Annotated in this window: 46 protein-coding genes (2 of these 46 only partly in view); 25 read left to right on the forward strand and 21 right to left on the reverse strand. The window is 63.5% G+C overall.

Annotation, left to right across the window (positions count from 1 at the left end):
* From AC1DWA_RS12075 to AC1DWA_RS12085, 3 genes are all read right to left on the reverse strand, one after another.
* Positions 1-409: the 5' portion of an ABC transporter permease gene (locus tag AC1DWA_RS12075; protein ID WP_477845798.1), read on the reverse strand. Its footprint begins 365 nt before the window's first position; only the first 409 of its 774 coding nucleotides appear in the window; its start codon is at positions 407-409; its stop codon lies beyond the left edge, outside the window.
* Positions 406-1,407 carry an ABC transporter ATP-binding protein gene (locus tag AC1DWA_RS12080; protein WP_041815089.1) on the reverse strand — a complete coding sequence of 334 codons (1,002 nt, stop codon included), beginning with the start codon at positions 1,405-1,407 and terminating at the stop codon, positions 406-408. Before AC1DWA_RS12080 ends, AC1DWA_RS12075 begins: the two co-directional genes overlap by 4 nt.
* A gap of 68 nt (positions 1,408-1,475) precedes the next feature.
* Positions 1,476-2,225: a hypothetical protein gene (locus AC1DWA_RS12085; RefSeq protein ID WP_003945111.1), complete on the reverse strand. Its 750-nt coding sequence runs from the start codon at positions 2,223-2,225 to the stop codon at positions 1,476-1,478.
* A 154-nt stretch (positions 2,226-2,379) separates the two neighbouring features.
* Between AC1DWA_RS12085 and AC1DWA_RS12090 the strand changes: the two genes are divergently transcribed.
* Complete coding sequence (locus AC1DWA_RS12090; protein ID WP_019749325.1) at positions 2,380-2,790, forward strand: VOC family protein; 411 nt, start codon at positions 2,380-2,382, stop codon at positions 2,788-2,790.
* Positions 2,791-2,800: 10 nt separating this feature from the next.
* Here the strand turns inward: AC1DWA_RS12090 and AC1DWA_RS12095 are convergent, their stop codons facing one another.
* The gene (locus tag AC1DWA_RS12095) at positions 2,801-3,835 is read right to left on the reverse strand and encodes a glutathione S-transferase family protein (RefSeq protein WP_020970189.1); all 1,035 of its coding nucleotides are present in this window, start codon (positions 3,833-3,835) and stop codon (positions 2,801-2,803) included.
* Positions 3,836-3,870: 35 nt separating this feature from the next.
* On the reverse strand, positions 3,871-4,560 hold the full coding sequence (locus AC1DWA_RS12100; protein ID WP_477845799.1) for a GNAT family N-acetyltransferase: 690 nt from the start codon (positions 4,558-4,560) through the stop codon (positions 3,871-3,873).
* Between the two features lie 144 nt (positions 4,561-4,704).
* Here AC1DWA_RS12100 and AC1DWA_RS12105 point away from each other — a divergent pair, with 144 nt between their 5' ends.
* Together AC1DWA_RS12105 and AC1DWA_RS12110 are read left to right on the forward strand one after the other, a co-directional pair.
* On the forward strand, positions 4,705-5,328 hold the full coding sequence (locus AC1DWA_RS12105; protein WP_019749322.1) for a PadR family transcriptional regulator: 624 nt from the start codon (positions 4,705-4,707) through the stop codon (positions 5,326-5,328).
* 2 nt (positions 5,329-5,330) lie between these two features.
* A complete protein-coding gene (locus tag AC1DWA_RS12110) occupies positions 5,331-6,815 on the forward strand; it encodes a DHA2 family efflux MFS transporter permease subunit (RefSeq protein WP_019749321.1) in 1,485 nt (494 codons plus the stop codon).
* Here the strand turns inward: AC1DWA_RS12110 and AC1DWA_RS12115 are convergent.
* Entirely contained in the window at positions 6,775-8,175 is a 1,401-nt protein-coding gene (locus tag AC1DWA_RS12115) for an FAD-binding oxidoreductase (RefSeq protein WP_477845800.1), read from the reverse strand. The two genes, AC1DWA_RS12110 and AC1DWA_RS12115, sit on opposite strands and share 41 nt — an antisense overlap.
* On the opposite strand from AC1DWA_RS12115, the gene AC1DWA_RS12120 reads away from it, so the two are divergent.
* The 4 genes from AC1DWA_RS12120 to AC1DWA_RS12135 all read left to right on the forward strand — a co-directional run bounded on the left by AC1DWA_RS12120 (position 8,174) and on the right by AC1DWA_RS12135 (position 12,031).
* Positions 8,174-8,974 carry an enoyl-CoA hydratase/isomerase family protein gene (locus AC1DWA_RS12120; RefSeq protein WP_477916654.1) on the forward strand — a complete coding sequence of 267 codons (801 nt, stop codon included), beginning with the start codon at positions 8,174-8,176 and terminating at the stop codon, positions 8,972-8,974. The genes AC1DWA_RS12115 and AC1DWA_RS12120 overlap by 2 nt on opposite strands.
* A gap of 93 nt (positions 8,975-9,067) precedes the next feature.
* Positions 9,068-10,261, forward strand: coding sequence for a class I adenylate-forming enzyme family protein (locus AC1DWA_RS12125; RefSeq protein ID WP_042952424.1), 1,194 nt, complete (start codon positions 9,068-9,070; stop codon positions 10,259-10,261).
* Positions 10,262-10,296: 35 nt separating this feature from the next.
* On the forward strand, positions 10,297-11,058 hold the full coding sequence (locus AC1DWA_RS12130; RefSeq protein ID WP_019749317.1) for a crotonase/enoyl-CoA hydratase family protein: 762 nt from the start codon (positions 10,297-10,299) through the stop codon (positions 11,056-11,058).
* Positions 11,059-11,065: 7 nt separating this feature from the next.
* Complete coding sequence (locus AC1DWA_RS12135) at positions 11,066-12,031, forward strand: adenosine deaminase (RefSeq protein ID WP_477845801.1); 966 nt, start codon at positions 11,066-11,068, stop codon at positions 12,029-12,031.
* 3 nt (positions 12,032-12,034) lie between these two features.
* Here AC1DWA_RS12135 and AC1DWA_RS12140 read toward each other — a convergent pair whose 3' ends face one another.
* Positions 12,035-13,348 (reverse strand): D-arabinono-1,4-lactone oxidase, encoded by a 1,314-nt coding sequence (locus AC1DWA_RS12140; RefSeq protein ID WP_029255793.1) that lies wholly within the window; start codon positions 13,346-13,348, stop codon positions 12,035-12,037.
* Positions 13,349-13,426: 78 nt separating this feature from the next.
* On the opposite strand from AC1DWA_RS12140, the gene AC1DWA_RS12145 reads away from it, so the two are divergent.
* Both AC1DWA_RS12145 and AC1DWA_RS12150 read left to right on the forward strand, forming a co-directional pair.
* A complete protein-coding gene (locus AC1DWA_RS12145; RefSeq protein ID WP_020908434.1) occupies positions 13,427-14,074 on the forward strand; it encodes a TetR/AcrR family transcriptional regulator in 648 nt (215 codons plus the stop codon).
* Between the two features lie 70 nt (positions 14,075-14,144).
* Complete coding sequence (locus tag AC1DWA_RS12150; RefSeq protein WP_020970184.1) at positions 14,145-15,320, forward strand: amino acid deaminase/aldolase; 1,176 nt, start codon at positions 14,145-14,147, stop codon at positions 15,318-15,320.
* A 45-nt stretch (positions 15,321-15,365) separates the two neighbouring features.
* Here the strand turns inward: AC1DWA_RS12150 and AC1DWA_RS12155 are convergent, their stop codons facing one another.
* Positions 15,366-18,809, reverse strand: a complete 3,444-nt coding sequence (locus AC1DWA_RS12155; protein ID WP_477845802.1) for a TM0106 family RecB-like putative nuclease — start codon at positions 18,807-18,809, stop codon at positions 15,366-15,368.
* 83 nt (positions 18,810-18,892) lie between these two features.
* On the opposite strand from AC1DWA_RS12155, the gene AC1DWA_RS12160 reads away from it, so the two are divergent.
* Positions 18,893-19,534: an alpha/beta hydrolase gene (locus AC1DWA_RS12160; RefSeq protein WP_477916656.1), complete on the forward strand. Its 642-nt coding sequence runs from the start codon at positions 18,893-18,895 to the stop codon at positions 19,532-19,534.
* 5 nt (positions 19,535-19,539) lie between these two features.
* Here the strand turns inward: AC1DWA_RS12160 and AC1DWA_RS12165 are convergent, their stop codons facing one another.
* On the reverse strand, positions 19,540-20,157 hold the full coding sequence (locus AC1DWA_RS12165; RefSeq protein WP_021344969.1) for a cysteine hydrolase family protein: 618 nt from the start codon (positions 20,155-20,157) through the stop codon (positions 19,540-19,542).
* A 92-nt stretch (positions 20,158-20,249) separates the two neighbouring features.
* Here AC1DWA_RS12165 and AC1DWA_RS12170 point away from each other — a divergent pair, with 92 nt between their 5' ends.
* The 3 genes from AC1DWA_RS12170 to AC1DWA_RS12180 all read left to right on the forward strand — a co-directional run bounded on the left by AC1DWA_RS12170 (position 20,250) and on the right by AC1DWA_RS12180 (position 23,392).
* On the forward strand, positions 20,250-20,951 hold the full coding sequence (locus AC1DWA_RS12170; protein ID WP_477845803.1) for a FadR/GntR family transcriptional regulator: 702 nt from the start codon (positions 20,250-20,252) through the stop codon (positions 20,949-20,951).
* The gene (locus AC1DWA_RS12175) at positions 20,948-22,318 is read left to right on the forward strand and encodes an FAD-binding oxidoreductase (protein ID WP_477845804.1); all 1,371 of its coding nucleotides are present in this window, start codon (positions 20,948-20,950) and stop codon (positions 22,316-22,318) included. The genes AC1DWA_RS12170 and AC1DWA_RS12175 overlap by 4 nt, the downstream gene beginning before the upstream one ends.
* Positions 22,319-22,405: 87 nt before the next feature.
* Complete coding sequence (locus tag AC1DWA_RS12180) at positions 22,406-23,392, forward strand: NAD-dependent epimerase/dehydratase family protein (RefSeq protein ID WP_264613086.1); 987 nt, start codon at positions 22,406-22,408, stop codon at positions 23,390-23,392.
* A 56-nt stretch (positions 23,393-23,448) separates the two neighbouring features.
* Here AC1DWA_RS12180 and AC1DWA_RS12185 read toward each other — a convergent pair whose 3' ends face one another.
* From AC1DWA_RS12185 to AC1DWA_RS12200, 4 genes are all read right to left on the reverse strand, one after another.
* On the reverse strand, positions 23,449-25,236 hold the full coding sequence (locus AC1DWA_RS12185; protein ID WP_477916658.1) for an AMP-dependent synthetase/ligase: 1,788 nt from the start codon (positions 25,234-25,236) through the stop codon (positions 23,449-23,451).
* A gap of 139 nt (positions 25,237-25,375) precedes the next feature.
* Complete coding sequence (locus AC1DWA_RS12190) at positions 25,376-26,074, reverse strand: heme peroxidase (protein WP_477845805.1); 699 nt, start codon at positions 26,072-26,074, stop codon at positions 25,376-25,378.
* A 126-nt stretch (positions 26,075-26,200) separates the two neighbouring features.
* Complete coding sequence (locus AC1DWA_RS12195; RefSeq protein ID WP_024487772.1) at positions 26,201-26,827, reverse strand: phosphoribosyltransferase; 627 nt, start codon at positions 26,825-26,827, stop codon at positions 26,201-26,203.
* A 56-nt stretch (positions 26,828-26,883) separates the two neighbouring features.
* Positions 26,884-27,711 (reverse strand): carbon-nitrogen hydrolase family protein, encoded by an 828-nt coding sequence (locus tag AC1DWA_RS12200; RefSeq protein ID WP_020908425.1) that lies wholly within the window; start codon positions 27,709-27,711, stop codon positions 26,884-26,886.
* A gap of 102 nt (positions 27,712-27,813) precedes the next feature.
* On the opposite strand from AC1DWA_RS12200, the gene AC1DWA_RS12205 reads away from it, so the two are divergent.
* Positions 27,814-29,589, forward strand: coding sequence for a DEAD/DEAH box helicase (locus AC1DWA_RS12205; protein ID WP_279219365.1), 1,776 nt, complete (start codon positions 27,814-27,816; stop codon positions 29,587-29,589).
* 101 nt (positions 29,590-29,690) lie between these two features.
* Here AC1DWA_RS12205 and AC1DWA_RS12210 read toward each other — a convergent pair whose 3' ends face one another.
* From AC1DWA_RS12210 to AC1DWA_RS12225, 4 genes are all read right to left on the reverse strand, one after another.
* Positions 29,691-31,589: an ABC transporter ATP-binding protein gene (locus tag AC1DWA_RS12210; RefSeq protein ID WP_070797487.1), complete on the reverse strand. Its 1,899-nt coding sequence runs from the start codon at positions 31,587-31,589 to the stop codon at positions 29,691-29,693.
* Positions 31,590-31,681: 92 nt separating this feature from the next.
* Positions 31,682-32,272 carry an AMIN-like domain-containing (lipo)protein gene (locus AC1DWA_RS12215; protein ID WP_477845806.1) on the reverse strand — a complete coding sequence of 197 codons (591 nt, stop codon included), beginning with the start codon at positions 32,270-32,272 and terminating at the stop codon, positions 31,682-31,684.
* A gap of 56 nt (positions 32,273-32,328) precedes the next feature.
* Positions 32,329-32,739, reverse strand: coding sequence for a YchJ family protein (locus tag AC1DWA_RS12220; RefSeq protein ID WP_021344960.1), 411 nt, complete (start codon positions 32,737-32,739; stop codon positions 32,329-32,331).
* Between the two features lie 22 nt (positions 32,740-32,761).
* Positions 32,762-34,324, reverse strand: coding sequence for a long-chain-fatty-acid--CoA ligase (locus AC1DWA_RS12225; RefSeq protein WP_477916660.1), 1,563 nt, complete (start codon positions 34,322-34,324; stop codon positions 32,762-32,764).
* Positions 34,325-34,584: 260 nt separating this feature from the next.
* Between AC1DWA_RS12225 and AC1DWA_RS12230 the strand changes: the two genes are divergently transcribed.
* From AC1DWA_RS12230 to AC1DWA_RS12250, 5 genes are all read left to right on the forward strand, one after another.
* Positions 34,585-35,358 (forward strand): ABC transporter ATP-binding protein, encoded by a 774-nt coding sequence (locus AC1DWA_RS12230; protein WP_003945134.1) that lies wholly within the window; start codon positions 34,585-34,587, stop codon positions 35,356-35,358.
* A 4-nt stretch (positions 35,359-35,362) separates the two neighbouring features.
* Positions 35,363-37,897 (forward strand): ABC transporter permease, encoded by a 2,535-nt coding sequence (locus AC1DWA_RS12235; protein WP_477916662.1) that lies wholly within the window; start codon positions 35,363-35,365, stop codon positions 37,895-37,897.
* A gap of 67 nt (positions 37,898-37,964) precedes the next feature.
* Positions 37,965-38,411 (forward strand): hypothetical protein, encoded by a 447-nt coding sequence (locus tag AC1DWA_RS12240; RefSeq protein WP_020970172.1) that lies wholly within the window; start codon positions 37,965-37,967, stop codon positions 38,409-38,411.
* A 107-nt stretch (positions 38,412-38,518) separates the two neighbouring features.
* Positions 38,519-39,694: an acyl-CoA dehydrogenase family protein gene (locus AC1DWA_RS12245; protein ID WP_007736177.1), complete on the forward strand. Its 1,176-nt coding sequence runs from the start codon at positions 38,519-38,521 to the stop codon at positions 39,692-39,694.
* An 8-nt stretch (positions 39,695-39,702) separates the two neighbouring features.
* On the forward strand, positions 39,703-40,833 hold the full coding sequence (locus AC1DWA_RS12250; RefSeq protein ID WP_029255782.1) for an acyl-CoA dehydrogenase family protein: 1,131 nt from the start codon (positions 39,703-39,705) through the stop codon (positions 40,831-40,833).
* Positions 40,834-40,891: 58 nt separating this feature from the next.
* On the opposite strand, the gene AC1DWA_RS12255 is transcribed toward AC1DWA_RS12250, so the two are convergent.
* The gene (locus AC1DWA_RS12255; RefSeq protein ID WP_084325855.1) at positions 40,892-42,238 is read right to left on the reverse strand and encodes a DUF5691 domain-containing protein; all 1,347 of its coding nucleotides are present in this window, start codon (positions 42,236-42,238) and stop codon (positions 40,892-40,894) included.
* 104 nt (positions 42,239-42,342) lie between these two features.
* On the opposite strand from AC1DWA_RS12255, the gene AC1DWA_RS12260 reads away from it, so the two are divergent.
* Both AC1DWA_RS12260 and AC1DWA_RS12265 read left to right on the forward strand, forming a co-directional pair.
* Positions 42,343-43,572, forward strand: a complete 1,230-nt coding sequence (locus AC1DWA_RS12260; RefSeq protein WP_477916664.1) for a hypothetical protein — start codon at positions 42,343-42,345, stop codon at positions 43,570-43,572.
* 136 nt (positions 43,573-43,708) lie between these two features.
* The gene (locus tag AC1DWA_RS12265; RefSeq protein ID WP_477845809.1) at positions 43,709-44,479 is read left to right on the forward strand and encodes a hypothetical protein; all 771 of its coding nucleotides are present in this window, start codon (positions 43,709-43,711) and stop codon (positions 44,477-44,479) included.
* A gap of 2 nt (positions 44,480-44,481) precedes the next feature.
* Here the strand turns inward: AC1DWA_RS12265 and AC1DWA_RS12270 are convergent, their stop codons facing one another.
* A complete protein-coding gene (locus AC1DWA_RS12270) occupies positions 44,482-45,429 on the reverse strand; it encodes an aldo/keto reductase (RefSeq protein WP_477916670.1) in 948 nt (315 codons plus the stop codon).
* Between the two features lie 183 nt (positions 45,430-45,612).
* On the opposite strand from AC1DWA_RS12270, the gene AC1DWA_RS12275 reads away from it, so the two are divergent.
* From AC1DWA_RS12275 to AC1DWA_RS12285, 3 genes are read left to right on the forward strand one after another with little or no spacing between them, the layout of a single operon-like run.
* Positions 45,613-46,038, forward strand: a complete 426-nt coding sequence (locus AC1DWA_RS12275; protein ID WP_477845811.1) for a hypothetical protein — start codon at positions 45,613-45,615, stop codon at positions 46,036-46,038.
* On the forward strand, positions 46,038-50,156 hold the full coding sequence (locus AC1DWA_RS12280; RefSeq protein WP_477845812.1) for a cation-translocating P-type ATPase: 4,119 nt from the start codon (positions 46,038-46,040) through the stop codon (positions 50,154-50,156). The genes AC1DWA_RS12275 and AC1DWA_RS12280 overlap by 1 nt, the downstream gene beginning before the upstream one ends.
* 11 nt (positions 50,157-50,167) lie before the next feature.
* Positions 50,168-50,449, forward strand: coding sequence for a hypothetical protein (locus AC1DWA_RS12285; protein WP_021344953.1), 282 nt, complete (start codon positions 50,168-50,170; stop codon positions 50,447-50,449).
* Between the two features lie 69 nt (positions 50,450-50,518).
* On the opposite strand, the gene AC1DWA_RS12290 is transcribed toward AC1DWA_RS12285, so the two are convergent.
* Together AC1DWA_RS12290 and AC1DWA_RS12295 are read right to left on the reverse strand one after the other, a co-directional pair.
* Entirely contained in the window at positions 50,519-56,002 is a 5,484-nt protein-coding gene (locus tag AC1DWA_RS12290) for an ATP-binding protein (protein ID WP_477916672.1), read from the reverse strand.
* A 508-nt stretch (positions 56,003-56,510) separates the two neighbouring features.
* Positions 56,511-57,281, reverse strand: a complete 771-nt coding sequence (locus tag AC1DWA_RS12295) for an HD domain-containing protein (RefSeq protein ID WP_021344949.1) — start codon at positions 57,279-57,281, stop codon at positions 56,511-56,513.
* A 216-nt stretch (positions 57,282-57,497) separates the two neighbouring features.
* Between AC1DWA_RS12295 and AC1DWA_RS12300 the strand changes: the two genes are divergently transcribed.
* A protein-coding gene (locus AC1DWA_RS12300; protein WP_047888024.1) for a GNAT family N-acetyltransferase crosses the window boundary here: on the forward strand, positions 57,498-57,671 show its start. It continues 558 nt past the right edge of the window; the window shows 174 of its 732 coding nt (coding positions 1-174); its start codon is at positions 57,498-57,500; the stop codon falls past the right edge of the window.

The following is a 57,671-nucleotide window of genomic DNA, read 5'->3' on the forward strand; positions in this document are numbered from 1 at the left end:
AGTCCCGGCCGAAGAGCAACATCGCGCCGATGCTGACTACTTCGACCGCCAGTGCGTAGCCGACGGCGAATACCGCGACGACGGCAAGCTTTGCGCCGAGAACTCCGTCGCGGCCGCGAGCTGTGAGGAACGTTGTGGTGAGAGTCTTGTAGCCGAATTCGGATCCGGCGGTGAGCGCTCCGAAGACGGCCGCGAACACCAGGACAAGCGTGTTGGAGACACCGAGGCTGACGCCGGTGGACACGACATCGACGTCGAAAGTGGTGTCGGCCGAATCGGCCACAACTTCGACGAACGTCCGAGTCGAGGCAGCAATCAGCACGGCCACGACCACCGGTGCGATGGCCAGTGCCCACCAGTAGCGCAAGGTGAGAACTTTGAGTGTCTCCGCGCGCACGAGCGTGGTCATCTGTGTCCTCCGGAAGGTCCGTATGCGGCAGGGCCGTAATAGCCCGGTCCGGAACCGGGACCGGGTGGGCGGTGGTATCCGACCTGGGGAACCGCGTACTGCGGTGTTGTCATCGCGAGGAACAGTTGCTCGAGATCTGCGCCTTCGGTCGCGACACCGAAGATCGTGACACCGGCCGCCGACGCCACCGGTGGGAGCACCGACGTGTCGGTGCCGCCCACGGCGAGCCGTCCGTCCTGCGTGATCTGGGCGTCGATGATTCCCCGAGCGGCCAGTGCCGTGGCGAGGAGCGCTGGGTTGGAACACGAGACGAGCAGTCGACTGCGCTGGGAGCGACGAAGTTCGTCCATGGTCCCTTGGTAGACGAGTGAGCCGGCGCTGACGATGACCACGCTGTCGACGGTCGCTTCCACTTCACGAAGCGCGTGACTCGAGATCAGAACCGTTCGGCCGGAACCGGCGAAGGTCTGCAGGAACTGACGTAGCCACGCCATGCCCTCGGGGTCGAGTCCGTTCGCGGGTTCGTCGAGCACGAGGATCTCGGGATCACCGAGCATCGCGGTGGCAAGGATCAGGCGTTGGCGCATCCCGAGCGAGAAGGTGCCGGTCTTGTGGGCTCCGACCGAACTCAGACCGACCATGTCCAGCACCTGCGCCGCGCGCTGGGTCGGCGTGCCGATAGCGGCCGCGTAGATCTCGAGGTGTCCGAGCGCCGTTCGTTTCGGATGGAGACTGCCGACGTCGAGTACTGCGCCGACGGTCCGGGCCGGGTTGGACAGCAAACGCATCGGAGTGCCGTTGATCGTGGCCGATCCCGACGTCGGTGACACCAGTCCGAGGAGCATCCGCAACGTGGTCGTCTTGCCCGAACCGTTCGGGCCGAGAAACCCGGTGATCGAGCCCGCCTGAACGTCGAAGCTCAGGTCGTTGACCGCACGCGCCGCCTTGAACGTCTTCGTCAACCCACGAATCTCGATGGGGGCAGAGAAGGATCCCATTGCGGTGTTCGTCAATGCTGCTCCCGGGTCGGCGGCGAATACGTGATGCGAGCCTACGGCCCGGACGGCTATCTGCGGATGGCCCGGCGTGTCTCCGTCTGGGGAAGCACTGCGGCATCGTCGGCAGGCATCACGATCAGGTGATCGGTCCACCTGGCCGGTGCCGGTCCGAAGGCTTCGCGCGCATTCTTGACGACGCCCTTGCCGATGGCACGGTTACCCGCACCGCCGATGACCGCACCGATTCCGGCGGGAACGAGCTTGCCGAGGATCAGTGCGCTGCGCTTGGCGGCGTACTTGGTCACGAATTTCCGCACGAGGGTGCTGTTCATTCCCCTCATCGTGGGTCCGGGGATCTTGCTCGTGATTGCCGTTCCCCAGTTCTTGGCCGTGATCCCGGTGGCCTTCTGGACGATCTCCATGCCGGATTCGCCGAGTGCGACTGCCAGTACCAGGGCACGTCGTTGCTGATGATCCTGCACGGAGATTCCGTGGACAGACGCTATTGCCAATGTGAGCAGCGCCGACGCTTCGAGGAAGAAAGCCGATTCCGCACCGACTGCAGCGATGGACGCGACTGTTCCGACGCCCGGCACCGCGGCCGTGGCACCGACGGCGCTGCCGCTTCCGGTCACGGCGAGAATGAACATCTTCTCCATCCGCTCGACGATCTGAGCAGGTGACTCGTCGGGGTGCGCTTTACGGACGTGGTTGACGTATTTGGCCACTGCGGGCGCTTGCAGGCGGCTTCCGTTGTCGAGAACGGAAACGAGGACCTTCTCGATACGCCCGCTGTCGTTGTTCGTCGACTTGCTCATTGCTGCCCCTCCACAGTTGTCCTCCTCTGAAGCGAGGTGGACCGTATCTCGAGAATAGGTGAAGTTTTCGGTAGCGGCGGTGATCGCAGGGGCCATAGGCTCGTACGAGACTCGGTTTTCTTCGTGAGTTTTCCCAGGCAGGAGTTCGAGTGTTATGACCGCCACTTCGGAATCTCGTTCGACGACCATCTGGCCGACACTGCGCTACCTCGACGCCCGGGCTGCAATCCACTTTCTGGTGAGCACCTTCGGTTTCGTGGAGAAGGTCGTCTACGGCGAGGGAGACGTGGTGGACCACGCCCAACTCGACTGGCCGGGAGGTGGCGGCATCATGCTGGGTTCGCCGCGCACCGATTCGGCGATCGCCGGCCTGCCGCCTGGAATCGGTTCGGTGTACATCGTCGTGGACGACGCGGACGCAGCTGATGCACTCCACGAACGCGCTGTCGCGGCGGGCGCCACGATCACGCAGGGATTGCGTGACGAGGACTACGGTTCGCGGGGGTTCACCTGCCGTGATCCCGAAGGTGTGTACTGGAGTTTCGGCACGTACGCAGGGGAGTAGCCGCCGCGACCTATCTGGTGGCCCAGTGCTCTGCTGGAACCACTTCCGACGGGATGGGCGGGTGAGGCGGTGTGCCGTCCCCGAACGGTCGGCCACCCAACTGTTCGCGGCCGTGCGGTTCGAGCCAGTGCGTCAATTCCGGTCCCTTGGGCACGATTCCGGAGGGATTGATCTCGGAATGCACGATGTAGTAGTGCGCTTTGATCTGTGTGAAGTCGATGGTGTCACCGAATCCGGGAGTCTGGAACAGATCGCGTGCGTAGTCCCACAGCACCGGCATCTCGCTGAGTTTGCTTCTGTTGCACTTGAAGTGGCCGTGATAGACGGGATCGAATCGCACAAGCGTGGTGAACAGGCGCACATCGGCCTCGGTGATGGTGTCTCCCACCAGGAAGCGTTGCCGGGCAAGACGTTCGGTGAGCCAGTCGAGGCGGGCGAACAGCGTGTCGTATGCCTCGTCGTACGCCTGCTGTGAACCGGCGAAACCGCAGCGGTAGACGCCGTTGTTGACGTCGCGGAACACGTACTCGGCCACTTCGTCGATTTCGTTTCGCAGAGGCTCCGGGTACAGATCCGGTGCGCCTTCGCGGTGGTACTTCTTCCATTGCGTCGAGAAGTCGAGGGTGATCTGTGGGTAGTCGTTCGTGACCACCTTGCCCGTCGCGATCTCCACCATGGCGGGCACCGTGATTCCCCTGGGGTATTCGGGATCTCGGGCGAAGTACGCGTCCTGTAGTCGCGGGATCTTCAGTACGGGATCGACGCCGCCCGGGTCGAGATCGAAAGTCCAGCTTCGCTTGTCGTGAACCGGACCGCAGATGCCCATCGACAGTACGTCTTCGAGGCCGAGCAGACGGCGGACGATGATGGCGCGGTTTGCCCACGGGCAGGCACGTGCCACGATCAACCGGTATCGCCCCGGTTCGACGGGGTAACCGTCGCGACCGTCCTCGGTGATCCGGGTCGGGATGTAGTTGGTGTCGCGTTTGAATTCACGACCCTCTTCGACGAATGTCGGTTCGCTCGCGCCGTCTTCCGTACTCATCTGCGGTCCCTCTCGTTCGAGTGTCATTTCGAGTGTCAACTGGGCAGGTGCACGTGTACCCGAGCGTATGCCCCCAGAACGTCGAATTTGGCTTTACGTGGAAGCGTCGCGGCGATCGCGCTGCCGCGACTCGTGCGTAGCTGCGGGATCAACCCGGAATCGAGAGCGTCCTCCGCGGCGAGAAGCGTTACTGCACAGCCGATTCCGTGACGGCGATGCGCAGGAGCAGTCAGGGTCGTGAGATCTGCCACGAATCCCTGAAATTCGGAGTATGCCGCGCATCCGAGCACCTCGGCGGAATCGGTGACGGCGGTGAACCACCGCGTCCGGTTCTCGAGGTCGGCCGTGGTGCTGTCGTCGGGTGGGCACAGCGCAGCGACGGCGAGGGCGTCGTCGACCTCGTGGGAAATCAGCAGTTGCTCGTCGGGTGGCGCGTCCGTGTAGTCGCCGAGGAAAGCGAGATCGACGGGACCGGTGATTCGCCCGCCGTGATCGCCGGCGATCTCGAGGAGACGTGTCGGTTGCAGTAGTGCGTCGACGGAGATGCCCTCTGTGCGCTCGATGAACCACTGTGGCCCGACGATCGCACCGGAGCCTGCCAGATCGAGAACGTGGATGTCGTCGCCGACGACCCGGGCCGTGTGCGCCGGACGCAGTGCCGAGTCGCCGAGTCCCAGCTCACGCGCCCAGGCAAGTCGGATGATGTCGAGGTGATGATCGTCCACTCGCTACAGGCTAGTCCGATTCGAACGGGTTGATCGAGACGGACAGAGGTCGTATATTCCATGTGGACTATTTCGGGTGGAATAGTCAAGAAATGGTCAATTGCGGCTCGTCAGTCAACTACGGCTTGTCAGGGAGGGGGACTCATGGGTGACGTGTCACTGACGCCTTTGGGAATCACCGTGCTGGGCCTGCTGTCCGAGCGTTCGATGCACCCGTACGAGATGTACCAACTCGCCTCGGTGCGGCGGGGCGATCAGCTGGTGAAAATCAAGCCGGGATCGCTCTATCACACGGTTTCCCGGTTGGAGAAGCAGGAACTTCTGGCTTCGATCGGGACCGATCGTGAGGGCAACCGCCCGGAGCGGACGACGTACGAGATCACTGCCCGCGGCCGTGATGCCCTCGAACATCAACTACGCGAGATGTTGGCGGTTCCGGTGCGGGAGTATCCGCGGTTACCGCTCGCGCTTGCCGAGATGCACAACCTCTCCGCATCGACTGCGTGTCAGATGCTTCGGATCCGTCTCGCGCACCTCGACAAGACGATTGCGAAATTCGAGGTCGACTACGAAGCGGTGAAGGCCGCGGAGAAACCACGAATCTTCACGGTGGGCGCGGACTACGCCCACGCACTGACCGTCGCCGAAAGAGAGTGGATCGGCGCGTTGGTGACAGACATCGAGAGCGGCGAAATGCCCTGGCTCTCACAAGAACTTCTCGACCGGCTGGCCGGCTCCGCAGGCTCGTCCGCACTACCTAAGGACTGAAGATGGAAAAGCAGGTCAATCCCTGGCACGCGCTGTGGGCGCTGTGTATCGGGTTCTTCATGATTCTGGTGGACAGCACCATCGTCGCTGTCGCCAACCCCGCGATCATGGAGGACCTCGGCACCGACATCAACAAGGTCGTCTGGGTCACCAGCGCGTACCTGCTGGCGTACGCGGTGCCGCTGCTCGTCACGGGCCGACTCGGTGACAGGTTCGGTCCGAAGAACCTGTACATGATCGGCCTCGTACTGTTTACCGGCGCATCACTGTGGTGCGGTCTGTCCGGCAGCGTCGAGATGCTCATCGTCGCAAGGGCTTTCCAGGGTCTTGGTGCTGCAATGATGACGCCTCAGACGATGGCCGTCATCACACGCACGTTCGCGCCGAACAAGCGTGGCGCCGCAATGGGTCTGTGGGGCGCCGTTGCCGGTGTTGCCACCCTGGTGGGTCCGCTTGCCGGTGGCGTCCTGGTGGACAATCTCGGCTGGGAATGGATCTTCATCGTCAACGTCCCGGTTGGTGTCATCGCCTTCCTGCTCGCGTGGAAGCTCGTTCCGTCGTTGCCGACCAGCGAGCACAAGTTCGACATCCCCGGCGTGATTCTCAGTGCCGCAGGCATGTTCCTTCTGGTGTTCGGAATCCAGGAAGGCAGTTCGTACGACTGGAACGGATTCGTCTGGAGCCTGATCGGCGCCGGTGTGGTGTTGCTCGCGGTGTTCGTGTTCTACCAGTCGCGCAACAAGAACGAACCCTTGCTTCCCTTGGAGCTCTTCAAGGATCGCAACTTCTCACTCGCCAATGTCGCCATCACCGCGATGGGCTTTGCGATCACGTCGATGGTCCTTCCGCTGATGTTCTACACACAGGCAGTTCGTGGCCTCTCCCCGACGCAGTCGGCGTTGCTGCTCGTTCCGATGGCAGTGCTGACCGGTATCTTCGCCCCGATCATCGGCAAGCTCGTCGACAAGACACATCCGCGCTACATCGCCGGCACCGGCTTCTTGCTGTTCGCCGTCGCCTTGGGTTGGCTGGCACTGGTGATGTCTCCCGACGTCGCGATCTGGGAACTGCTCCTGCCGATCGGCCTGATCGGCTTCGCCAACGCGTGCATCTGGTCTCCGCTCGCGGCCACCGCCACACACAACCTGCCTCCGATGCAGGCGGGCGCGGGCGCCGGCGTCTACAACACCACCCGGCAGGTGGGTGCGGTTCTCGGCAGCGCTGCGATCGGCGCTCTGATCACCGCGCGATTGGCGGCTCAGGGACTGACCGGCGGCAGTTCGGAAGCCGGCGTGGGTCACCTCCCAGAGTTCGTCCGTGAACCGTTCAGCACGGCGATGTCGGAGTCGATCTGGCTACCTGCGGGTGTGCTGCTCATCGGTTTCGTCGCGTCGGTGTGCTTCGCCCGGCCTTTACGCGGGGACGCGCACGACGACGCGATGGCCGTCAGTGCCGAAGCGCGTCGGGAAACATCACTGCGCGATTGAGATAGTCGCTCGGGTCAAGGGCTCGCTTGATCGCCCACATCGTGGCTATGTCCTGCGCCGAGAGGGCCAGGTCCAGATAGTTGCGTTTGAGCGAGCCCACCCCGTGCTCGGAACTGACGTTTCCGCCGTGATCGCGAACCAGTTCGAGGACACTGCGATACACGGTGTCGGCGTTCGGACAGTTCAGGACGTTGAGGTGGATGTTTCCCTCGGCGACGTGTCCGAACAGGATCGGAATTGCCTCGGGCGCTCGGCTCGCGATCACCGCCGTTGCGTCCTCGGTGAAGGTGGCAAGCGAGTCCAGCGGTAACGCCGCGTCGAATTTCAGTGGGGGACCGAACAATCCGACCACCTCGGCGAAGCATTCGCGGGCCGCCCACAAGCGCGTCGAGCCGGGGGCGTCGACCGCCACGGCCGGGGTCTGCGGTGGGCCGATGCGTTCGAGCAGCTCGGCCAGGTCTTCCAGCGGATCGTGGGCCGCGGACACCTCGGCGAGGAGGTACCACGGTCGCCCTGTCGGAACCGCGGCTTTCAAATGGCGTGCGGCCAGTTCGAGACCGCGCCCGTCCAACAATTCGAGTGCGTCGACGCCGTCGAGAGCGCGCAAGACTCGCCCCGCCTCGACGACGTCTTCGAGTGTGTCGAAACCGGTCAGCGACGTGACGCGGTAGGTCGGTATCTTCCGCAATGTCAGGTCRACGGAAGTGACCACACCAAGAGTTCCTTCGCTACCGACCCACAGCGCGGGCAGGTTGTATCCGGAGTTGTCCGACAGCACTTTCGGGGACCGGCGCACCGTTGTTCCGTCGGGGAGTACCACCTCGAGTCCGAGCACCTGTTCGGCCATGTTCCCGTATCGAACCGTGTGCAGGCCACCGGCATTGGTGGACACGATGCCGCCGATCGTCGCAGTGTCCCGCGAGGCTATGTCGACACCGAACTTCAAACCGGCGGCGGCCGCCGCGGAATGTACCTGCGCGAGTGTCACTCCCGCCCCGACGGTGATCCGCCCGGCGGCAAGATCGACGTCGCCGATCGCCGCGAGGCGTTCGGTGGAGAGCAGGACGTCGTCGTGTTCTGGCACCGTGCCGGCGACCAGGCCCGTTCGCCCGCCCTGAACGGTGACCGGTACACCGCGGGAGCGGCACACGTTCAGCAGTGCAGCGATTTCGGCTGTATCGGCCGGTCGGACCAGGGCGCAGGCACGGCCCGCGTACCGGCCTGTCTGGTCGGTCGAACGGGTCGTCAACACGTCGGCGTCGGTGACGACGAACCGGTGTCCCACAACGTCCGCGAGCGCATTTCTCAGACCGTCCACCCGACGATCGTAGGCCGGTTCGATGTGGCAGTGTGGCGGCATGACTGCTCCCGAATCGCATCCCACCCGTCTCGAGCGCTTCACCACCGATGGTGGTGCCGAGGTGGCTGTCCTGACGTTCGCACACGGACCACTCAATCTGTTCGATCAGGCCATGTTCGACGCGGTCATCGCCGATGTTGCGACGCTGACCGAAAACCCACCGCGCGCGGTGCTTCTGCGCGCCGAGGGCAAGGTCAACTCGGCCGGCGTCGACGTCCACGTGTTCGACGGCCTCGACCCGGAGCAGGGCGCGGAGTTGTGGCGCCAACTGTTCGCCCAGATCTGCCATCCGCTCGAGGCATTGCCGTGCCCGGTGATCTATGCGGCGCACGGGTTGACGCTGACTGCTGCATTCGAGATCTCCTTGGCCTGCGACATCATCCTCGCGGCGCCCAAGGCGAAGTTCGGACTGGTCGAGACAGTGGTCGGTCTGACGCCGTCCATGGGTGGACCGCAGCGTTTGGCCGAGCGTGCCGGTTCCGGACGGGCTCGGGAGTTGGYCATGACCGGCGACCTCTACGACGCCGTAACCCTGCACTCGTGGGGCGTCGTCAATGCAGTTCACGACGATGTCGATGCTGCGGCGCGTGCCCTGGCGACCAGGCTGGCGGACGGACCCACGCGAGCCCACGACGCCACCAAGCAGATCGTCGCGGCCTGGCGTTCCGGCGGGATCGCTCATGCGGATTCGGTGACTCCCGGAGTGTCCGGTGCGCTGTTCGCCACCGATGACCTACGCGGCGCTGTCCGCAGTTTCCTCGACGTCGGACCGGGCAAAGCGGTCTACTCCGGAAAGTAAGTTTGCGACGATTATCGCCAGAGACCTCCACGAACTGTGATCCACGTCATATAGTCGAATGGCCGGTGGGTTGTCAGTGACGTGGAGGTATCGATGCGGTCGACGCTTGTGGAATACCCGTGTTCGAATCAGCTCCTCGCCGACGCCCGCGTCACCCGCGCCGGTGACGGAGTGCTTCGGTACAGCCAGCTGGACCCGTCGTTGTCCGAACTACTGGACATCGCCGTCCATCGGTTCTCCTCTCGCGTCGCGGTCGAGGAGGTCGACGGCGAGCAGGTCACCTTCGCGGAGCTGTGGGCCGAGGCGTCGCGGGTCGCGGGAGGGCTGAAGTCGCGAGGCGTCGAGATCGGTGACCGTGTGGCCATTCGTGTCGCAGCTGGGGTGAGGTGGATGGAGGCGTGCCTCGGCGTCATCCTCGCCGGCGGCGTTCCGGTCTCCGTCGGTGTGCACTTGAGTGATGATGCGGCGGACTTCGTCATCGCGGACAGTGGCTCGGTGTTGGTGCTCGACGGGGAACTCCCGCACGGTGTTCCGTTCATCGACGACGGCGCCGCACCGGACGAGATGGCGATCCTCGCGTACACCGCGGATTCTTCGGGCGAGATGCTTGGCGTCGAGTTGAGTAACGAGAACGTGCTTTCTGCCATCGTCGGAATTCTGCACTCGCGTGACTACGGCGTCGAAGGTGTGCGGAATCTGCTGGTGGACAACGACTTCAAGTCGGTGCGGCAGTTCGTGCACGTGCTCGCGACGTTGGTGGTCGGTGGAACGGTGGTCCTCGCCGGCGACTTCTGGCGTGAGAGTGTGCATACCGTCGACATCGTGACCGGGCGGCCCGAGGACTTGCTCGAGCCACGGTTGCTCACGCTCGGGCCGGCGGCGCGTTCCGGTTCGAGGTCGGTGCAGTGGATCGATTGCAGCGGGTCGCCGATCACGGCCGAACAGGAATCCAAGCTGCTGACCCTGTTCCCGGCTGCTCGGCATGTGATCGGGTGGGGTAAAACCGAAACCTGTGGGGCTGGTCTCATTCTGCCAACCGAGTCTGCGCCCACCCACCTCGGAAGCGTCGGAATCGCTTTCGGTGGAATGGAAGTGGCGTTGTACGGCCCGGATGCGCCAGGTGGTTTCGGTGAGTTGCTGTGCCGCGGGCCGAGTGTCACGCGTCGCTATTGGAACTCGCCGCAAGCGACCTCGACGAGATTCACCCAGGGGTGGTTCTGCACTCACGACACCGCGCAGATCGACCCCGATGGCTTCGTCCGTATTGTCGAACGCAACGTCGCGTAGTCACGCGAGCGTGGTCGACAAACGAGAGGGACATCATGGCGGACGAGGTTCTCACCGAGCGGCGCGGGCGGACACTGATCATCACCATCAACCGGCCCGAGGCGCGTAACGCCATCAACTCGGCGGTCAGTCACGCGTTGGCCGCCGCGGTCGAAGAGCTCGATGCGGACGACGATCTGTCCTTGGCCGTGCTGACAGGAGCCGGCGGAAACTTCTGTGCCGGTATGGATCTGAAGGCATTCGTGGCCGGCGAGAACGTCCTCGTGCCGGGACGCGGTCTCGGATTCACGGAAGGGCCACCGCGTAAGCCGATCATTTCGGCGGTCGAGGGCTTTGCGTTGGCAGGCGGCACGGAACTCGTGCTTGCCACCGACCTGGTGGTGGCGTCGTCCGAAGCGAAGTTCGGTATCCCGGAGGTCAAGCGAGGACTGGTTGCAGGTGGCGGCGGATTGTTGCGCCTGCCCAAGCGGATTCCGTACCAGAAGGCTCTGGAACTGGCGCTGACCGGCGACAGTTTCACCGCCGAGGAGGCATACCGCTACGGCTTCGTGAACACGTTGACCGAACCGGGCAAGGCGCTCGACGGCGCACTGGAGTTGGCTGATCGAATCACCCGCAACGGACCGCTCGCGGTAGCGGTCACCAAGGAGATCATCGTCAAGGCCGGCGGTTGGTCCGACGACGAAGCTTTCGCGAAGCAGTTGCAGGTCATGGCGCCGGTATTCGCATCCGAAGATGCACGCGAGGGTGCGACGGCGTTCGCCGAGAAGCGCGCCCCGGTCTGGAAGGGGCGGTAACACCGACATGACTACACCTGTCGCCGAACTGCACATGCACATCGAGGGTTCTCTGGAGCCCGAACAGATTTACCGACTTGCCGAGCGCAATCGAATGGATCTGCCGTACAAGGACATCGACGATCTGAAGTCGAGGTACGAGTTCACCGACTTGCAGTCGTTCCTCGATCTCTACTTCGCCAACATGGCCGTCCTGCGCACCGCGGAGGATTTTGCCGACCTGACGCGAGCGTACTTCCGCCGGGCGGCTGCGGCCGGCGTCGCGCATGCCGAGTTCTTCTTCAATCCACAGGCGCACGTAGTCCGTGGTGTTCCGCTGACCGAGGTCCTGGACGGGATCATGGATGCGGTGGCATCGAGCGAGCGCGAGTTCGGGCTCAGCAGCGCGGCAATCGCCGCCATCCTCCGAGATCAGCCCGTCAAGGACGCCGAGGAGATCTTCTCCGAGATAATTCGCCTGCAGGCTCCGATCGTCGGGCTCGGGCTCGACTCCGCAGAGGTAGGCAACCCACCGTCACTGTTCGAGGACGTGTTCGCCCGCGCGCGTGCCGAGGGTTTGCACGTTGTCGCTCACGCCGGTGAAGAGGGACCGCCCGAGTACATCTGGCAGGCACTCGACATTCTCGGCGCCGAGCGGATCGACCACGGAGTCCGGGCACTCGAGGATCCTGCCCTGATCGAGCGTCTGGTCGACGAGGAGATTCCACTGACGGTCTGCCCGTTGTCGAACGTTCGTCTGCGGGTGTTCGATTCGCTGTCGGATCATCCGCTTCGATCGATGCTCGAGATGGGTTTGATCGTCACGGTCAACTCCGACGACCCGGCCTACTTCGGGGGATACGTCGACGACAATTTCACCGAACTGGGCCGAGCCTTGGGTCTGACCGAGGCCGAGCGAGACACCCTCGCCCGGAACTCGATCAAAGCCTCGTTTGCGAGCGATGCACGAAAAGCGGAACTGCTGCGGCGCTGACCGTCAGTCGCCGAGTACCTGACGCAAGTATTCGTTGTCGAACACACGATTCGCGTCGTACTTGTCTCTCACGGCGACAAAGTCGTCGAGTCGGTCGTACGTAGGACGCAGGTCGTCGACGGTCCGGTTGTGCATTTTTCCCCAATGCGGCCGGCCGTCGACGGCGCGGGCGATGGCTTCCACTGCGGCGAAGTATTCGGTTTCGGGTCGTCGGTGGTACTGGTGTACGGCGATGTATGCGGTGTCGCGTCCGTGAGCAGTCGAGAGCCAGAGGTCGTCGGCGGCAGCAAAACGTACTTCGACGGGGAACGCGACGTTAGTTCCGGACTTCTTCATCCAGCGGTCGATTTCGTGGAGTGTCTCGGTGACGTGTTCGCGGGGAATCGCGTATTCCATCTCCTTGAACTTCACCCGGCGCGAAGACGCGAATACTCGGTAACTGCGATCGGTGAACTCCCGGGCGCCGAGCAATCGAGACGACACGTTGTTGATTCTCGGGATCGCGGCCGGTGCCAGGGTGGCAACGCGGTTGACACCTTCGAAGAGTGTGTTCGAGAGGAGTTCGTCGTCGACGAACGCGCGGACCTTGCCCACTGGATCGGGTTCGGTATCTCCGGGCAGTCGCGTATTGCTCTTCGTCAGGACACGGTCGGTGTGCGGAAACCAGTAGAACTCGAAGTGGTCCAAGCCCAGACGATCGCTCTCGAGGGTGTCCAGTATGTGAGACAGCGTGTCGGGTTCCTCGATTGCGCGAAGTGTGAATCGCGGGACGCAGGCGAGAGTGATCTTCGAAATGATGCCGATTGCGCCCAATCCGAGGCGGCCTGCTTCGAACAATTCGACGTTTTCGTCAGCGCTTGCGGTAACGACGGATCCGTCGGCGAGAACGATCTCGATTCCGCGAATCTGTGTGGCGATACCGCCGAATCGTGCGCCGGTGCCGTGTGTGCCGGTGGACGTCGCGCCGGCCAGTGACTGGACGTCGATGTCACCGAGATTGGCCATCGCATATCCGCGTTGCCACAAGGCGTCGTTGAGAGCATGAAGGCGAGTGCCTGCAAAAACAGTGACCAGCGCACCGTCGTCGGTCGGCGTGATCGAGTCGATTCCGCTCAAGTTGTCCAGGCTGACGAGGATACCGTCGGTGACCGCGACACCGGTGAACGAATGGCCGGCGCCGACGGCCTTCACACGTTGGCCGCGCGCCGCGGCCTCGGCGACCAACGACGAAAGTTCACGGGTATTTGTCGGCGTCGCAAAGCGACGCGGCGCGGCACTTTGAGTGCCCGCCCAGTTCTGCCAAGTGTCCGAAGCCATTACGCAATAATGTACTTGGACGGTCGTCCAGGCAAGTATTGCGCGAAGATTTTGTCATTTGCGTTCTACGATCATTGGATGCTGAACAGGCTTCCGGCGGACGAACGCCGCACACAATTGGTCGAGTCCGCTTTGTCTATTGCGGAACAGCGCGGTGTCAGTTCTGTGACGGTAAGGGCGGTGGCAGAGGAGGCCGGCGTATCGCTCGGCGTCGTTCATTACTGCTTCGAGAGCAAGGAAGCGCTGATCGCGGCAATGGGTGAAACGCTCATTCTGCAGCTCAGTGCGTCGATGCAGTATGCGTTCGCGCAGGTCCGCCATGCGCCGGATCTCAGTGGTGTGCAGGGGCTCAGGGAATTGCTGCATATCGGCCTGACCGGAATGTGGCCGACCATCGAAGCAACTCCGGATCGCCAGTTGTTGACCTACGAAATCACCGCGCAGGCACTGCGTAGTCGCAATCTCGGAGCCGAACGTGCTGGGGCAGTTGCATTTGAGCAGTACCGAATCATGGATGAGCTCGCGGTGTCGTTTCTCGAAGAGTGCGCCAAGATATCGGGCACGGTGTGGACGGAGCCGTTGAGTTCGATTGCGCGACTGAGTCTTGCAATGATCGACGGCCTTGTTCTGCGATGGCTGGTCGATCGTGACTCCGACGCGACTATTGCCGAGTTCGGAGAAATGGTTCAGGTAATCGCCAATAAAGCAGTGGTCGCGCCTCAGTAGAACCGCCATCCTGGACATACGTCCAGGATTGGTGATTGACTGGTCGCACGCCGCGACGATTGGATCATCTGTGACCAGGACCCTCGATCGACTCACTGCTGCCACGCGAGAACTCGACCCGCCTCTGGCTGCTCTGGATCTGACCACACTGCGCAGTAATGCAGCCGACCTGGTGCGCCGCGCCGGTGGAACCCCGGTGCGAGTGGCGAGCAAATCGGTTCGTTGTCGTACGGTTCTGACTGAAACTCTCGGTGACACACTGACTGCATCCGGCGGGTTCCGCGGAATCATGGCGTACTCACTGCGCGAGGCTCTGTGGCTGGTCGGGCTCGGCGCACGGGACATCCTGATGGGATACCCGACCGCCGATCGTGGCGCCATCGCGGATCTCGCTGCCGATGACACCGCCCTTCAATCGATCACCTTGATGGTCGACGACGATGCGCAGTTGGATCTCATTCGTTCGGCGTCGACGGGAGATGCGCCTGTCCGGGTATGTCTCGACGTCGATGCGTCACTGCGGATCGGTCCGATCCATCTAGGCGTACGACGCTCGCCGCTGCGAGAACCTGCCGCGGTCGCCGCACTCGCGGCGCGTGCTCGTCAGCGCGGATTCTCCGTCGTCGGCGTGATGTTCTACGAAGCCCAGATCGCCGGCCTCCCGGACACCAGCGCTCCGATCGGTTGGGTCAAGAAGGCCTCTGCCCGCGAACTGGCGTCCAGAAGGGGCGCTGTGGTCGCGGCCGTCACCGATGCCGTGGGTGCACTCGAGATCGTCAACAGCGGCGGTACGGGATCGCTGGAGGTCAGCTCGGCCGATCCTGTGGTGACCGAGGTAACAGCAGGCTCCGGACTGTACGTACCGACCCTGTTCGACCGCTACCGCGCCTTCCGTCCCGATCCGGCTCTGTTCTTCGCACTGTCGGCCGTGCGCAAGCCGACGCCGTCCGTCACGACCCTTTTCGGCGGCGGATACATCGCGTCGGGACCTGCCGGAGCCACCCGCGTTCCGTCACCGGTCTGGCCCGCTGGTCTCAAACTGCTCCGCAACGAAGGAGCCGGCGAAGTCCAGACGCCGGTCACCGGGAAGGAAGCCGGAAACATCGCGATCGGCGACCGCGTATGGTTCCGTCACGCCAAGGCAGGCGAACTGTGCGAGCGCTTCGACCGCGTGTATGTGGTCGAAGCCGACGGCACCCGAACCTCGGTTCCCACCTACCGCGGCGAAGGGCAGTGCTTCGGGTAGGACAGTGCTTCGGGTAGGGCAGCGTTTGGGTGTGAAAATATTCGGCTAGCTCGTCAACCTCATGAACGCGCCGAGCTCCACCAATCCTGCGGGCGTGCTCGGCATGTACTGCGTCAACGCGTGTGATCGGACGATGATCGCGCACCACTTGCCGCGGGAGACAGCAACATTGAGGCGGTTCCGCGACAGGAGGAACGACATTCCTCGCGGGACGTCCTCGACGGCAGATGCGGCCATCGACACGATTGCCACCGCGGCCTCGCGGCCCTGGAACTTGTCGACGGTCCCGACCTCGACCTCCGTGAGACCGGCTTCGGTGAGATCGCGCTCGACGGTACCGACCTGGGCGTTGTATGCCGCGACCACGAGGATGTCCGACTGCTCCAGGGGCCGGGTTCCCTCGAACTCGCTCGGGTCGGTCCATGGCGTACCGAGAAGGCCCTGGATCTGGCAAACGATTTCGTGGGACTCTTCCGGGGAGTACGTGGAATTGCCGCGGTGATCGACGAACACCGTGTGCACTCCGGCAGCGAGTCCGTCGAGTTTTCTTGCCGCACTCACGGTTTCCTGGGAATGCAGCTTGCCCTCGTACGACAATGCGGACACGGGCGCACACAGATCCGGGTGCATCCGCCAAGTCTTCTCGAGGAAGTAGCCGAGTTCGGGTGGCAGTGCGCCGTGTCCCTCGGCGAGCCAACCGAGCGCCGATTCGTCGACAGGTTCGGGGTGAGTACCTTGGCTCACCTGCGGCAACTGCTGCGGATCGCCCAGCAGCAACAGGTTTCGCGCGGAAATCGCGACGGCAATGGTGTTGGCGAGCGCGAACTGGCCCGCCTCGTCCACCACGAGCAGGTCCAAGCTGCCCGCTGGAACACGATCGGTGTTCGCGAAGTCCCACGCAGTGCCGCCGATGACGCAGCCGACGCCTTCGGCCTCTGCGATGAATCCCGCATATTCTTCGGAAGCGATGTCCTGCCATTCTGCGGTCTTGCTGCGGCTGCCCTTCTTCGCGACCAGCGCAGGGTCCACTCCGGCCTTCAGAATGCCGCCGAGCATGTTCTCGACCACCGAATGTGATTGAGCCACCACTCCGATTCGCCACTGATGTTGTTCGATCAGTGTCTTGACGACACGAGCACCCGTGTAGGTCTTGCCCGTACCAGGGGGACCCTGTACTGCCACGTAGGAATCATCGAGGTCGAGAAGTGCGGCGGTGATGGCGTCCGCGTAGTTGTTGTCGCCGCCGACGGGCGGGAGCGGTGAACCCGAGCGTGTCCTCGGGGTGCTGCGCCGGAGAATGTCGACCGCTGCTACGGGTGGCAGTTCGGGCAGGATCTCGCTGGCGCCGGATGCGGCAGCGGCGATGGACTTCTCCATGCGTCCGGTGGGAATCGGACGACCAGGTGCCAATGCGACTGGGGCATCGAGGTATTCGTCACCGCCGAGCAGTTCTTCGACGGTGACCACGTCGAGTCCTTCGGACTTGACCACGGCCGTGACCTTGACGCTGCTGGTGCCGCGTTGGGTGGGGTTCTCGCTTGCAACGGCATCGGGGGAGGGTGTTGCGTAGAGAGCGAACAGATCACTGCCCGGGCTCAAAGACGTTCCGGTGCCGAAACTTCCGGTCAGCTGAATGTGTCGACGGAACTTCTTCTGACGTGGGGTGCTCTTGTGCCAGTCCGCCTCGATTTCGGACTGTTCGACCACCATGACGTCGCGGATGTCCACCAGGTCTTCGATCGGTGTGACCAATCGGTCGAAGTGGGCCCACCAGTACGGCTTCCGCTCACGATTGTGGTACCCCACCGCAGCGGCCAGTAGAGCAGCTGCCTGCTGATCGGGGGTACGCGCCGAACCTGCCTTGTGTCCTGCGAATTCGCGGAGCGCGATCTCCGGTTCGGTGAGCTCCTCGAGTGGAATCTTGATCTGCCCGGTCGGCTCACGAAGTTCGACGCCGTGTTCTGCGGCGCGCTCGGCAAGCCAATCGCGCAGGCGCAGAGTGGATTCGCAGTCGTACTCGTTGTAGTCGGAGATGCCCTGAAGAAGTTCCCTGGCCTGGTCGGCTTGTCCGCCGTCGCGCAATTGGCAGTAGTCGGCATAAGCGACAACCGAAGCGGCGGCGTTGGTCACGTCGCCGTCGCGGCCGTGCTCACCCATGTAGAGCGGCTCGAGTTTCTTGATGCTGTACGAGCGTTGTCCGATCCGCAGGCAGGCGCGGACGATCGGGTACAGGTCCACGAGCACGTTCTCGCTGAGCAGCGTGTCCACCGTCTGCTCGCCGACACCGTGACGTGCGGCCAAGCGCAACAGCGCCGATTTCTCGTACGCGGCGTAGTGATAGATGTGCATGCCGGGGTGAGCTTCTCGGCGCGCGGTGACATAGTCGAGGAAGTCGAGGAGTGCCTGGCGTTCACCGTCGCGATCGTGTGCCCAGAACGGCTTGAACACGTAGTCGTCCGCCGGTCCTTCGACCACACCGAAAAGGTATTCCAACCCCCAGTCGGTGGATCCGTCCTCGGCCCAGAGCGGATCGCCCTCGAAGTCGAAGAAGATGTCGCCGTCGTCGGGGACGGGTAGTCCGCCGAGCGCCGAGGGTTCGTAGACCTCGAATTCGGCGTCGCCGGATTGTTCCTGACGAAGTTGAACCGCGGCCTGTGCACGGAGTTTGTCGAGTGTTTCCCGTCGAATTCCCTCGACAGGGCCGGTGCTCGCGGCGAGTTCGTCAATTGTCGTGATCCCCGAGACGATCAGTTGTTCACGCTGATTGCCGCGGACGCCCGCAACCAGCAGCAGGTCCCGATGGCTTTCGACTTCGACGCTGCAGGTGTTGCATCGACCACAACGCAGGTACCGATCGTCGAGCCACTGTGTCGGTTTCCCCTCAGCACGGTGCTCGTCGAGGACTCGTTCGAGTTCAGCTCTGCGTGCTGCGAATACCGGCGCGATGTCTCCGATGTCGTGCGACGACGTGCTGCCGTCGCCGAGCAGTAGATGAACCTGATCGGAGGCGGCAATTGCATTGCGCTCCAACGCATCCGCGTATGCGGCGAGTTGTAGAAGTGCCGACACCTTGGCGTGCCGGGAGAGCTTGCTGTCGTAGACCGCGTAGGTGTTGCCTTCGCGGACGAGGAAATCGCAGAACCCGAGGAATCGGCCGTCGAAAAAGGTTCCCTGATAGATGACTGGCGCGCCCGATCGTGCTGCCTCGACGGTGGCCAACGTGGCGGCGGTCAGGCCTGCGCGTGAGTGTTCCGGTCGCGGCATGACGACGACGCCGTCTCCGTGTTGATCGATGAACTTCTGAAGCTGTTCGCGCTCGTGCGAGTCGCCGAGGCTCGACGTCCGCTCGAGCATCGGATCTGCCTCGACCGCCTCGGCTGAGATCAGACCGGTGCGGGCGTCGAGTTGCCGCAACAGTGCGAACTCGCACGAGGCCGCGGCCGAGAGGTCACTGGCGCTGTAGACGATCTGATCATCGAGTAGGAACACACGGAGATTGTGCCATCGCTCACCGACAAGGCAACCCACCAGTAATCGCCCACCGCCCGCGGATGCCCGTAGGAGAGTGCAGAATGACGAGCATGCCCTTCTTCGACGGACGAACCGGTCAGGTGCACTTTCGGCATTGGCCGGCGGCAGGGGGCGCAGTGCCCACTGTGTCTTTGGTCTTTCTGCACGGCCTCGGTCAGCACAGCGGGCAGTATCACCGTTTCGCGGGTGCAATGACGGCGTCGGGGATCGACGTGTGGGCGATCGATCACACCGGACACGGCTTGTCGGAGGGTGATCCGGGAGTCGGGGCTCCGCTCTCCGATCTTGCTGCAGATGCAGCCGCGCTGGCTGACATCGCTTTGGCCGAACTGCCCGAAGTTCCGCAGGCGGTGATGGGTCATTCGTTAGGTGCCGTGACTGCGCTGACGGTGCTGGCTCATCGCGATCACGAATTCGCGTCCGCGGTGTTGTGCGGCATTCCGCGCAGCGCGGTGGAGCAACACGGGTGGGCGGAACTCTCCGACGCGGGCATCCCAGTCCTGGTCGTTCACGGTACCGACGACCGGATCGCCCCGGTCGATCCCGTCCGGGATTGGGCGCGGACGCTGCRCAACGTCGAGATGCGCGAGTTCGAGGACGCCGGTCACGACCTGCTGCACGAGAAGGTTCACGCCAGTGTCACCAACGTCAGCCGTGAATTCCTTCTCGCGCATTCCAGGTAGTCCTCTCAGGAGAGCGCGCCGAGCACCTCTTTCGACGTGACGGGGTGCGAGAACATCGGGTAGTCGTAGGTGATCGCGTTCTCGTGTTCGGCGACCGAGGTGCCTGCCACGCAATCGGTGAGTGTGATGACCCGGTAACCGTTCTCGTATCCGGTGCGCATGGTCGATTCGACGCAGCAGTTGGTCAGGAAGCCGCCGAGAACGATCGTGCGAATTCCTTTGCTGCGCAGAATGAAATCGAGGTTGGTGCTGGCAAAAGTGTCGAGTCCGCGCTTGCCCTCGATGACGATGTCGCCGTCTTTCGGGGTGAGGTCGTCGACGATCGCAGCTCCCCAGGAACCCTTCACGAAAGCCTTGCCGTCGACGACGCCCTTGAGGATGCCGTACGGATGCGAGGTGATTTCGTTGTATCCCTCGGCGAAGGTGATCGGTGCGTGCATCACGGTGACACCTGCCGCCCGAGCCGCATCGACCAGCGCAGTGGTGTTCGCGAGGAGTCCGTTCGATTCCATGACCGGAGCGACGGCCTCGTGAAGAACACCGCCCTCGGTGGTGAAGTCGTTCTGGTACTCGATGAGCACGACGGCTGTGGTTGCTGGATCCAATTCGAGCTTGTCGGTCATGGTCGACACCTTGTCTGTTGTGGTCCGGGTCACGAATCTCCTCAATTAAACAGTTTGTCAGACAAGCAGGCAAGGGGTGGTAGCGTCGCGGCATGGATACGACTCCGTTGTCGCGCATGCCGCTCAGCCTTGCCGTGTCGGGAAGAATCCGTGCTGCCATACTCGACGGCTCGCTTCCCGTCGGCGAGGCGTTGCCGACCGAACAGGAACTCGCGCAGACCTTCTCGGTGGGACGATCGACGGTCCGCGAGGCACTTCGTGTCCTGCAAGCACAGGGATTGTTGACCGGCGCGGACACCACTTCTACTGCCAGGCCTCGGGTGACGCACGAGCACACGGCCGATTCTGCGGCCACCGCTCTCAGTACGGCACTGCAAGTGGGCGCGGTTCCGCTCGGCGATCTTGTCGAATTGCGAGTGCTGCTCGAAGCTGCTGCGCTGCGAACCGTCGCCGTCGTGCCAGACGACGCCCGGGCTGCGATCGAGCGAATGCGCATCGCAACACTTGCCGACGACTCGGTCGCATTCCACGACGCCGACGTCGACTTTCATGTTGCGCTCGCCGGAGCGGGCGGGAACAAGGCGTTCGGGTTGGTCATGACGGTTCTCCGCGACAGCATCGCCGGCTACCTGCTGAGCGAACTCGACTCGCGCGAGAACTCGGCGGCCACGCTTGGCTCACTGCTGGCCGAGCACGAGGGTATCGCCGACGCGATCGAGCGCGGCGCAGCTGACGAGGCCGCCGATTTGGTCGAGCGCCATGTGCGCGGATTCTACGAAGGACGAACGGAATGACCACGAGTATCGATCTGTTGGGCGAACACTTGCAGAAAGCGGTGGGGGACAGGGCGACAACCGATCCCGACCGGATGGGCGCGTACGTCCGGGATCAATCACTGCTCACTGCAGCCGGAAGGCCCGCCGCGCTGGTCAAGGCGAAGACGGTCGACGACGTCGTCGCGGTTATGACAGTGGCGCACGAACTCTCCGTTCCGGTGGTGACACGAGGGGCAGGTACCGGGTTGGCCGGCGCTGCCAATGCGCTCGACGGGTGCATCGTCTTGAGCGTCGCGGGCATGGATCGCATTCTCGAGATCGATCCTGCCGCGCGCACCGCCACGGTGGAGCCCGGAGTGATCAATGGTGACCTGGCGGAAGCTGCTGCACAGCAGGGTCTTTGGTACGTACCGGATCCGGGAAGCCGGGCCATCTCGAGTATCGGCGGCAATCTGGCGACAAATGCAGGCGGCATCTGTTGCGCCAAGTACGGCGTCACCGGTGATCACGTCGCGGCCCTGACGGCGGTACTCGCCGACGGGCGTGTGGTCCGTACCGGTGCACGGACGCGCAAAAATGTTGCGGGGCTGGACCTGACACATCTGCTCGTGGGCTCGGAGGGAACGCTCGCGGTCATCGTCGAAGCCACGATGCGGTTGCGTACGGCGCCCACTGCGGCGACCACCGTCGTCGCCTTCTTCGATTCCGCGGAGTCCGCGATCGATGCCGTCCTCGCCGTGTCGGCAGTGGCCGAACCGTGTCAGATGGAGTTGATGGACGACGTCACCATCGGCGCGGTCAATCGGCTGACGAAGATGGGGCTGGACGAATCGGCCGGGGCGATGCTGCTCATCCAGTGCGACGGTAGGTCGGCGGCCGCCGAGGCAGCGGACTGCGCCGCGGCGTGCGAAAGTGCCGGGGCTCGAGAGGTTTTCCACACCGATGATCCCGTGGAAGGTGAAGAGTTCACTGCCGCCCGCCGGATGGCGTTGCCAGCTCTCGAGGCGTTGGGCACGGTACTTCTCGACGACGTCGCGGTGCCGGTGCCGGCGTTGCCGTCCATGTTGGAATGCATTCGTGAAGCGGCCGATCGCCACGGTGTCACGATCGGAACCTTCGGCCACGCCGCCGACGGCAATCTCCACCCGACCATCGTGTTCGACGCTGCCGAAACGGGAGCGCAGGATCGTGCGCGCGGAGCTTTCGACGACATCGTTGCCGGCGCACTGGCATTGGGCGGAACGATCAGCGGTGAACACGGTATCGGGGTTCTCAAAGCGCCGTACATGGCAGACATGGTCGGCCAGACCGAACGCCAGTTGATGCTTGCGGTGAAGGCCGCATTCGATCCGAAGAGCATTCTCAATCCCGGACGGGGTATCTGAGCGCTTCGTCCGACCCTCACTCGTCGGAAATTGCGCTACCAGACGAACTTGTTGCTGCACGACGCTTTTCGAGTGACGATGGCCGTCATGAAGCTGCTGATTCTCGGAGGAACACGGTTCCTCGGCCGTGCCCTCGTCGACGACGCCCTGGCACGGGGCTGGGAAGTGACAGTGCTCCATCGGGGGCTCACCGGAGCGCCACCACCTACCGCGGAGGTTCTGTTCGCGGATCGCACCGATCAGCGAGCGATGGTTGAGGCGCTCGGTGATCGTCGATGGGATTTTGTCGTCGACACCTGGTCGGGTAGCCCCCGAGTGGTCGCTGAGAATGCACGCGTCTTGCACGGTCACGTCGACCGGTACGCATACATCTCCAGTGGATCCGTCTACCAATGGGGCTTGCACGTGGACGAGGGCTCGCCGGTGGTTGCCGCATCTGCGACGTCCGATGACAACAGCGATTACGCGTCCGCCAAACGCGGGGCCGAACTCGCTGTCCTGGAATCCTTCCCGGACGCGCTGCTCGCGAGGGCAGGGTTGATCCTCGGCCCGCACGAGGACATCGGGCGGTTGCCGTGGTGGTTGCAGCGCATCGCTGAGGGCGGACGCGTCGTTGCTCCCGGAGCGCCGACCAGACCGTTGCAGTACGTCGATGCCCGCGACATCGCATCGTTTGTCCTGTCCGGACTGGCGGCCGAAATCAGCGGGACGTACGACGTCATCAGTGCGTCCGGGCACACCACTACCTCCGGGCTCCTCGAGGCGTGCGTGGACGCCACCGGTTCGGGTGCGGAGTTGGTGTGGATCGACGAGGACCGACTTGCAGCAGCGGGAGCGCAACCGTGGACACAACTGCCGTGTTGGGTCCCGCAAGAGGGCGAGTTCGCGGGTTTCCTCGAAGCCGACACTGCCAAGGCGGCGCGGGCAGGGTTGCGGTGCCGTCCCGTCGAAGACACCGTGCGCGACACCTGGGAATGGATGCAACGGGAAACTCTGCCGACCCAGCGGGAGGATCGTGCGGTGCACGGCCTTCCATCCGAGATCGAAAAGGAACTACTCTCCGCCGGAGAGTGAAACGAGTCTGGCCCGGTTCGCATTCGAACCGGGCCAGACTCGTGAAAGACGATCGATCAGGCGTACAGGTCGCTGATCTTGGTCTTGTGAGCTTCGTGAATGATGTTGCGCTTGAGCTTGAGCGTCGGCGTCAATTCACCGGTCTCCTGGGTGAAGTCGACCTCGAGGATCGTGTACTTCTTGATCTGCTCGGGGTTGGAGACCTTCTTGTTCGCGTCGGCAACGGCCGAGTCGATCTCGGCGATCAGGTCGGCGTTCTTCACCAGATCCGCGATAGCGGTGCCGGCGGGCAGGCCGTTGCGCTCGACCCAACCGGGCAGAGTCTCCGGATCGAGGGTGATCAGTGCACCGATGAACGGCTGACCGTCGCCGACGACGAGGCACTGGCTGATCAGAGCGTGCGCACGCAGGGAATCCTCGAGGCCTGCCGGTGCGACGTTCTTGCCTCCGGCCGTGACGATGATTTCCTTCTTGCGCCCGGTGATGGAGACGTAGCCCTCGTTGTCGATCGATCCGAGGTCGCCGGTGTGGAACCAGCCGTCGACGATCGATTCGGCCGTCGCCTTGTCGTTGTGCCAGTAGCCGGCGAAGACGACCGGGCCCTGCAGGAGGAGTTCGCCGTCCTCGGCGATCCGTGCTGCATGGCCGTTGATCGGCTTGCCGACGGTGCCGACGCGCTGCGCGCTCGAGGTGTTGACGGTGATTGCGGCGCTGGTCTCGGTGAGTCCGTAGCCCTCGTAGATCGGGATGCCGACGCCGCGGAAGTAGTGGCCGAGACGCGCGCCGAGGGCTGCGCCACCGGAGACTGCACGCTCGCACTCGCCGCCCAGAGCTGCGCGCAACTTCGAGTAGACGAGCTTGTCGAATACCGCATGCTTGAGCTTGAGTGCCAGCCCGGGTCCACCCTTTTCGAGGGACTCGCTGTATTCGATGGCAGTGGCGGCAGCCTTGTCGAAGATGCTGCCCTTACCGCCGTCGACTGCCTTCTGGCGAGCCGAGTTGTACACCTTCTCGAACACGCGCGGTACCGAGAGGATGAAGTTGGGCTTGAAACCGGCGAACTGCTCGAGGAGCGTCGTCAGATCCGACGTGTGGGMGACGGTGACCTTGGCGTCGAAAGCGCCGAAGGAGATCGCTCGCGCGAATACGTGGGCGAGCGGCAGGAACATCAGCGTCTTCTTGCCGGGGACCATCGACTCCGGCATCGCCAGGCGGCAGGCGTTGGACTCGGCGTAGAAGTTGGAGTGCGTCAGCTGGACGCCCTTGGGGCGTCCGGTGGTTCCGGAGGTGTAGATCAGGGTCGCGGGCGAGGCAGCGGTGACCTGGTGACGACGAGTGTGCAGTTCTTCGTCGGTGATTGCCGAACCGCGACTGGACAGCTCGTCGATAGCACCCGACTCGATGACCAGAACCTCGCGGAGGGCTTCTGCACCGTCGGTGACTTCCTTGTGAGTCTCCGCGTGCTTGGCCGTTTCGACGACCAGAAGTGTTGTCGCGGAATCCTCGAGGATCCACTGCGCCTGATCAGGGGAGGAGGTCTCGTAGATCGCGACGGTGCATCCGCCGGCAGTCCAGATGGCGTAGTCGAGAACGACCCACTCGTAGCGAGTTGCTGACAGGATAGCGACGCGGTCGCCGAGCTCGACGCCCGAAGCGATCAGGCCCTTGGCAACTGCGGAGACCTGCTTCGCGAATTCAGCTGCAGTGACGTCGACCCATCCACCGTTCGACGGCCTCTTGAACGGCACGAATGTGGGGTCTTCTTCGGCGTGACGGAACACGGAGTCGGCCATGGATACGTTCTCCGGAATTGAGAACGACTGTGGAACTGAGAACTCGCGCACTATTGACCCCTCCAGTGACTACTGACATTTCTGATGTGCATTGCATCACATTAGTCGTCATTTTGCACTGTCGTTACTATTCGGTAGAACTGGTCGGGCGCTGACCTGCAGTTTAGTGTGACCGCCTGTTTACAGGTACTCAGGCGACGTGTTGGAGCATGCGGCCGTGCACGGACAACCACCGGCGAATTGCGTAGTCCAATCGGTCCGGATCCACTCCGAGTTGCTCTGCAGTAGCTGCAAGGATCTCCGAGGTGTCTCCTGGCAACTCGGTGGTGCCGAGTGTTGCGCTGATGAACGTTTCGGCAGCGGTACCCAGATCGGTGTGTGGAATTCCGGCCAACATCAACAGGTGTGCCCAGGTCACTTCGGAACCGTCTCCGCAGGCGTCCACCCAGGCAAGGTGAACCGCATCGAGAGCGTTGTCGGAATCGGCAGCAGAGAGCAGGTCCTCGACGCTGTTGATCCGCAAGTGATGGAGTTTCTCGGCGACCTGTTGGATGTGACGCGCCTCGATCGGGACACCCGTCGCCGTATAGCGACGCTTGTACGAGCCGATCTTGCCTGCCCACTGGTCCGAACTCCCGGCTTCCTCGAAGGTGCGGAGTAGTTCGCGTGCGCCGTCCGTGACGGGTTTGTCTTCGCGGGCTTTTCGGTAGGCCAGGTAGCGATCTACGACGGTCACTTCGCTGTGACCCGACGTGGACTGAACGGATTCGATGATGCACAGGGCGAGGCTCTGTCGATAAGCGTCTGACGCAACCCAGGCGGAAGGGTCGCCCAGGCGGTCACGGCACGCAGCTGCGACGGCGTCGACGGTATCGGTCGAGATGGTCACGGTTCCTCCAGAAAGCCGAATTCTTTTTGTTCCATTTGGGCTATCGGCACCGAGGAGCGAAATGTTGCACACATCACAAATTCTCAGAGATCTCTTGGACTGCGCTCAGGCTGGAGGGGTGTCCTCTCAGGCGAGGAAGGTCAGCACTTCGTCGTCGCTGAGTTGATGAAAGTCCTCGAATGCAGCACCGACGCCGCCCAGCAGGGCAGGAACGAAGGGGCAGACGACCCGATCGGCTGAGCACGCGATCACTCTCATTGCTTCAGGGGAGGCAACTGGGACAGCGACGATGACGGAGGCAGCACCCGCGGTGCGCGCGCAGCGGCAGGCAACGGCGGCACTCGCACCCGTGGCCATTCCGTCGTCGACGATCACTGCGGTGCGTCCGTGGAGGGAAACCGGGGTCCGTCCCTCGCGCAGGAGCCGCGCTCGCCGTTCCAATTCGGTTCGTTCGTCGCGTTCGACGGCGACGAGTTCACTTTTCGAGACGCGAACCGCTGCGATGACGTCGTGATTGAGGACACGCACGCCACCCTCACCGATGGCGCCCATCGCCAGTTCCGGGTTGTACGGACTGCCGAGCTTGCGCACCACCACGATGTCCAGTGGAGCGTTCAGCGCCGCAGCCACCTCGGCTGCGACCGGTACTCCGCCGCGTGGGAGTCCGAGAACGACAGGCTTGTCGAGACGCAAAGACTCGAGCCGCCCGGCCAGAAATTTGCCGGCGGAAGATCGATCCCGATACTGGGTCACTGCGTTGTCCTCGAGAAGCTCGAACCCCGACCTGTCCGACGCTACCCCGCTGCAGGTCACCGCGACGAGACTGTGAACCTCCGCAGCGCGAGAGCGGGATTCTTCTCGCGTACTTCGGCGATGCGAGCGGCCGAAACAGTCGCGGCGGCAACCCCGACCTGCTCGCCCAGTGAACACATCACGACGCCCATCGGGTCGACGATCATGCTGGCACCCGCGCCGCCGCGCGCGCTCTGGTCAGCCGCTGCGATGTACATCGTGTTCTCGATGGCCCGGGCGCGTACGAGAGTGGTCCAGTGGTCTTCCTTGAGTGGCCCGGGCACCCACTGGGCGGGCAGGAGCAGGATGTCCGCGCCGACGTCGACGATGCGCCGGGTGACTTCCGGGAAGCGCAGGTCGTAGCAGGTCTGGAGGCCGAAGGTCAGGCCGTCGCACCCGAAAGTCTGCGGTTCCGTGATGTCGCCGGCACGGATCACGGCCGACTCCTGGTAACCGAATGCGTCGTAGAGATGCAGCTTCCGGTAGGTCGCCACCAGTTCGCCGTTCGGGTCCATCGCGACGAGGGTGTTGGAGATTCTGCTCACGTCGTCGATCCGCTCGTTCATTCCCGCCACGAGGAAGATTCCGAACTCCGCGGCGACCGCCGCCAGTGCCGAACCGAATTCGCCGTCCAGGTCCTCCGCGGACTCGATCAGTCGTTCATCCGTCTTCGGTGCGGTGAACATCGAGTATTCCGGCGCCACGACAACTTTCGCGCCCCGTGCTGCTGCATCGGAAGCCAGTGATCGCAGTGATTCGAGGTTGGCTTTCTTGTCCGTCCCCGGGGCGAATTGGGCAATCGCGACAACGGTCTGGGCGGGGGTGGCAACGGTGGCTTCGGTCATGCTCCATACGCTAGGCGAAACCCGCTGGGAGGGTGGATCTGTCGTAAATGCACCCCCGGTATGTCGTCGTGTCTATACTCTATCCGCTAAACTGCTGGTCAAATGAGTGATATTGAGCGTGACCCCGAACCCCCAACATTTGCCGACCTCGACATCGATGATCGGGTACTGAAGGCACTGTCAGACGTGGGCTACGAGTCGCCCTCGCCGATTCAGGCTGCCACCATTCCGCCGCTGCTCGAAGGCAAGGACGTCGTCGGTCTCGCACAGACCGGTACCGGCAAGACCGCAGCTTTCGCAGTTCCAGTCCTGTCGCGGATCGACACGTCGATCAAGCAGACCCAGGCGCTGGTGCTTGCTCCCACGCGTGAGCTGGCGCTTCAGGTTGCCGAGGCATTCGGCAAGTACTCCGCGCACATCCCCGGACTCAACGTGCTGCCGATCTACGGTGGCCAGAGCTACGGTGTCCAGCTGTCCGGCCTGCGCCGCGGCGCACACGTCGTCGTCGGTACCCCGGGTCGTGTCATCGACCATCTCGAAAAGGGCACCCTGGATCTGACCAATCTCAAGTACCTCGTTCTCGACGAGGCCGACGAGATGCTCAAGATGGGGTTCCAGGAGGACGTCGAGCGCATCCTCCGCGACACCCCAGGCGACAAGCAGGTTGCCCTGTTCTCCGCAACGATGCCCGGCTCGATTCGCCGGATCTCGAAGCAGTACCTGAACAATCCGGTCGAGATCACCGTCAAGTCCAAGACGTCGACCGCCTCGAACATCACGCAGCGCTACATTCAGGTTGCTCATCAGCGCAAGCTCGATGCACTGACCCGAGTCCTCGAGGTCGAGGCATTCGAGGCGATGATCATCTTCGTCCGTACCAAGCAGGCCACCGAAGACCTGGCGGAGAAGCTGCGGGCCCGCGGGCACTCGGCTGCCGCGATCAACGGCGACATCGTCCAGGCACAGCGTGAGCGGACCATCGGTCAGCTCAAGAACGGCGCCCTCGACATTCTTGTCGCGACCGACGTTGCCGCTCGAGGCCTCGACGTCGATCGAATCTCCCACGTCGTCAACTACGACATCCCGCATGACACGGAGTCGTACGTTCACCGCATCGGTCGTACCGGCCGCGCGGGTCGTCAGGGTGACGCGTTGCTGTTCGTCGCTCCGCGTGAGCGTCATCTGCTCAAGTCCATCGAGAAGGCGACGCGTCAGCCGCTTGCGGAGATGCAGCTTCCCAGTGTCGACGACGTCAACGCCCAGCGCGTGGCCAAGTTCGGTGACTCCATCACCGAGAGCCTGGCCTCGGAGAATCTCGCGATGTTCCGCAAGATGATCGAGGACTACGACCAGGAACACGATGTTCCGCTCATCGACATCGCTGCCGCTCTGGCGCTGCAGTCGCGCGACGGCGAAGCATTCTTGCTTTCTCCCGAGCCGCCGGCACCGCCGCGTCGTGAGCGCGAGCCGCGTGAACCGCGTCCCCCTCGTCGTTTCGACGACGGCCCGGCTCCTCGCTCGCGTGGACCCGAGGGCCAGGAGTTGGCCGCATACCGCATTGCAGTCGGCAAGCGTCACCGCGTCGTTCCGGGTGCCATCGTCGGTGCCATCGCCAACGAGGGTGGACTTCGTCGAAGCGACTTCGGGCACATCAGCATTCGCCCGGATCACAGCATTGTCGAGCTGCCGGCCGACCTCTCCAACGAGACTCTCGAAGCTTTGCGTCGCACACGCATCTCCGGCGTCCTGATCCAGTTGCAGCCTGATTTCGGCCCGCCGCAGGGACGTCCGAGTGGCCGTGGCGACCGTGTTGGCCGGGACGATCGCGGTGGACGTGACGACCGCCGCGGTGGCGGACGCGATCGCTACAACGACTGACCTACAGCTTCAACGACTGACATAAAGACTGAAACAGGCGCTGCCCTCCGCGAGGAGGACAGCGCCTGTTTTCTGTGTGGAGGGCAAGGCGCTGCGCGGTATCAGATCGGCGTCGGTGCGACGGCGCCGTTCTTCCGGGCGTTGGTGTCGAACTGCGTGCGGTACAACTCGGCGTAGCGGCCACCGCGCGCGAGCAGTTCCTCATGGTTGCCGCGCTCGACGATCTGGCCTGCTTCGACAACAAGGATCAGGTCGGCGGAACGGATCGTCGACAACCGGTGAGCGATCACCACCGCAGTCCGCCCGGCGAGTGCTTCGCCGAGTGCTTCCTGAACCGCGGCTTCCGACGTCGAGTCGAGATGCGCGGTGGCCTCGTCCAGGATGACGACGCGAGGCTGGGCCAGGAGCAGTCGTGCGATGGTCAGGCGTTGACGCTCGCCGCCCGAGAGGCGGTAGCCGCGTTCACCCACCACGGTCTCCAGTCCGTCGGGCAGCGACGCAACCAGGTCGGTGAGCCGTGCTCGCTCCAGAACCTCGCGCAGATCTTCTTCGGTGGCATCCGGTCGCGCAAGGAGCAGGTTGGATCGAAGGCTCTCGTGGAACAGGTGCCCGTCCTGCGTGACCATGCCGACGGTCTCGCGGATGGAATCGGCACTGAGGTCGCGGACGTCGACGCCGCCCAACTCGACCGAACCGGAGTCGATGTCGTAGAGGCGCGGAATCATCTGCGCCACGGTCGACTTTCCGGCGCCGGACGTGCCGACCAGGGCGACCATCTGTCCTGCTTCGGTGCGGAAAGACAGGTCGTGCAACACGTCCTCGCCGCCGCGGGTGTCGAGGATCGCGACTTCCTCCAGAGAAGCTAGTGACACCTTGTCGGCAGACGGGTAAGCAAAAGTGACGTTCTTGAACTCGACGGACACCGGGCCCTGCGGCACCGTGCGTGCATCGGGCTTCTCGGTGATGAGCGGCGCCAGATCGAGAATCTCGAATACCCGCTCGAAGCTGACCAGGGCGCTCATGACATCGACCCGGGCGCTGGCCAGTGCGGTCAACGGTGAGTACAGCCGCGTCAACAACAGTGCCATCGCCACGACGGCGCCTGCGTCCAATTGTCCGCGCAGCGCGTAGAAGCCGCCGAGTCCGTAGACGAGGGCAAGAGCAAGTGCCGAGACCAGGGTCAGCGCTGTGACGAAGACGGACTGCAGCATTGCGGTCCGGACTCCGATGTTGCGCACACGCCTGGCGCGAACCGCGAACTCCGCCGACTCTTGCGACGGGCGGCCGAACAGCTTGACCAGAGTCGCGCCGGGAGCGGAGAACCGCTCCGTCATCTGGGTGCTCATGAGCGAATTATGGTTGGCTGCTTCACGATTGAGTGCTGCAAGTTTTGCGCCCATGCGCCGTGCGGGGATGACGAAGATCGGGAGAAGTAGCAGCGCGAGGACGGTGATCTGCCAGGAGATCCCGAGCATGACGATCAGCGTGATCACCAGGGTGACCAGGTTGCTGACCACTCCGGACAAGGTGTCGCTGAAGGCGCGCTGAGCGCCGATGACGTCGTTGTTGAGACGGCTGACCAGTGCTCCGGTTCGAGTTCTGGTGAAGAACGCGATGGGCATCTTCTGGACGTGATCGAAGACGGTGGTGCGCAGATGCAGGATCAGGTCTTCGCCGATGCTGGCCGAGAGCCACCGGGTCAACAGTCCCAGAGCGGCTTCGAGAAGTGCTACCAGTGCGATCAGGGCGGCAAGTTTGACGACCACGTCGACGGCGTCGCCGCCGACTATCGCGTTGACCACGCGCCCGGCCAGGACAGGTGTTGCCACGGCAAGCGCAGCAGTGACAACACTGAGTACGAGGTACCAGCTGAGGTTGCGTTTCTGTGGAACTGCGAACGTCGCGATCCGCTTCAGTGTCGCCTTCGAGAACGGGCGCCGATCTTCTTGCGCGTGCATCGCGTTGTACATCGCGTTCCACGCGGTGACTTCCATACTCATGACTTCGCCCCTCCGGTCGCCGGCCACGAAGATTACGTGGCCGGTACGACACGAAGGTAGAACCTCAACCAAACTTCAGGTCAAGTGCGGCCTCAGCGGGCCACGTCGACCACCACTCGCGGAGGGTCGCTGAGCGTCGTGACCGTGAACGGCTGCTTCTCGGTCACGCCGATGAACGACTGGGTGACTCCCTCGAAGACGTTGGACCCGTTGACCTCGGTCACGACTCCGCCGACGCCGGGGACCGGGTTGGGGCCGGAGTACTGCTCGACTCCGCTGTCGAAGGGATAGGCGGAACCGTCGATCAGGACCTGGATCACTGCGGCACCCTTGATGTCCACGGGCTTACCGCTGCCTTCCTGTGTCGCCGCGTCGACGTACTTGACGCGCCATCCGGGTGTGCCGGTTCCGCCCATTTCGTAGACGACACGATCGAATCCGTCGTGCTCGCCCACTCGGATGTCGACGACGGTGAGCTTGGATTCGGTGCCCGCAGCCGACGTCTTGTCGGAGCTGTCCGTCGGCACTGGTTCTGTGGTCAACGCTGCTGCACTCGAGGTCGAGGTGACGGCCGAGGTGGCTGCCGTGGGAGTGGTCTCCGCGTCCTGCGAACAGGCAGTCAGGCTCACGCCCACTGCGATGGCAGCGACAGCGGCAAATGATCTCGTCCGGTTCGTTGTCATGACTCGATCGTAGGGCTCGCGTTATCGGGATCCGCGGCGGCGGTGCCCGCAGTTACCTAACCGATATCGCCGTCGACATAGAGCCACTTACCCTCTGTTCGCGCAAATCGACTGCGTTCGTGGAGCATTCCCCGCTCGCGCCCGAATGTGTAGTGAGCGCGAAATTCCACGACGCCGTCGGAATCGAACAGCCCGCCCCGTTCGGTGTCCAGGATCTCCAACCGGAGCCATGTCTGGTCGGGGTCGAGATCGAGTTCGGTGGGGCGATGGGCGGGATGCCAAGTCTGCGTGAGATATTCGTCGTCCATCACAGCGAAGGCCGTGTAACGCGAACGCATCAGGGTTTCGGCAGTCGGTGCGTGCGCTTCACCGCTGATGTACTTTCCGCAGCATTCGGCCAACGCGTTGCCGCTGCCGCACGGGCACGGATCGGTCGGATTGGGTGTGGTGGGGCGGCGGGAAGTCACCGCCCCATTACAGCACGCGAACTCAGACCAGTTTGTGTTCGCGGTTGTCCCAGTACGGTTTGCGGAGGTCGMGCTTGAGGATCTTTCCGGTGGGATTGCGGGGAAGGATCTCGACGACGTCGATACTGGTCGGGCACTTGAACTTTGCGAGGCGTTCCTGTGTGTAGGTGATCAGTTCGGCTTCGTCGATCTGCGCTTCGGCAGTGAGAACCACGACTGCCTTGACGGTTTCACCCCAGCGGTCGTCGGGAACGCCGATGACCGCGACCTCGGCGATTGCCGGATGCTCCACCAGTACTCGTTCGATCTCGGGGGAGTAGACGTTCTCGCCGCCGGTGATGATCATGTCCTTGAGGCGGTCCTCGATGAAGACGAAGCCGTCGGAGTCGGCGCGGCCCATGTCGCCGCTACGCAGCCACCCATCTGCGGTAATCGTTTCGGCTGTCGCCTCGGGCTTGCCCAGGTATCCGGGGGTGCACTGTTCGGATCGCCACCACAGTTCGCCGGTCGTTCCGGTGGGCACGTCCTCGAGCGTGACGGGGTCCACCACACGCATCTCGACGCCGGGGATCGCCGTGCCTGCTGATGCCATGCGCTCGACCTGCGACTCGTCGCGGTGAACGTCCGGCATCAACGCGGTAATGACACCTGCCATTTCGGTCATGCCGTAGACCTGGACGAATTCGGTGTCCGGCCAAGCCGCGAGGGCTGCTCGCAACAACGGAAGGGGCATGGGGGCGGCGCCGTAGGTAATGCGTTTGAATGCCTTGAAGGCGGCGGCGGCCTGCTCGCCTGCGGCCAGGACTCCGGCAATGACCGGTGGGACGAGAAAGGCGATGTTGGCTCCGGCGGCGAGACCGGCGAAGATCGACGGTCCGTCGGCTTCTCTCGTGAAGTAACAGCGCCCACCCGTGTGAATTGCCATGATGGCGTAGCACGTTCCGCCGACGTGAAACATCGGCATCGCGATCAAGAATCGATGATCCTCGTGGGCCGGCAGGATTTCGAGCACATTGTTGCTGTGCGCGAACAGGTTTCGATGCGTGAGCTGTACGCCTTTGGGCCGACCGGTCGTCCCGGAACTGTAGAGAACCAGAGCGGTGGCATCGGGGCTCACCTCGGGGCGGGAGTGCAGCGGTGCGACCTCGTCGATCCACGGTTCGAACTCGTCGTGTTCCCCGCCGACGGCGAAGATCGATTCGACGGCCGTCAAGCGGTCGCGCATGGCGACGATCTGGGGGAGTAGTTCGCTGCCGACAAACAGAATGCGAGCGCCACAGTCCGCGAGGACGTAATCCAGCTCTTCGCCCGAAAGTCGCCAGTTGGGAATGACATTCGCGGCGCCGAGCAGTGAGGCGGCGTAGGTGACTTCGAGGCAGGACAGATGATTCTTGTCGACGAACGCGACAGTGTCGCCGGCGCCGATGCCGGATTCGGCGAGGGCGGCGGCGATACGCAAGATGCGGTCTCGCCACTGGGCCCACGTGTATTCGGCCCCTTGGAAGGTCATCGCTGTTTGATCAGGCTTGACCGTCGCCCAGTGCTCTAGCCGATCGAAAATGATTCCAGCGGTGGCGTCGGACATTCGGCCGCCTCTCTCGTGTGATTGGTGTCACAAGGTTAATGTGCGCCCGGTCTTCGTATCGCTGTTTCTCGTCAATGCGCACAAGCAGAAAGAGCACATTCCCGCGACCCTGACCGGCTCGGCTGCAGATATCAGGGTGGTCCCCGATGGCGAGCGCGCCCGACACCCGACAGGATGGAACCAACCATTGCGGGCGTCCGTGTTTTCACGGGCGCCCGTCACGCCCACAAGTAGTACCGAAGTGAACAGGAAAGGCGATCATGAGTTCGCACGCCCAGGATGTCGCGGCCCGCGCAGTCGGCCTGTCCAAGACCTACGGCACCGGAGATACCCAGGTGCACGCACTCAGTTCGGTGTCCGCAGATTTCGCCCGCGGTGAGTTCACGGCGATCATGGGGCCGTCCGGTTCCGGTAAGTCGACGCTGATGCATTGCCTCGCCGGTCTGGATTCCGCAAGTTCGGGTTCCGTTCTCATCGGCGACACGGAACTCACGACGCTTTCCGACAAACAGATGACCCAATTGCGACGCGATCGCATCGGTTTCGTTTTCCAGGCGTTCAACCTGGTGCCGACGCTGACGGCGCTCGAGAACATCACGTTGCCGCTCGACATCGCGGGACGCAAAGCGGACCCGACCTGGCTGAACAGCGTCCTGACCAAGCTGGGTCTCGGGGATCGCCTCGATCACCGGCCGGGAGAGCTCTCGGGTGGTCAGCAGCAGCGTGTGGCGTGTGCGCGTGCCCTGGCGGGTCAGCCGGAGATCATCTTCGGCGACGAGCCGACCGGAAACCTCGATTCGAAGTCCTCCGGGGAGGTGCTCTCGATCCTGCGGGCGGCCGTCGACGAGTTCAACCAGACCGTGGTGATCGTGACGCACGATCCGCGGGCAGCGGCGTATGCCGACCGGGTGGTGTTCCTCGCGGACGGCAAGATCGTCGACGAATTGCGCGAGCCTACGGCGGATTCGGTCCTCGACCGGATGAAGCGTCTGGACGCTCCGCAGGCGGTCGTGAACGTGGAAGCCGGGGCTTGAGCACATGGCTTCGGTAAGCAACTCGCCGATGCGCAAGGTTTCCCTGCGCAACTTGGCGGCACACAAGGTGCGACTTGCGCTGACGGTTCTCTCCGTGGTGCTTGGCACGGCTTTTGTCGCGGGGTCGTTCGTTTTCACCGACACCCTCCAGAAGACTTTCGATTCGATCTTCGAGAACACCGCCCAGGGCGTCGACGTCCGGGTATCGATGGAAGAACGCAACACCAGTGGTGTTCCGGTGGAGGATGTCGACAAACTTGCGGCGGTCGACGGCGTCCGAGCGGTAGCCCCGGCCGTCAGCGGACAGATCGTCCTGATCAACGCAGACGGCGGCGCTGTTCAGACCGGCGGCGCGCCGAGTATCGGTCAGTCCTACCTACCGCCGGGCCAGGCGATTGCCGAACCCGACACCTTCGTCGAGGGCGCGCCTCCGACGCAGACCGGTCAGGTCGCGCTGAACACCAGCGCCGCCGAGCGAGCCGGACTGAAGGTGGGGGACTCCGCCAAGGTTCTGGCACCGGCCCGCGGAATCGTGGACGTGACGTTGTCCGGCATCTACGAGGGGGCGGGCAGTGACACCGGCGGGTTCATCGGCGCGCTCTTCACCGACGAGCAGGCCCGTGGACTCTTCACCGACGGCCAACACGTCGAGTACATCGACGTCGCGGGCGACGGGGTGTCGCAGACGGAACTGCAGCAACGCGTCGAGCAGGTTTTCCCCGATCTCAAGGTGCAGACCGGCGACCAGGTTCGTGAGGAGACCAAGGCCGAGGTCGACTCGGCGCTGAGCTTCATCAACTACTTCCTGTTGGCGTTCGGCGCGATTGCTCTGCTCGTCGGAACGTTCATCATCTACAACACCTTCTCGATGATCGTGGCGCAGCGTCTTCGTGAGCTGGCGCTGCTGCGTGCGATCGGTGCGAGCCGAGCGCAGGTCGGCCGTTCGGTGGTCACCGAGGCGCTCGTGGTCGGACTCATCGGCAGCATCATCGGTCTGCTCGGCGGTATCGGTCTCGCCTACGGATTGCGCAGTCTGCTCAACACATTCGACGTCGGTCTGCCGGAAGGCCCGCTCCAGGTGGGTGCCCGCACGATCATCGTCGCGTTGGTGGTCGGCGTCGTCGTCACGACGCTCAGCGCTTACGCCCCGGCTCGTCGTGCGTCGAAGATCCCGCCGGTAGCGGCCATGCGTGAGGAGTTCGCCTCTACCGGTGACTCACTGCGAGTGCGGACGTTGATCGGTGCGATTCTCGGCGTGATCGGTGTGGCACTGCTCGTGTTCGGCTCTCGCGGTACCGGTGGTGGGGCTGCGTTGATAGTCGGACTCGGTGCGTTCTCGTTGATCATCGCGGTTCTTCTCGGGGCTCCGGCGCTGTCGCGACCGATCGTCGGTGCGCTCGGTGCCGTGTTCGCCAAGCCGTTCGGCGCCATCGGGCGATTGGCCCGTACCAATGCGGTGCGTAATCCTCGCCGTACGGCCGCAACGGCATTCGCGCTGACTCTCGGTCTGATGCTGGTGACGGTCATCGGAGTGTTCGGTTCCTCGGCCAAGGCGAGCATCAATGCTCTTGTGGACGTGGGTGTCTCGGCCGACTACATCCTGACCGGTCCCAACGCGATCGGTGTGCCGCGAGGTGCGGCCGACGCGGTCCGGCAGGTACCCGACGTACAGAGCGCGACGTCCTTGCACGGGGTGCGCGCGAAGGTCGACGGTGAGGACGAGCAGGGTGCTTCGTTCGACGGACCGATCGAAGGCGTGCTCGAGTACAAGATCCTCGAGGGCACGGTCGATCTGACCGGCAACAACATGCTTGTCTCGAAGTCGACTGCGGATGACAAGGGCTGGACTGTCGGCTCGACCCAGACGTTGACCGGTCCTGGCGGCGTCGAGTACCAGACCGTTGTCGCGGGAGTGTTCGAGGACAACCAGCTGATCGGCTCGTGGATCGTCTCGGACGAGGCGTACCGGAAACTGATGCCGGCCGAGAGTCTCCCGGACTTCGTGGTGCTGGTGAAGGCGAAGCCTGGTGCGGATCTGACTACGCTGCGATCCGAGCTGGAAACGGCCACGGAGAAGTACGTCGTCGTCCAGGTGCAGGATCGTGAGGAGTTCAAGGGAACTCAGGGCCAGCAGATCAACACCTTGTTGGCGATCCTCTACGGACTGCTTGCACTCGCGGTCGTGATCGCAATCCTGGGCATCATCAACACCTTGGCACTGTCGGTGGTCGAGCGGCGACGAGAAATCGGAATGCTGCGAGCTGTCGGCATGCAGCGCGGACAGATGYGACGCACGATCTACCTCGAGTCGGTGCTCATCGCGGTGTACGGCGCGGCGGTCGGAGTTGTTCTCGGCATCGCGTTCGGTTGGGCCTTCGTGAGCACTCTCGCGGATCAGGGCCTCGACAAGATCACGATCCCGTGGGGTCAGGTGGTCGGAATGCTGATCGGCTCGGGTGTGGTCGGTGTCTTGGCGGCGCTGTGGCCGGCCAACCGAGCGGCCAAGACGAAGCCGCTGGAGGCGATTGCAGACATGTAGGGCCTTCGGCCCCGTGCGCACTTTTGGTAGCGGAAGCAGCCGAAAGTGCGCACGGTACCGTTGCCACATGAGCACCCTTCAAGAAGTCGGCGAACGTGAATCCTGGCGCTGCTGGCTGTGTGACGAACCGGTCGATCCCGACATGTCCGTCAACGATCCGCGCGGCCCGAGTATTGACAGCATCAACACCGCGAAAAAGGGTGGCAAGACCAAAGGTGGCGTCGAACGCTTGGCGCACCGCGCGTGCAACACCAAGAAGGGTGCGGTCAAACCTGTTGTGGAATGGCCGGATCGGCTGTTCGTCGTGGATCCCGCTCCGATCATCGGGGTCGTGGAGCAACTCGAGCGCAAGGGTGGCCGCGTCGCCGTCGCTCGCTGCCCCGGCAAGGACGACGCCCAGGAAGCGTCGGATTGGTTGATCGATCGGTTGTCACGTTTGGCTCCGTCGTTGAACGTGGAAACGAGCATCGACGCCGCGGGCGGGGGCTACCTGTTGGTCCTCAAAACCGTGTAGAAGGTCGGCCCTGAGTGCCGTCTTTCGCGGTACCTGTTCCGCCTCCATGGTCGTCGGGGTACGGTCGAACCGAACATGAATCCGGTTTCGAGTGCGAAGGAATCCCGATGAACCTGGCATTGACCGACGAGGAACTAGCGTTCCGCGACGAGATGCGGACGTTCTTCCGTACGCAAATCCCCGCGGACATCAGGGAGGCGTACGCCCACGGCGAGGAGTTGGGGCGCGACCGTATGGTCGAGGCGCAGCAGATCCTCAATGCTCACGGTCTGGCGGTACCGCACTGGCCGGTCGAGTGGGGCGGCAAGGACTGGACCCCGGTCCAGCACAACATCTGGCTCGACGAACTTCAGCTTGCGTCGGTCCCCGAACCGTTGGCGTTCAACGCCAACATGGTCGGTCCGGTCATCGCAGCCTTCGGCTCGCAGGAGCAGAAGGAGAAGTTCCTTCCCGCGACCGCGAACCTCGACATCTGGTGGTGCCAGGGATTCTCCGAACCCGAGGCCGGCTCCGACCTTGCTTCGCTCAAGACTCGCGCGGTCCGCGACGGCGACGACTGGGTCATCAACGGTCAGAAGACCTGGACGACGCTGGGACAGTACGCCGACTGGATCTTCTGCCTCGTGCGTACCAATCCCGATGCGCCCAAGCGCCAGGCAGGTATCTCGTTCATCCTCGTAGACCTGAAGACGCCTGGAGTCACGGTCCGCCCGATCAAGCTGATCGACGGCGGCTACGAGGTCAACGAAGTGTTCTTCGAGGACGTCCGCGTTCCGGGAGAGAACCTGGTCGGTGAAGAGAACCAGGGCTGGGGCTACGCCAAGTTCCTGCTCGGCAACGAGCGCACCGGTGTCACCCGCGTCGGTTTCTCGAAGGTTCGTCTGGCCCAGGCCAAGGCCCGCGCTGCCGAGGTCAAGGTCGGTAACGGGACCCTGCTCGAAGATCCGCTCTTCGCTGCTCGCCTCGCCGAACTCGAAAACGAATTGCTTGCCCTCGAGCTCACTCAGCTCCGGGTGGTCGCCAGTTCCGCTGACGGCCAGCCGAACCCGGCGTCGTCGCTGCTCAAGCTTCGTGGCTCCGAATTGCAGCAGGCGAGCGTCGAATTGCTGATGGACGTGGCCGGCCCTGATTCACTGCCGTACGACGCGGGCAGCGACATCGCCTCCGCGAGCTGGGCGCAGCACACTGCCCCGACGTACCTGAACTACCGCAAGGTATCCATCTACAGCGGATCGAGCGAAGTGCAGCGCAGCATCATCGCCTCCTCGATCCTCGGATTGTGAGGCGTGGCATGGACTTCGAACTGAACGACGAGCAGAAGCTTCTCCGCGACACCACCAAGGACCTCCTCTCGCGTAGCTACGACGCCGAAAAGCGCAACGCGATCATCGACTCCGATCCAGGGTGGAGTCCGCAGGTCTGGAAGCAGTTGGCCGAGGTCGGCTTGCTCGGCCTGACGTTCTCCGAGGACGACGGCGGCATGGACGCGGGCCCGGTGGAAATCGGTGCGGTCATGACCGAGATCGGTCGACGCTTGGCCCCCGAACCGTTACTCGACGCGGTCGTGACGCCGGGCGGGCTCATCTCCGAAGGCGGCAGCGCAGAGCAGCGCTCGTCGATTCTTCCCGGAGTGGCCGAGGGCACCACGTTCCTCGCGTTCGCCGATCAGGAACCCGGAATCCGTTGGCCGGCAACCGAACGGGCCACCGCGGCGGCGCAGGTCGAGGGCGGCTGGACCATCACCGGTATCAAGAATCCCGTTGGCCACGGCGCGACTGCAGACATCTTGGTCGTGAGCGCTGCGCTCCCCGGCGGTGGCGTCGGACTGTTCCTCGTCAAGAGCGATGCCTCTGGCCTGGTACGCAAGTCCTACGCCACTCACGACGGGTTGCGTGGGGCGCAGATCGAGTTCACCGATACTCCGGCCGAAGCACTCGGTGAGGGCGGTGACGCTTCTGCTCTGATCCAGGCCGCTCAGATCCGTGAGCAGGCGGCGCTGTGTGCCGAGGCTGTCGGAGCGATGGAAGAGGCGCTACGCCTGACCACCGAATACCTCAAGACGCGTAAGCAATTCGGAGTTCCGCTCGCGAAGTTCCAGACGCTGACGCACCGCGCCGCCGACCTGTACGTCTCGCTCGAGTTGGCACGCAGCATGAGTCTGTACGCAACGATGTCCCTTGCCGACGGCGTCGTCGATCCGGTGATCGCTTCGCGGGTGAAGTTGCAGATCGGGCGTTCGGCTCGGCTCATCGGCCAGGAAGCGATCCAGATGCACGGTGGTATCGGTATGACCGCGGAGTACCCGGTGGGTCACTACGTGAGCCGACTCGTCGCCATCGAGCACACCCTCGGCAGCACCGAAGATCACCTCCGGGTGTTGGCCGCCGGTGTGGCTGATCACGAGATGGTCAGCGTGGTCTGATCTTTCACCATCGACAGAGGGGCCGCATTCTGTTCGAGGGATGCGGCCCCTTTGTCGTTCAGTGGTGATTACGTAGAACGTCCAAGCGGAGTTGGCGCTGCTCGATGTTGACGGCGCTGTCGGTGAATGCTTGTTGCCACCCGGGGTCACTCGTTCGTGCCGCCGCGTCCTGCAGAAGCGGTACGGCGTCGAAAGGGAAGCGCGCCTGCACGCTTCGCAGAGTGGAAAAGTGACTGTGTCGCGAGTGAATGCCCAAGTCCTCACCCGTAGCAGTATGCTCCATCGCTTCGTTCTCCAAGGCGTTCAACAACTTTTCGGCGACGGCCAGGGGCCATGGACGGTCGATGCCGTCGAGTAGTGCGCTGCCGTCGACGCCCAGAAGGTATTCGTCCGCGTGGCCGGCAACGATGTATTCGACGCGCTCGCGTGGGTCCGCGATGGCGACGATTCTCCGGTCGGTCGTGCGCCCGTCCCGCTCCAGAAATGCCGACGCCCACGCTGTGTTCTTCTGAAGAACTGTTGCGGCAGTCCATGATTCGATCATCACGGTGCGCCATTGCTTCTCGATGGGGATGGTGAGGGCCTCGCGTGGCGAACCGGCCATCGATTCCCACAGCGTCAGTGGAGTGGCGGTCACGACTTGCCGTAACCACCAGCGCCGGATGCCTTTGTTCTTGTAGTGGACGTCTTCGATGCCGTCACGAAATGCGAGGTCGTCGAGCGAGCCTGGCAACCGGACGGCAAGGCGCGGTCGCAACGGCTTCGTCTCGAGCCTGACCCACGACTTAGCCCGAGTGACCATGCGAGAGGCAAAAGGAGATCGGGGGAGTTGCCGTAGTAGTTGAATTGCACGCTCACGAACCCGCACGGCTGGATCGTCGAGTGCACGCTCGAGGAGGGTGTGATCGTGTTCACCCAGTCCGACCTCGAGGTGATCGAGGAAGTGCAGGCGGTTTGCGGTGGGCTCGTCGTCCCAGGCGATCTCGAGCTCCTCGCTCGCCAGTTCCGGGTCGACCGTACGTATGTAATCGAACCAGGCCGTACGGTCGTTCGGATCGGGCGATAGCCACAGTTCGTCCCGGCGTGACCCGATCCGCCGCAATTGGGCCCAATCGGGATTCTGCTCCGCCAGGTACTGCCCGCGTCGACCGGCGAGGCGAAGGAGCGCCTCGCGGTGCTCGGGATACTTCAGCGCGGCTTCCATGAAGAGCGGAACACTGGCCGCGGGCGCGAGGAATCCGCGTTGGTCGGCCATCGCGAACCATTCCGCGAGAGTCCAGGAACGTACCTGCAACAACGACTGGAGTTGTTCGATCGCGAGATCGGGAAGTAGTGGTTGAACCGCTGGAGGAGTCCGCGGTGCGCGCGAGTGACCTGCTTGCGCGTCTGATCGCAGGGAGGTCACCCGCCTACGGTATGGCAGAGGTGCGTCGGCTTCGGGAGCAGGGGTCGGGCGCGTGTCGGCAGATTCTGGAACAGTGGTAACCGGCACCCAGCAGGAGGCGTGAGATGACGGATGGCCGTGAGATGGCAGACGGAAATGGCGACGTCTTTGTCGTGGCGTCGGTGACCGAACGGCGAACGCTCATCTCCACCCGAGTCAGGGAGTGGTGTGCGGCGGGGACCGTCGAGTCGAACCGGCCGGAGTTGTCCGACGATGTCGCACTGCTGATCGCCGGCGGCTATGCGGACGAGTCGACGCGGTCGATCCTGGCGAACCGGCGCAGTGTCGGACGTTCGTTCCCGGAGATCGGCGGCTTTTCGGAGTTGAGGTATCTCACCGACGAGCTGGCCCGCACCAGGCGTCGACTGCTCGCGACACGCATCGGTCCCGTTCAGGTTGTCCTCGAACGGCGGGTGCAGACGCTGGACAAGCGCGTTCAGTCGATGCGATCGGCGATCGTGCATTCCAATCGTCACTTCGCGAGCAGTGTCCGTGCCATCCGCAAGGACCGCCGCGACGGTCTCCATCTCGACGTCGAGCAGCGCGAGGCTCTCTTTGCCGGGCTCACCTGTACGCCGGTTCCAGCCAAGCTGCCGGTGGGTCTCGGTGTCGTGGCCAGCAGTGGAAACGCAGCACTCGACAAACTCGCCGCCCAGTTCGGGAAGGTCCAGGGAACCGGTGTCATCGCCGATGCCGGAAGACGCATCGCGGAAGTCCTCGACGGACTGGTCGATACCGAACCCGAAGGACGCGCCGGTGAGTACGACGCACTGCTTTACCTCGCCGGGAATCTTTTCGACCGGATCGAGAGTTCCAGCGCGTGGCATTCCGATCACTTCGTCATTCAACGTAATCAACTGGACTTGGCAGACGAGATCACGCAGATCGCGGTCGATACCGTAGCGCTGCGTTCGATACTCGCAGAGCTGGACGACGCGGCTGCGCTGGCACGCGACGAGGGAACCCGAGCCGGAATCGCTTCGCGAAGGGAAGCGCTCGGCACGGTCTGGGACCAGCTGGTCGAGCGCGTCGCGGCGCTCGCGCGGATCGGTGACCTGGTCGCACGGGCCGAGGATCAGTTGAGTTCGCAGCGCGCGGTTGCGCATGCAGCGAGCCTCGACAGCSGGATCGACGACCTACTCGCGCGCTCTGGTTCACGTGAACTTTCGGCTGCCAACACGCACTACGTCGGGGATCAATTCGACGGTGTGGAAGAACTGATGTTCGCTCACCGGGCGGCTCTTTACGGGGACATTGCACTGCTGACCTCCGGGAACGAGCGTCGGGCGCCGTAGTCAGGCTGTCGCCGGAGCTGTAAGGTCGAAGGTACTGACCGGCCGCACGATCGAAGAACAGGCCGAGAATTCGCTCATTGCTCGACCCCGATGCCGATCCGGTGATGCGGGCGTACCCGCTCGAGACAGGTCGATCATGGAAGACACCGCAAGCCGCGGCATCAATGCGTTCATTTCCGAAGCTACGCAGCGTGGGGGCAAGGCTGTCCGCCTCACGCACTCACGTCGTAATCCCGTCGAGGTGACGGGCGCAGACGGCATCAGCCGAATCGTCCGAGTGCGTTCCAAGCTCGACGGTGACTGGCAGGCCAGGCGTCAGGACGAGTCGCTCGAGAGCGACGACACGCGCTCCGAGTTCTGGGTGTTCGTCGACCTGGCTGCAGACCCGCACGAGTTCTTCATGCTGCCCTCCAACGAGGTCGCGGACGACATCCGTGCCGAGGTCGACCTGTGGATCATGGACAGCCCCGGACGCAATCGCACCGGACATCACGCGATTCCGCGCGGACGCGTCGTACACGGTCACGATCGTTGGGATGCTCTGGGACTGGCTGCGGTCAAGGATCCGAGCATTTACGTGGAGGCCCCGGTTGCGACCAAGCGCAAGACGTCGCCGGTCGCCGCGAAGAAGCGTCGCGCCAGCGGTCTCGAGGAGATCGAAGTTGTCGACAATCGCCTCGAGATGACGGCTGATTGCCATGGATACCGCTGGGTCGGACGCTTCGACGAAAGCACCGAGGTCGTCGAGATCATGCGCGGACCGATGGAAGGCCGCCGATTCCCTGATCCGACCGCGGCCGCCAATGCCGTGACCGGTCACATTTCAGGCGACACCGAGAGCCATGACGGCTGGTCGTTCTGGACGATCAACAACACGGCCCTCGGCGCTCATCTCAAAACTGCCTGATTTCAGGCGCCGACTGCCGCCGACACCCGTTCGAGAGTGTCCAGTTCATTCGACGACAGCACCAGATTCGGGGCGTCCAGTAGCGCCGGGAGTTGCTCCGGCCGGCTGACGCTCGCGATCGGTGCGGTGATGCCAGGTCGAGTCAGCAGCCAGGCCAGCGCGACGGTCGAGATCTCGCTGTCGTGTGCCTGCGCGATTGTCGCCAGTTCTGCGACGACGTCGAGTCCGGCGTCGCTGAAGTATCCGGCGGTCAGTCGTTCGCGGGAGCTGCCTTCGATGTCCGCGCGGGTCTTGTACTTTCCCGTCAGGAAGCCGGAAGCGAGAGCGAAGTACGGGAAGACGCTGATGTTGTTGTGGGTGGCGATCTGCGCGAGTTCGGGTTCGTACGACTTGCGGTGGACCAGGTTGTAGTGCGGTTGCAGCGCGATGGGCGCGGCGTAACCGTTCTCCTCGGTGATCCGCAGCCACTCCCGGACGCGGTCGGGGCTGTAGTTGGAGATTCCGAGATAGCGAACCTTGCCCGCGACGACCAACGCATTGAAGGCTTCGACAGTTTCCTCGAGCGGAGTCTGCGGGTCGTCGAAATGTGCGTAGTACAGATCGATGCAGTCCGTCTGCAGGCGCTGCAGCGACGCCTCAGCTGCGGCCGCGATGTTGTCGGCCTTCAGTCCCTTGAAATCGGGATGGCTACCCACCTTGGTGGCGACGACGATGTCGTTCTGCAGTCCCCGATCGGTGATCCATTTCCCGATGATCGTTTCGGATTCCCCGCCGGAATTGCCGGGAGCCGACGCCGTGTACGAGTCGGAGGTGTCGATGAAGTTTGCACCGGCTTCGGCGAACGAGTCGAGGATCTCGAAGGACGTCTTCTCGTCTGCTGTCCATCCGAAAGGGTTGCCGCCCAAGCTAAGTCGGAAGATGTCGAGGTCCGAATTTCCGATGATCGCCACTGTGTGGAACTCCCGTCGATGAAGGTGGTCGCTGCATCCCGCACCGTACCCTCTCACGGCGCTGACGATGGCGCGCCCTCGCCAGGTTCGCCGAAAAATGTATCGGATCGTGATTGCCGCCGTCGGTGTTGGGTATGGCCTCAAATACTGAATTCTTCGATGGACTGCTGATAGGAGCGTCCGATGATGATTGTCGACGAAGCCACCCGCGTCGTTCGTGGTGTGGCAGACGCAACGACGACGGTGGCTGGAGCCGTCGGTGGTGGAGTGATCGGTGGAGTGACGGGCGGGATACGCGGAACGGCGGAGGGCGTCCGAGACGGAATTCGTGCGGGTAGTTCCTCGACGCCGACCGCGGTTCTCACGATGGCCGCCGTCGGCGCGGCGGGATTGGTGGAGTGGCCGGTGCTCTTGGCGGTCGGCGGCACGGCCCTGGTACTTCACGAATGGGATCGCAAGAGCGCGCGGCCCGATCGTGCGGTCAAGGCGGTTGGGCGCGCGACCAAGACGGAACCGGCAAAGAAGGAATCGAGCGGAAACTTTCACAAGGCGGCCAGTCGGTCGCAGGATCGAACTCACAGTTCTTCGCACACTCGATCCACTTCCTGATGTTCTCAGCGATGGCCCGGCGTGCGGTGTCGGTGGCAACTTTGCCGCCGCGCCTGGCGTTGTCGGGTCTGGCGTTGGTCGGTGGTTCGACGATTCCGCGAACCGCTGTCAGTGACGTGGCGCTGCGGACTGGCACTCTTGCGCTGGCGGGCGTCGGGATGATTCCTGCAGCAGCGGGATCGATTCTTCGTGCCCCGCGAATGCCGGGTTCCGCCTATGTCTCGGCGGCGGTGTCGGCGATCAATTATCAACCCCGGGTGCGTCGGCGAATCGAACAGCGCCTTGGCCGTTCGCTCACCGACTTCGCTTTGGAGTCGGCGACGTCGTTCGCGGATGTTCTGACCTATGCGCCTGCGTCATTGGGCGTGGATTTCGGGCTGCGGACGATGCTGCTACGCGAAACTCTGGCGGCGCGAAACTCTCGGCGGGTGTGGCCATTCGAATCTGGCGGTCGCGGTGCTTCCACGAGGCGTGACCCGAGTGGTCCGGGGGAGCGTTATGCCGACAGGATCGCTGGGGTTCAGCTGGCGGCTGGGGCTGCACTGGCTACCGTGTCTGCCGGCGGTGACACCGTTGCGACGAGCATCAAGGTTTCGGCGCCGCGGCCGCTTCGGATGTCACGCGAATCGTTCGCTGCTGGTTTGTCATACGGTCTGTGGCGGACGCACCACGTCGCCGTTTCGGACCCCGCGGCTCTACGCATGCTCGATCGTGTCGATACCGTCCTCGTCGATCCGAGTGTCCTTTTCGACGACGCGCTCCGGGTTTCCGACATACGAGAGGTGTCCGAGTCGGACCGCGTGGTGGTGTGGGCACATGCCAGGGAAGCGCTTGACGCCGGCTCACTCGGGGTCGGAAGACACCGCATCGACGGCGCCGAAGTTGTCGTAAGACCGGTGCGAAAAGGGTTGGCGGAATCACTGATAGGTGAGATACGCGCGAGCGGAGTCGCAGCGGCCACGATCGACGACGACGGGCTCGGATCACTGCGAAGCGGATTCGACGAGCTCTATCCGGCGCCATCGACTCCCGAAGCCGGCCTGCGCGAAGCTCTCTCGGCGTTGGTGGCCGAGGGTCGGACAGTTGCGATCGTGTCGAGTAGGGCGATAGCGGGGCAGGCAGTGCTGCGCATCGGGATTTCACCACCGAGTGGCGAGCACGTGAGTGCCGACATCCACACCGACTTGGCCGGGGCGTGGCGGGTCGTCCATGCGCTCTCGGCTGCCCGAACAGCGACGAGGCGCGGCGTCGAACTCTCCTCGGGTTCTTCGGCATTGGGCGCCTTGATTATGCTTCCGGGAATTCGAGGGGCTGGGCCGGGGCCGGTCACGGCTGGTTCGGCCGCGGGACTGTGGACCGGATACACCCTGTCCCGATCTGTGATTCAGGCTCCCGCCCCTGTCGGTGCTCCGAGCGATAGCTGGCATGAGATGGACGGTGATTCTGTCGTTCGCGAACTCGCCGAATCCGTCCGGCATACGCCGCAGCGCGCCGACGCTCGTGTGCGAGCGCCCGCACGCTTCAGGTTGATCCGTGACGGATTGTCGGCGTTGCGAACAGAATTGGCGGATCCACTCACGCCGGTGTTGGCAACCGGCTCGGCGGCCAGTGCAGTCCTCGGTTCACCGGTAGACGCCGTCCTGGTCGGTTCGGTTTTGGTCGGCAATGCCGCGATGTCCGCTGTTCAACGACTTCATTCGGAACGGGCAGTGCAGCGACTTTTGCGGACTCAGGAACCGGTAGCTCGGCGAGTAACCAACGCCGGCACGGTCGAGACTGCGGCAGACGCGCTCGAACTCGGTGACGTCGTGGCCCTCGAGTCCGGGGACATCGTGCCCGCCGATTGTCGACTGTTGAGCGCCGAATCGCTGGAAGTCGACGAGTCGTCGTTGACGGGGGAGTCCATGCCCGTCGACAAGCAGACCGACCCGACCCCTGGGATGCCCCTGGCCGAGCGAAGGTGCATGGCCTACGCCGGGACAACAGTGCTTGCCGGCTCCGGTCGTGGCGTGGTCACGGCCACCGGAGCTCGAACGGTGACCAGGCGCGCCGATGTCGGTGTATCCCGATCCGGACCTGCTGTGGGCCTGACCAACAGACTGCGCGAACTCACCAGGGCGACTCTGCCGGCCAGTATCGGCGGCGGAGCGTTGGTGACAGTCGCGGGTCTGATTCGTGGTACCGGTCTGCGCCGCGCCGTCACCGGAGGCGTGGCCGTTGCCGTGGCCGCCGTGCCGGAGGGATTGCCTCTGGTTGCGACCCTGGCTCAGCAGGCGGCAGCTCGAAGGCTCACTGCAGCAGGAGTGTTGGTGCGTGCTCCACGTTCGATCGAAGCGCTCGGCCGTGTCGACGTGGTCTGCTTCGACAAGACCGGAACCCTCAGCGAGAACAAGCTACGGGTGGCCGCGGTCGAACGCCTCGACGGTTGGGGCGAAAGTGAGATTTTGGAAGTTGCGGCGCGCAGTGCTCTGGGAAGTCGCGACGATCGCGTGTTTCATTCGACGGACGCCGCCGTCGTCGATGCAGCCGAACAAGCTCTGGACGAGGCTCGGGTTTTCGGTGATGCCGACGCGCTCAACCTCGTTCCGTTCAGGTCTGGGCGGCCGTACTCGGCAGCCCTACTGGGCAGACGGATCGCACTGAAGGGTTCACCGGAATTCGTGGCGGAGGCAGGGCGGGATCCGAATGCTGTGTCGGCGAGCCACGTTCAGAGCATGGCCGGACGCGGACTGCGGGTGGTTGCCGTCGCGCAGCGCGAGTTGTCGGAACACGATGCGCAACGCGCTGCGGAGGACTCGGAATTTCTCGAACAGTGTTGCTCCGAGGGGTTGGAAGCGGTCGGCCTTCTCGGACTCTCGGACACGCTCAGACCCGAAGCAACGCAACTTGTTCGAGAACTTCAAGGCAACGGACAGCAAGTGCGCGTGCTGACCGGGGATCATCCGACAACAGCGGCGGCGGTCGCCACCGAACTGGGGATGGATGTGGCGCGCGAGGACGTGGTCACCGGTCCGGACTGGGAGAACTTCTCTCGCGCAGAACGACGGAAYGCCGTCCGCGGCAGCAGCGTCTTTGCGCGCGTGACACCCGAGCAGAAGGTCGAGATCGTGCAAGCGTTGGAGACTGACGGGCGCGTGTGCGCCATGGTCGGTGACGGCGCGAACGATGCTGCGGCGATCCGAGTTTCCAGCGTGGGAATTGGGGTGGCGTCGACTGACAGCGATCCGGCGCGCGGCGCCGCAGACATCGTGCTCCTCGACGGCCGTGTCGGCGGATTGACCGACGCACTGGACGAGGGCAGTCAATTGTGGCGGCGGGTCAGATCAGCGGTGGGGGTTTTGCTCGGAGGCAACGCGGGTGAAGTCGCATTCGCTCTGATCGGTTCTGCGCTGTCCGGCGAATCACCGCTCAACGCAAGGCAGTTGCTACTGGTCAATCTGATGACGGACGCCTTGCCCGCTGCTGCGCTTGCGGTGAGCACCCCGTCCGAGAACGGATCCGAGAAGTCCGAACAGATGGACACTCATGCGTTGTGGCAGACGATCGCTGTCCGCGGCACTGCCACGGCAATCGGTGCGCTGGCAGCGTGGCTTCTGGCCCGGACGAGCGGCAGGCGGCGGCGAGCGTCGACGGTGGCGTTGGTTGCCCTGGTGGGCACCCAACTGGGGCAGACGCTGCTCGAATCGCGCAGTCCGCTGGTGGTCGCAACAGTTGCCGGGTCCGCTGCGGCGCTGGCGACGCTCGTCAGCACACCGGTGGTGAGCCAATTTCTCGGTTGCACGCCGCTCGGTCCGATTGGGTGGGGCCAAGCAGTGGGCTGCGCGTCGGCAGCGACGCTGCTGGCGGCGCTGGCTCCGCGGGTGTTGGAGCGGATCGCCGCAACTGAGGAGACTGGAACTGAGGAGAGCGCGGAAGGTCAGTCGACGATTCGCAAGATCCCGACGCGGACGAGCACCGCGTACACCTCCCGAACCGGGGGAGTCAGCGCTCGCGACAGCGTGGAAATCAGCGAAGCGGAAATCAAAGAAGCGGAAACCGGTGAATCGGACACGCTTGTGAGCGTCGCTGCTGGAAGTGACACGTCGCCGAACTCCCGGGCGACCCGAGATGAATCCTGAGGAATCGTGACATGTCCCAGAACACCGTCGACCAAAGGAACCCCGTCGATCACCGCGCGGTAGTGGAATCCGTCCGTTCGGCACGGAGCTTCGAGTTGGAGCTACCGATCGTCGGTGCCATTCCGGTTCCGAGACCCGAGCAGATCGCCTATTTTGCGGTGATGGGACTGATGGTTGCGTTCGAGATCATCGAGTGGCCCGTGGCAGTCACCATCGCGGCGGGGCATCTGCTCGCAACAGAGCAGCACAATCACGTCCTCGAAGAGATCGGAGAGGCGCTCGAGGGCGTCTGATGCCGGCGCGGTGCGGACACAAATCGAGCGGCCCCGCATTTCGCGGGACCGCTCGACGTGCGGAGAAACTTACTGCGCGAGTGCGCGCTTCATGCCGCGTTCGACTGCTGCGATGATCTGCGGACGCAGTTCTGCGGCAGGGACGATCTCATCCACCGAGCCGACCTCTCGGGCCCGCTGGATGTTGTGGATCGCTTCGAATTCGGATGCCACTTCGCCGAGCTTGTCGGAGCGGACGGCGATGCGCTGAGCGTTCAGTTCGACGCGCAGGTGTGCTTTCTCCGTGTCGTCCTTGGCTGCTGCCAAGTCTGCTTCCAGTTGCTGCACCTTCGGGTCGTTGTTGGTGCGGGTGTTCACCTCACGGGTAAAGACCACTGCGGCGGCGGGGGCGCCGCCGAGTACCGAGGCGAACGAACCTTCGACAGCAAGAACTTCCATGTTGTCGTTGAGCGCACCGGAGAATACGACGAACGCGCCGCCGTGGTAGCGGGAAACGACGCAGAACACGATCGGTCCGTCGAAGTTGACGATGGCGCGGCCGATCTCGGCGCCGTACTCGAGCTGGATGTTGCGCAGTGACTCCGGTGAACCGTCGAAGCCGGACAGGTTGGCCAGCACCACGATCGGACGGTTGCCGCTCGCAGCATTGATCGCGCGGGCAGTCTTTTTCGACGAGTTCGGGAACAGCGTTCCCGACGTCCAGGTGTCGGGACCGTCGGCGGGGAAGTGACCCTTACGCGGGATCGCGYGGGATTCGATGCCCACCACTGTGACCGGATGTCCGGCGAGGTGCGCGTCCAGAACGACAGAGGTGTCGGCGCCGGCCATGTCGGCCCAACGCTCGAGAACCGAGTGGTCCTGGTCGACCACCGAACRCATCACGGTGCGAATATCGAAGGGCTTCTTGCGATCCGGGTTCTTCGCCGAGGAGAAGATGTCGCCGACCGTCTCGAAGTCGCTCGACGGGTGGGTGTGCGGGAAGCTACGCACGTCGCGATCGACGGGGTCCGTCGTCGCTGCGCGACGCGGGAACCGTTCGCCGGGAGCGAGGTACGAGTGTGCGTAGTGACGGAACAGGATCTCGCACGCCGCAGTGAGGTCGGGGGCCCAGTACTGCGCCTGGCCGTTGGGGCCCATGACGCGGTCGTAGCCACCGATACCGAAGTTGTCCTCGGCCGACACGCCACCGGAGTAGTCGAGAGACTGCTTGCCGGTCAGCACCATCGCGCTGTCCGGGGTCATCACCAGAATGCCCTTGGTGTGCATCAACATGGTGGCTTCGGCGTTCCAGTAGGGCTGAGCGCCGACGTTGATTCCCGTGACGACGATGTTGATCTCGCCACCGTTCTGGGTGAAGGTGATGATCCGGCGCAGGCCACGGGAGACCCAGTCCATGTTCTCGGTGCCGCTCTCCATCGAGATGGTGGCACCCGAGGACAGTGCAAACCACTCGACCGGAGCGTTCAACTTCTCGGCCAGGTCGATGGCAGCGACCACGCGTGAGCATTCGGCCTCGGCCACGGTACCGAGCGCCTTGGTGGGGTCACCGAAGAGCGCGACACGGGTCATTCCCTCGGGATAGCGCGGCGTCGGAGTGTTCACGAGGCCGACGACGATGCCGGCCTTGTTGAGTCCGTACGGACGCTCGACGGGCGAGAGGACGCCCGCTTCGTCGAAGTCGTGCTCGACGAAGGTGCCCTTGGTGCCGGTCAGGAGCGGAATCAGCTCGTACGGGTACACCGTGCCGCGTGCCCGCGAACTCTGGACCTTCTGGGCGTACGCGTCGAGGGGGAGCAGCGGTTCAGTGGGAGGCGTGGTCTTGTTGATGACCACACCGGCACCTGCGCGGTAGGAGAATCGCAGCGCAACTTCCTTGGGCGCGCCGCCCTTTCGGTCCTTCAGGCGGGTGATGAGTGTGATCTCTTCGAGCCCGGCGCCGACGGTCAGTCGGGCTGCGTTCTGAGCGATCACGGAGAAGCGTTCGCTGGGAACGTCGGCGACCGGCCACACGTAGAGCACGACGCGGTTGGCTGCCAGTCGACGCTTGTCGCCGCGCTGAGACTGCGCACGGCGGATGCCGTCGAGGCACGCGGCAAGTGTGCGCTCGATGGCCGGAAGCGCAACCATCTGGCCTTCGTCGTCGAGCTGCGGTGTCACGTCACGGATTTCCGCGAGAGCGATCAGGCGCTCGTCCTTCGGGTTCTCCTTGGCGGAGAGGTGGAACAGGTAGGTGTTCTCCGGAGCCGGCAGACGCTTGCCGTTGAAGTTCTTCAGGCGCCACATGTCCAGACGCTGACCCGTGAGCGGATGCATGTCGCGGATGATGTTGTCCTCGACCAGTTCACCGTCGATCGGGCGGAAGGTGACCCAGCGGACCGGCTCCCCATTCGGATTGCAGATGATCACAGTCGCGCGGCGGGACCGGGTGATCGTCTCGTTGCGCGAGAGTTCGGTGCGCAGCGTCTCGACGAGCGTGTCGCCGTCGGCGGGCTGATTCGGCCAGTCGAGGTAGATGTCGACTACCAGGCCGCGACCGGATGGAGCATCCTGCGCGATTGTGGCGACATCGTCGAGAGCCGTTCCGAGAGCGTCGAATTCGGCCACCGTCGAGACCAGATGTAGCCCGTCGCCCTTGAGGTCGAAGTTACCGGTCACGAAACGGCGGTCGACGTGCTCGAAAACGCGGACGTCTTCGAAGGAGTGAATCTTGTAGTAGCGACGCGTGATGACCTCGAGCAGAGGGCCGCCATCGCGGTTGCCAAGGCCGATCTTTCGACCCAACAGGTCCAGGAGCGGTTCGGGAGTGGCGACGAGGTTGGCGATTCGCTCGTCGAAATCGGCAGCGTCCGGCTGCTCTTCGAGGTAGGCGAGGTTGCCGCGTACTCCGTCGTAGACGTCTTCGCGAACCTTGCGGATGCGCGGCTCGTCGAAGAACCGGAAGCGAAGGTTGCGGGCGACGTCGCCGATGACGGGGTAGCGGACCTGCGTCGCGACGATGAGTCGATCGAGAACCTCGTTGAGCTCCTGAGCCGAGCAACCGGGAGCCTTGTCGCCGACCAGCCAGCCTTCGAGAAGTGCTGCAATGACCGGGATCTGGGCTTCCATGCGCTGCAGAGCCAGGAAGAGTCGGTACACCGCTTCCTCGACGGCCTGGCGATCTTCCAGATCGGTGACGTCGTAGTGGCGAAGTGCCCGTTCGAGTCTCGTGCGGAACGACGCCGGCAAACCTTCGCGCTCGGAGTCGAGTGAGTGCAGGAAGGTGTGGAAGTGCTCGCGGGGGCTGTGGACGGATTCGTCCTTCGCGGACTCACCCGAGGTGGGCTTGTTGCGCGAGAGTTCGCAGATGTCGGCGAAGGTGGTCAGCACAGCCAGTTCGGCCTGTACCAGTTCGCGGTCCTCGGATTCGAGTGCGCTGCGAAGTGCGTCGTACTCGGCCAGAACAGCGTTTGCGTGCTTACCGCTGACGTCGTAGCCACTGATCATCGCGGTCAGTGCTTCGAGCTGTGCCAATGCGTCGTCGCGGGCGTCGGAACCGGAAGTTGCTGCCGGAAGATCGAATTGGACTCGCGGAGCCTTCTCCGTGACAGCTTCCTCGCTGACCTGGTCGACACGCAGGAGCGGCGCGCCGGCATCGACCTGAGAGTTGACGGTAGCGAGAACTTCACGCACCTTGCCCGCGTACGGTGCGCGAACTGCGGTCTCCATCTTCATGGATTCGAGTACGACCAGGGTGGAGCCGGCTTCGACGTCGTCGCCGACCGCGACCGGTACGGCCACCACGACGGCGGGAGCCGGCGCGCGGACCACTCCGGCGTCGTCCTGGCTGATCTGGTGGCTGATGCCGTCGACCTCGACGAGATAGCGAGCCGGGCTCACGACGGAAACGACGTGGAACCGCCGATCACCGATCACCAGCCGTGACTCGAAGTCGCCGAGACGATCGACGTCGACCTCGATGTCGCCGGCGTCTCCGTCGACGCGGTAGCGGTGCGGGCCGATACGCCCGACGGTCAGTTTGTATGCCTGACCTTGGTAGTTGAGCTCGACGGTACGGCCGATCGCGTGATTGGCGCGGGGACGGCCGCCACGTGCCGAGGCGAGGAAGGCCGCACGCTCGAGGGACTCCTCGGCGTCGTAGGCATCGATGGCGGTGGCGATCAGTGCGACGTCCGCGCGGCGAGTGGTGCCGGTCAGGGCGCCTGTGCGGTCGAGCCAGCCGGTATCCGCGGATGCCGAGATGACCTCGTCGCGATCGAGTAGATCGAGGAGGAACGACTTGGTGGTGGTGCCGCCGTCGAGTACGACTGTGGTTTCACGAAGGGCGGTACGCAGGCGCGCAAGTGCCTCGGAGCGGTTGCGGCCCCAGGCGATGACCTTCGCGACCATCGAGTCGTAGTCGGGCGGAATGACGTCCCCGGCAGCGATGCCGGTGTCGACCCGGATGCCGGAGCCGAGCGGGAACTTGAGGAGCTGAACCGTGCCGGGTGCCGGCGCGAAATCGTTGTCCGCGTCCTCGGCATTGAGGCGGGCTTCGACGGCGTGGCCGAATGCGGGCGGGCAGTCACCGACCAATTCGTCACCACTGGCGACCAGAATCTGCAGTTTGACGAGGTCGATTCCGGTGGTGACCTCGGTGATCGGGTGCTCGACCTGCAGACGGGTGTTGACCTCGAGGAACGTGAAGAGCTTGTTCTCGGGCTGGTAGAGGTATTCGACCGTGCCTGCGCCCTGGTATCCGGCTGCCTTGACCAGTTCGGCGGACACCTTCTTGAGGTGGTCAGACTGTTCTTCGGTCAGGACGGGGGAGGAGGATTCTTCGATGACCTTCTGGTTGCGGCGCTGAATCGAGCAGTCGCGAACGCCCGGAGCCCAGACATTGCCGTGGTTGTCGGCGATGACCTGTACCTCGACGTGGCGTGCATCGGTGACAAGGCGTTCGAGGAAGACGACGGGGTCGCCGAAGGATCGCTCTGCTTCGCCCTGCGTGCGCTCGAGTGCAACTTCGAGTTCGTCTTCGGCCCAGACCTTGCGGATACCGCGTCCACCGCCGCCGCTTCGGGCCTTGATGATCAGGGGATATCCGATGGACTGAGCATGACGACGAGCGTCGGCGCGGGTTTCGACCGGTCCGCCGCTCCACGGGGCGACAGGTACGCCGACCTTCTCGGCCAGGATCTTGGCAGCAACCTTGTCGCCGAGCAGGCGCATCGCGTCGGCGCTCGGGCCGATGAACGTGATGCCCAGTTTGGCGACGATCTCGGCGAAGGCGGGATCCTCGGCCACGAAGCCCCAGCCGACCCAGACTGCGTCGGCCTTGGCTGCGAGGAGTGCTCGCTCGAGTTCGGCGTAGTCGAGATACGGGCTGCCGGTGCCGGTGCTGCGCAGGGTCACACCCTCGTCTGCCTGGCGGACGAACATGGCGCGGCGCTCGGCCTCGGTGTGCAGTGCAATGACGCGAATGCCGTAGTCGTGTTCGGCGTTCAGTTCGCGTACAGCCCTGATCAGCCGGACCGCGGCCTCACCTCGATTGACCACTGCGATTCGTTTGAACATTGTCACTGCCACCGTCCTTGATGAGATTCTTCGTCACGTACGTTGCGATATGAGCCGACCGTGTCCCACATACCCGGATTACCTGGTTCGTGAACTACGCCGCGATGCGCTGTGTTTCCCCCGGTTGCGCGTCGGCAAGTGATTGCCCTTCCGGTTCGTAGAGTCCCCTGCGCTCAGGCACGGCGTGCCTTGTGCGCCACCCTGCAGGCGTGGACTCAGAACCGCTCCAATCACGAATCAGCAACATATTGTGTCTGCTTCCAGGGAATCCCTGGTTTATCTAAGAATGCAGTATGTCGACGCTCATGTCACCTGGGCGAATTGAAGAATATTAGTCAACGTGAACCACGGTTACACTTATAGCGTTAAATCATTGTGGTGCAATGGAATTCGACCCTGTGACACGGATCACGATGGTAATGAAATTGGCAAGAAAGTGAATACTCACTGGTAACAAAATCGCGTATTCGGAGAATTCTCCCGATTGCTCGATTATTACTGATCGGTACTACTGGCGAGTATTTTCTATGTCCCCTCGGACTGTATTCGAGAAATCGCCTTCGATGGTTGCAATGTGCTGTGCGATCGCGTCGAGTCCTGCGGGAGGGAGCTGCAATGCGTTGGCGAGAGCAAGCGAAGCCCGCTTGAAGTGCTCCACGAGTGGTTCGTACTTCGTGACCAGCCTCAGCCTGTCGGTCTCGCTCAGGTACTTCACGCTTCCCGCGTTGTCGACGAAGTCGCTGAACTTCACGAGGAACACAGCGGGATCCGCGATCGCGCGGATGACGTGATCCTGGTAGCCGGTGGTGTTGTCGTGCGGGTAGTCGATTGGATTGGTCACTGCCTCAACAAGTTCGGAGATTCTGTGGCCGAAGTGCGAGGCGATGAGTGTTGACGCACGTTCTTGCGCTTCGGATGCAGACATGTCGTCCGCAGTCCGGCCACCGAGGAGTGCGATGACGGCGTGTGGTCGGTCCTCGACCGTGTCGTGAAGCGCGGTTGCGCTCAGGATCTCGACATCGGAGCACCCGTACCGAAGCAGCCGCAACACATTTCGTAGGGGATGAACGATGTAGGGATCCTCGTCGGACTTGATCCCGTTCTTTCTGAACTGATCGAGGTGCGCGAGGGTCGCGACCTCCATGGCGAGTCGCAAGGTTTCACCCGGGAGTGCCATCTCGTCGACGGCGCTCTCTATCGCGAAGACCAGCGTCGCTGCGTCCATTTCCTTCAGGGGTAGCTGGTCGAATGCAGATCTGATCGGGTCGGAGTGGCTCATGGCGAACAGCCTTTCGTTTGGTGTAGGTGTCGCGACGAAAGTCTTTATCAGAATCTGCCCTCGAACCGTGGTCGTCACCGGGCGTGGGGCGGAAGTCAGAATCATCTTGATTCTATCCGGCGACTACGACAGCAAGTGTTCCTAGCGTTGTGATCGAGGTGGGCGGGGAGTTTCGGTCGCCTCCATCACTGGCAGACTTGGGTAGGAAGAGGTTCGATGATCACGGAGGCGACCCTGGCGTCGTTTGTCGAGACTGTTGACACGGATGTCGACATCCATCCACTGGACGATCCTGTGCGACAAGGTCTTCGCGGACATCATGCGCAATTCGCTCGCTGGGCAGGGAGAGTTGCGCGATACGACCCGACAGTCGCTCCGTTTGTCGGTCAT

It is taken from the genome of Rhodococcus sp. P4_F3_2, assembly GCF_056401335.1.

What these genes read in the sequence shown, in the direction of transcription:
- AC1DWA_RS12105 (WP_019749322.1), top strand. Translation starts at nt 4,705, where the DNA reads ATGGGTGACGTGTCACTGACGCCTTTGGGAATCACCGTGCTGGGCCTG.
- AC1DWA_RS12145 (WP_020908434.1), top strand. Translation starts at nt 13,427, where the DNA reads ATGCTGAACAGGCTTCCGGCGGACGAACGCCGCACACAATTGGTCGAG.
- AC1DWA_RS12275 (WP_477845811.1), top strand. Translation starts at nt 45,613, where the DNA reads ATGATGATTGTCGACGAAGCCACCCGCGTCGTTCGTGGTGTGGCAGAC.
- AC1DWA_RS12175 (WP_477845804.1), top strand. Translation starts at nt 20,948, where the DNA reads ATGACCACGAGTATCGATCTGTTGGGCGAACACTTGCAGAAAGCGGTG.
- AC1DWA_RS12090 (WP_019749325.1), top strand. Translation starts at nt 2,380, where the DNA reads ATGACCGCCACTTCGGAATCTCGTTCGACGACCATCTGGCCGACACTG.
- AC1DWA_RS12200 (WP_020908425.1), bottom strand. Translation starts at nt 27,711, where the DNA reads ATGACCGAAGCCACCGTTGCCACCCCCGCCCAGACCGTTGTCGCGATT.
- AC1DWA_RS12125 (WP_042952424.1), top strand. Translation starts at nt 9,068, where the DNA reads ATGCGGTCGACGCTTGTGGAATACCCGTGTTCGAATCAGCTCCTCGCC.
- AC1DWA_RS12205 (WP_279219365.1), top strand. Translation starts at nt 27,814, where the DNA reads ATGAGTGATATTGAGCGTGACCCCGAACCCCCAACATTTGCCGACCTC.
- AC1DWA_RS12140 (WP_029255793.1), bottom strand. Translation starts at nt 13,348, where the DNA reads ATGGCTTCGGACACTTGGCAGAACTGGGCGGGCACTCAAAGTGCCGCG.
- AC1DWA_RS12245 (WP_007736177.1), top strand. Translation starts at nt 38,519, where the DNA reads ATGAACCTGGCATTGACCGACGAGGAACTAGCGTTCCGCGACGAGATG.
- AC1DWA_RS12180 (WP_264613086.1), top strand. Translation starts at nt 22,406, where the DNA reads ATGAAGCTGCTGATTCTCGGAGGAACACGGTTCCTCGGCCGTGCCCTC.
- AC1DWA_RS12080 (WP_041815089.1), bottom strand. Translation starts at nt 1,407, where the DNA reads ATGGGATCCTTCTCTGCCCCCATCGAGATTCGTGGGTTGACGAAGACG.
- AC1DWA_RS12240 (WP_020970172.1), top strand. Translation starts at nt 37,965, where the DNA reads ATGAGCACCCTTCAAGAAGTCGGCGAACGTGAATCCTGGCGCTGCTGG.
- AC1DWA_RS12110 (WP_019749321.1), top strand. Translation starts at nt 5,331, where the DNA reads ATGGAAAAGCAGGTCAATCCCTGGCACGCGCTGTGGGCGCTGTGTATC.
- AC1DWA_RS12210 (WP_070797487.1), bottom strand. Translation starts at nt 31,589, where the DNA reads ATGAGTATGGAAGTCACCGCGTGGAACGCGATGTACAACGCGATGCAC.
- AC1DWA_RS12095 (WP_020970189.1), bottom strand. Translation starts at nt 3,835, where the DNA reads ATGAGTACGGAAGACGGCGCGAGCGAACCGACATTCGTCGAAGAGGGT.
- AC1DWA_RS12130 (WP_019749317.1), top strand. Translation starts at nt 10,297, where the DNA reads ATGGCGGACGAGGTTCTCACCGAGCGGCGCGGGCGGACACTGATCATC.
- AC1DWA_RS12230 (WP_003945134.1), top strand. Translation starts at nt 34,585, where the DNA reads ATGAGTTCGCACGCCCAGGATGTCGCGGCCCGCGCAGTCGGCCTGTCC.
- AC1DWA_RS12285 (WP_021344953.1), top strand. Translation starts at nt 50,168, where the DNA reads ATGTCCCAGAACACCGTCGACCAAAGGAACCCCGTCGATCACCGCGCG.
- AC1DWA_RS12295 (WP_021344949.1), bottom strand. Translation starts at nt 57,281, where the DNA reads ATGAGCCACTCCGACCCGATCAGATCTGCATTCGACCAGCTACCCCTG.
- AC1DWA_RS12215 (WP_477845806.1), bottom strand. Translation starts at nt 32,272, where the DNA reads ATGACAACGAACCGGACGAGATCATTTGCCGCTGTCGCTGCCATCGCA.
- AC1DWA_RS12170 (WP_477845803.1), top strand. Translation starts at nt 20,250, where the DNA reads ATGGATACGACTCCGTTGTCGCGCATGCCGCTCAGCCTTGCCGTGTCG.
- AC1DWA_RS12085 (WP_003945111.1), bottom strand. Translation starts at nt 2,225, where the DNA reads ATGAGCAAGTCGACGAACAACGACAGCGGGCGTATCGAGAAGGTCCTC.
- AC1DWA_RS12265 (WP_477845809.1), top strand. Translation starts at nt 43,709, where the DNA reads ATGGAAGACACCGCAAGCCGCGGCATCAATGCGTTCATTTCCGAAGCT.
- AC1DWA_RS12250 (WP_029255782.1), top strand. Translation starts at nt 39,703, where the DNA reads ATGGACTTCGAACTGAACGACGAGCAGAAGCTTCTCCGCGACACCACC.
- AC1DWA_RS12135 (WP_477845801.1), top strand. Translation starts at nt 11,066, where the DNA reads ATGACTACACCTGTCGCCGAACTGCACATGCACATCGAGGGTTCTCTG.
- AC1DWA_RS12165 (WP_021344969.1), bottom strand. Translation starts at nt 20,157, where the DNA reads ATGACCGACAAGCTCGAATTGGATCCAGCAACCACAGCCGTCGTGCTC.